The organism is Mucilaginibacter sp. UYP27 (assembly GCF_040547175.1).
Classification (GTDB): Bacteria; Bacteroidota; Bacteroidia; order Sphingobacteriales; family Sphingobacteriaceae; genus Mucilaginibacter.
Window position 1 is genome coordinate 115,344 of the sequence record NZ_JBEPPE010000003.1, and the last position, 55,804, is coordinate 171,147.

At 43.9% G+C, this 55,804-nt stretch carries 64 protein-coding genes and 1 other RNA gene (2 of these 65 only partly in view); 35 read left to right on the forward strand and 30 right to left on the reverse strand.

Translation table 11 applies throughout. The features are described from left to right. Together ABIB39_RS12130 and ABIB39_RS12135 are read left to right on the forward strand one after the other, a co-directional pair. Window positions 1-8, forward strand: partial view of an ABC transporter ATP-binding protein gene (locus ABIB39_RS12130; RefSeq protein ID WP_354430320.1) — the end only. 742 nt of this gene lie to the left of the window's left edge; 8 of the gene's 750 nt are visible here — the last part of the coding sequence; its start codon lies beyond the left edge, outside the window; its stop codon occupies window positions 6-8. 35 nt (window positions 9-43) lie between these two features. Next, window positions 44-292, forward strand: a complete 249-nt coding sequence (locus ABIB39_RS12135) for a hypothetical protein (protein WP_354430322.1) — start codon at window positions 44-46, stop codon at window positions 290-292. Between the two features lie 171 nt (window positions 293-463). Here the strand turns inward: ABIB39_RS12135 and ABIB39_RS12140 are convergent, their stop codons facing one another. Then, window positions 464-1,771 carry a PQQ-dependent sugar dehydrogenase gene (locus ABIB39_RS12140; RefSeq protein WP_354430324.1) on the reverse strand — a complete coding sequence of 436 codons (1,308 nt, stop codon included), beginning with the start codon at window positions 1,769-1,771 and terminating at the stop codon, window positions 464-466. 290 nt (window positions 1,772-2,061) lie between these two features. Here ABIB39_RS12140 and ABIB39_RS12145 point away from each other — a divergent pair, with 290 nt between their 5' ends. Then, window positions 2,062-3,081 (forward strand): hypothetical protein, encoded by a 1,020-nt coding sequence (locus ABIB39_RS12145; protein WP_354430326.1) that lies wholly within the window; start codon window positions 2,062-2,064, stop codon window positions 3,079-3,081. Window positions 3,082-3,245: 164 nt separating this feature from the next. Here the strand turns inward: ABIB39_RS12145 and ABIB39_RS12150 are convergent, their stop codons facing one another. Continuing rightward, window positions 3,246-4,109 (reverse strand): aldo/keto reductase, encoded by an 864-nt coding sequence (locus ABIB39_RS12150; protein WP_354430328.1) that lies wholly within the window; start codon window positions 4,107-4,109, stop codon window positions 3,246-3,248. Then, window positions 4,109-4,342 carry a hypothetical protein gene (locus ABIB39_RS12155; protein ID WP_354430330.1) on the reverse strand — a complete coding sequence of 78 codons (234 nt, stop codon included), beginning with the start codon at window positions 4,340-4,342 and terminating at the stop codon, window positions 4,109-4,111. Before ABIB39_RS12155 ends, ABIB39_RS12150 begins: the two co-directional genes overlap by 1 nt. A gap of 174 nt (window positions 4,343-4,516) precedes the next feature. Between ABIB39_RS12155 and ABIB39_RS12160 the strand changes: the two genes are divergently transcribed. The 7 genes from ABIB39_RS12160 (at window position 4,517) to ABIB39_RS12190 (ending at window position 11,134) form a co-directional block, all read left to right on the forward strand. After that, a complete protein-coding gene (locus tag ABIB39_RS12160) occupies window positions 4,517-4,753 on the forward strand; it encodes a helix-turn-helix domain-containing protein (RefSeq protein WP_354430332.1) in 237 nt (78 codons plus the stop codon). A gap of 208 nt (window positions 4,754-4,961) precedes the next feature. Further along, window positions 4,962-5,894: an MBL fold metallo-hydrolase gene (locus tag ABIB39_RS12165; protein WP_354430334.1), complete on the forward strand. Its 933-nt coding sequence runs from the start codon at window positions 4,962-4,964 to the stop codon at window positions 5,892-5,894. A 24-nt stretch (window positions 5,895-5,918) separates the two neighbouring features. Continuing rightward, complete coding sequence (locus ABIB39_RS12170) at window positions 5,919-6,164, forward strand: DUF3820 family protein (protein WP_354430336.1); 246 nt, start codon at window positions 5,919-5,921, stop codon at window positions 6,162-6,164. A 236-nt stretch (window positions 6,165-6,400) separates the two neighbouring features. After that, complete coding sequence (msrA, locus tag ABIB39_RS12175) at window positions 6,401-7,054, forward strand: peptide-methionine (S)-S-oxide reductase MsrA (RefSeq protein WP_354430338.1); 654 nt, start codon at window positions 6,401-6,403, stop codon at window positions 7,052-7,054. A gap of 504 nt (window positions 7,055-7,558) precedes the next feature. Further along, the gene (locus ABIB39_RS12180) at window positions 7,559-8,656 is read left to right on the forward strand and encodes an AAA family ATPase (RefSeq protein ID WP_354430340.1); all 1,098 of its coding nucleotides are present in this window, start codon (window positions 7,559-7,561) and stop codon (window positions 8,654-8,656) included. Between the two features lie 68 nt (window positions 8,657-8,724). Next, window positions 8,725-10,347: a rhomboid family intramembrane serine protease gene (locus tag ABIB39_RS12185; RefSeq protein ID WP_354430342.1), complete on the forward strand. Its 1,623-nt coding sequence runs from the start codon at window positions 8,725-8,727 to the stop codon at window positions 10,345-10,347. A 505-nt stretch (window positions 10,348-10,852) separates the two neighbouring features. Next, window positions 10,853-11,134 carry a helix-turn-helix domain-containing protein gene (locus ABIB39_RS12190; protein WP_354430344.1) on the forward strand — a complete coding sequence of 94 codons (282 nt, stop codon included), beginning with the start codon at window positions 10,853-10,855 and terminating at the stop codon, window positions 11,132-11,134. Here ABIB39_RS12190 and corA read toward each other — a convergent pair. Next, window positions 11,131-12,255, reverse strand: a complete 1,125-nt coding sequence (gene corA / locus ABIB39_RS12195) for a magnesium/cobalt transporter CorA (RefSeq protein WP_354430346.1) — start codon at window positions 12,253-12,255, stop codon at window positions 11,131-11,133. The genes ABIB39_RS12190 and corA overlap by 4 nt on opposite strands. Next, window positions 12,255-12,866, reverse strand: a complete 612-nt coding sequence (locus tag ABIB39_RS12200; protein WP_354430348.1) for a WbqC family protein — start codon at window positions 12,864-12,866, stop codon at window positions 12,255-12,257. The genes corA and ABIB39_RS12200 overlap by 1 nt, the downstream gene beginning before the upstream one ends. A 35-nt stretch (window positions 12,867-12,901) precedes the next feature. Here ABIB39_RS12200 and ABIB39_RS12205 point away from each other — a divergent pair, with 35 nt between their 5' ends. Further along, window positions 12,902-13,786: a lysophospholipid acyltransferase family protein gene (locus tag ABIB39_RS12205; RefSeq protein ID WP_354430350.1), complete on the forward strand. Its 885-nt coding sequence runs from the start codon at window positions 12,902-12,904 to the stop codon at window positions 13,784-13,786. Beyond that, a complete protein-coding gene (locus ABIB39_RS12210; RefSeq protein WP_354430352.1) occupies window positions 13,783-14,841 on the forward strand; it encodes a glycosyltransferase family 2 protein in 1,059 nt (352 codons plus the stop codon). The genes ABIB39_RS12205 and ABIB39_RS12210 overlap by 4 nt, the downstream gene beginning before the upstream one ends. Before the next feature lie 41 nt (window positions 14,842-14,882). On the opposite strand, the gene ABIB39_RS12215 is transcribed toward ABIB39_RS12210, so the two are convergent. Both ABIB39_RS12215 and aroQ read right to left on the reverse strand, forming a co-directional pair. Further along, the gene (locus tag ABIB39_RS12215) at window positions 14,883-17,447 is read right to left on the reverse strand and encodes a mechanosensitive ion channel family protein (protein ID WP_354430354.1); all 2,565 of its coding nucleotides are present in this window, start codon (window positions 17,445-17,447) and stop codon (window positions 14,883-14,885) included. 67 nt (window positions 17,448-17,514) lie between these two features. Further along, window positions 17,515-17,937 carry a type II 3-dehydroquinate dehydratase gene (gene aroQ / locus ABIB39_RS12220; RefSeq protein WP_354430357.1) on the reverse strand — a complete coding sequence of 141 codons (423 nt, stop codon included), beginning with the start codon at window positions 17,935-17,937 and terminating at the stop codon, window positions 17,515-17,517. Window positions 17,938-17,977: 40 nt separating this feature from the next. Between aroQ and xerD the strand changes: the two genes are divergently transcribed. After that, the gene (gene xerD / locus ABIB39_RS12225) at window positions 17,978-18,883 is read left to right on the forward strand and encodes a site-specific tyrosine recombinase XerD (RefSeq protein WP_354430359.1); all 906 of its coding nucleotides are present in this window, start codon (window positions 17,978-17,980) and stop codon (window positions 18,881-18,883) included. A gap of 104 nt (window positions 18,884-18,987) precedes the next feature. Continuing rightward, window positions 18,988-19,392: a hypothetical protein gene (locus tag ABIB39_RS12230; RefSeq protein ID WP_354430361.1), complete on the forward strand. Its 405-nt coding sequence runs from the start codon at window positions 18,988-18,990 to the stop codon at window positions 19,390-19,392. A gap of 9 nt (window positions 19,393-19,401) precedes the next feature. Here ABIB39_RS12230 and prmC read toward each other — a convergent pair whose 3' ends face one another. Then, window positions 19,402-20,274, reverse strand: coding sequence for a peptide chain release factor N(5)-glutamine methyltransferase (gene prmC, locus ABIB39_RS12235; RefSeq protein ID WP_354430363.1), 873 nt, complete (start codon window positions 20,272-20,274; stop codon window positions 19,402-19,404). Window positions 20,275-20,307: 33 nt separating this feature from the next. Between prmC and ribD the strand changes: the two genes are divergently transcribed. The 6 genes from ribD (at window position 20,308) to ABIB39_RS12265 (ending at window position 25,669) form a co-directional block, all read left to right on the forward strand. Continuing rightward, a complete protein-coding gene (ribD, locus tag ABIB39_RS12240) occupies window positions 20,308-21,360 on the forward strand; it encodes a bifunctional diaminohydroxyphosphoribosylaminopyrimidine deaminase/5-amino-6-(5-phosphoribosylamino)uracil reductase RibD (RefSeq protein WP_354430365.1) in 1,053 nt (350 codons plus the stop codon). Between the two features lie 12 nt (window positions 21,361-21,372). After that, the gene (locus ABIB39_RS12245; protein WP_354430367.1) at window positions 21,373-22,236 is read left to right on the forward strand and encodes a DMT family transporter; all 864 of its coding nucleotides are present in this window, start codon (window positions 21,373-21,375) and stop codon (window positions 22,234-22,236) included. A 3-nt stretch (window positions 22,237-22,239) separates the two neighbouring features. Beyond that, window positions 22,240-22,854 (forward strand): IMPACT family protein, encoded by a 615-nt coding sequence (locus ABIB39_RS12250; RefSeq protein WP_354430369.1) that lies wholly within the window; start codon window positions 22,240-22,242, stop codon window positions 22,852-22,854. 73 nt (window positions 22,855-22,927) lie between these two features. Continuing rightward, on the forward strand, window positions 22,928-24,277 hold the full coding sequence (gene mgtE / locus ABIB39_RS12255) for a magnesium transporter (RefSeq protein WP_354430371.1): 1,350 nt from the start codon (window positions 22,928-22,930) through the stop codon (window positions 24,275-24,277). A 28-nt stretch (window positions 24,278-24,305) separates the two neighbouring features. Continuing rightward, window positions 24,306-25,322 (forward strand): biotin synthase BioB, encoded by a 1,017-nt coding sequence (gene bioB, locus ABIB39_RS12260; protein WP_354430373.1) that lies wholly within the window; start codon window positions 24,306-24,308, stop codon window positions 25,320-25,322. A 32-nt stretch (window positions 25,323-25,354) separates the two neighbouring features. Beyond that, window positions 25,355-25,669, forward strand: a complete 315-nt coding sequence (locus ABIB39_RS12265; protein WP_354430375.1) for a ferritin family protein — start codon at window positions 25,355-25,357, stop codon at window positions 25,667-25,669. On the opposite strand, the gene ABIB39_RS12270 is transcribed toward ABIB39_RS12265, so the two are convergent. Further along, on the reverse strand, window positions 25,670-25,948 hold the full coding sequence (locus ABIB39_RS12270; RefSeq protein WP_354430377.1) for a UBP-type zinc finger domain-containing protein: 279 nt from the start codon (window positions 25,946-25,948) through the stop codon (window positions 25,670-25,672). 120 nt (window positions 25,949-26,068) lie between these two features. On the opposite strand from ABIB39_RS12270, the gene ABIB39_RS12275 reads away from it, so the two are divergent. The 3 genes from ABIB39_RS12275 (at window position 26,069) to ABIB39_RS12285 (ending at window position 30,379) form a co-directional block, all read left to right on the forward strand. Further along, a complete protein-coding gene (locus ABIB39_RS12275) occupies window positions 26,069-27,325 on the forward strand; it encodes a putative DNA modification/repair radical SAM protein (protein ID WP_354430379.1) in 1,257 nt (418 codons plus the stop codon). Between the two features lie 2 nt (window positions 27,326-27,327). Further along, complete coding sequence (locus ABIB39_RS12280) at window positions 27,328-28,086, forward strand: TIGR03915 family putative DNA repair protein (RefSeq protein ID WP_354430381.1); 759 nt, start codon at window positions 27,328-27,330, stop codon at window positions 28,084-28,086. Window positions 28,087-29,029: 943 nt separating this feature from the next. Further along, window positions 29,030-30,379: a PhoH family protein gene (locus ABIB39_RS12285; protein WP_354430383.1), complete on the forward strand. Its 1,350-nt coding sequence runs from the start codon at window positions 29,030-29,032 to the stop codon at window positions 30,377-30,379. Window positions 30,380-30,479: 100 nt separating this feature from the next. Here ABIB39_RS12285 and ABIB39_RS12290 read toward each other — a convergent pair whose 3' ends face one another. Further along, complete coding sequence (locus ABIB39_RS12290; RefSeq protein WP_354430385.1) at window positions 30,480-30,803, reverse strand: hypothetical protein; 324 nt, start codon at window positions 30,801-30,803, stop codon at window positions 30,480-30,482. A 4-nt stretch (window positions 30,804-30,807) separates the two neighbouring features. Beyond that, entirely contained in the window at window positions 30,808-30,933 is a 126-nt protein-coding gene (locus tag ABIB39_RS12295; protein ID WP_354430387.1) for a hypothetical protein, read from the reverse strand. Between the two features lie 343 nt (window positions 30,934-31,276). Between ABIB39_RS12295 and ABIB39_RS12300 the strand changes: the two genes are divergently transcribed. Next, a complete protein-coding gene (locus ABIB39_RS12300) occupies window positions 31,277-31,477 on the forward strand; it encodes a hypothetical protein (protein ID WP_354430389.1) in 201 nt (66 codons plus the stop codon). 191 nt (window positions 31,478-31,668) lie between these two features. Here ABIB39_RS12300 and proC read toward each other — a convergent pair whose 3' ends face one another. Further along, window positions 31,669-32,484 (reverse strand): pyrroline-5-carboxylate reductase, encoded by an 816-nt coding sequence (proC, locus tag ABIB39_RS12305; protein WP_354430391.1) that lies wholly within the window; start codon window positions 32,482-32,484, stop codon window positions 31,669-31,671. 1 nt (window position 32,485) lies between these two features. Next, window positions 32,486-33,277, reverse strand: a complete 792-nt coding sequence (gene argB, locus ABIB39_RS12310) for an acetylglutamate kinase (protein ID WP_354430393.1) — start codon at window positions 33,275-33,277, stop codon at window positions 32,486-32,488. Window positions 33,278-33,505: 228 nt separating this feature from the next. On the opposite strand from argB, the gene ABIB39_RS12315 reads away from it, so the two are divergent. The 4 genes from ABIB39_RS12315 to ABIB39_RS12330 all read left to right on the forward strand — a co-directional run bounded on the left by ABIB39_RS12315 (window position 33,506) and on the right by ABIB39_RS12330 (window position 36,914). Next, a complete protein-coding gene (locus ABIB39_RS12315) occupies window positions 33,506-33,874 on the forward strand; it encodes a BlaI/MecI/CopY family transcriptional regulator (RefSeq protein ID WP_354430395.1) in 369 nt (122 codons plus the stop codon). A gap of 138 nt (window positions 33,875-34,012) precedes the next feature. Then, window positions 34,013-34,180, forward strand: coding sequence for a hypothetical protein (locus tag ABIB39_RS12320; protein WP_354430397.1), 168 nt, complete (start codon window positions 34,013-34,015; stop codon window positions 34,178-34,180). Window positions 34,181-34,343: 163 nt separating this feature from the next. Next, window positions 34,344-35,642: an NAD(P)/FAD-dependent oxidoreductase gene (locus tag ABIB39_RS12325; RefSeq protein WP_354430399.1), complete on the forward strand. Its 1,299-nt coding sequence runs from the start codon at window positions 34,344-34,346 to the stop codon at window positions 35,640-35,642. A 27-nt stretch (window positions 35,643-35,669) separates the two neighbouring features. After that, on the forward strand, window positions 35,670-36,914 hold the full coding sequence (locus ABIB39_RS12330) for a cation:proton antiporter (protein WP_354430401.1): 1,245 nt from the start codon (window positions 35,670-35,672) through the stop codon (window positions 36,912-36,914). Here the strand turns inward: ABIB39_RS12330 and ABIB39_RS12335 are convergent. The 8 genes from ABIB39_RS12335 to ABIB39_RS12370 all read right to left on the reverse strand — a co-directional run bounded on the left by ABIB39_RS12335 (window position 36,911) and on the right by ABIB39_RS12370 (window position 43,450). Further along, entirely contained in the window at window positions 36,911-37,528 is a 618-nt protein-coding gene (locus ABIB39_RS12335; protein WP_354430403.1) for an FMN-binding negative transcriptional regulator, read from the reverse strand. The genes ABIB39_RS12330 and ABIB39_RS12335 overlap by 4 nt on opposite strands. Window positions 37,529-37,534: 6 nt before the next feature. Continuing rightward, window positions 37,535-37,912, reverse strand: a complete 378-nt coding sequence (locus ABIB39_RS12340; protein WP_354430405.1) for a hypothetical protein — start codon at window positions 37,910-37,912, stop codon at window positions 37,535-37,537. A 12-nt stretch (window positions 37,913-37,924) separates the two neighbouring features. Next, a complete protein-coding gene (locus tag ABIB39_RS12345; protein ID WP_354430407.1) occupies window positions 37,925-38,875 on the reverse strand; it encodes a Rossmann-fold NAD(P)-binding domain-containing protein in 951 nt (316 codons plus the stop codon). Window positions 38,876-38,951: 76 nt separating this feature from the next. Beyond that, entirely contained in the window at window positions 38,952-40,082 is a 1,131-nt protein-coding gene (locus tag ABIB39_RS12350; RefSeq protein ID WP_354430409.1) for an aspartate aminotransferase family protein, read from the reverse strand. 109 nt (window positions 40,083-40,191) lie between these two features. Continuing rightward, window positions 40,192-41,187, reverse strand: a complete 996-nt coding sequence (gene argC / locus ABIB39_RS12355) for an N-acetyl-gamma-glutamyl-phosphate reductase (protein ID WP_354430411.1) — start codon at window positions 41,185-41,187, stop codon at window positions 40,192-40,194. Next, window positions 41,168-41,518 carry a cupin domain-containing protein gene (locus tag ABIB39_RS12360; RefSeq protein WP_354430413.1) on the reverse strand — a complete coding sequence of 117 codons (351 nt, stop codon included), beginning with the start codon at window positions 41,516-41,518 and terminating at the stop codon, window positions 41,168-41,170. The genes argC and ABIB39_RS12360 overlap by 20 nt, the downstream gene beginning before the upstream one ends. A gap of 1 nt (window position 41,519) precedes the next feature. Continuing rightward, entirely contained in the window at window positions 41,520-42,716 is a 1,197-nt protein-coding gene (argG, locus tag ABIB39_RS12365) for an argininosuccinate synthase (RefSeq protein WP_354430415.1), read from the reverse strand. Between the two features lie 80 nt (window positions 42,717-42,796). Continuing rightward, the gene (locus tag ABIB39_RS12370; RefSeq protein WP_354430417.1) at window positions 42,797-43,450 is read right to left on the reverse strand and encodes a GNAT family N-acetyltransferase; all 654 of its coding nucleotides are present in this window, start codon (window positions 43,448-43,450) and stop codon (window positions 42,797-42,799) included. Between the two features lie 132 nt (window positions 43,451-43,582). On the opposite strand from ABIB39_RS12370, the gene ABIB39_RS12375 reads away from it, so the two are divergent. Beyond that, window positions 43,583-43,825 carry a hypothetical protein gene (locus ABIB39_RS12375; RefSeq protein ID WP_354430419.1) on the forward strand — a complete coding sequence of 81 codons (243 nt, stop codon included), beginning with the start codon at window positions 43,583-43,585 and terminating at the stop codon, window positions 43,823-43,825. Window positions 43,826-43,926: 101 nt separating this feature from the next. Further along, the gene (locus ABIB39_RS12380) at window positions 43,927-45,537 is read left to right on the forward strand and encodes a beta-N-acetylhexosaminidase (protein ID WP_354430421.1); all 1,611 of its coding nucleotides are present in this window, start codon (window positions 43,927-43,929) and stop codon (window positions 45,535-45,537) included. A 1-nt stretch (window position 45,538) separates the two neighbouring features. On the opposite strand, the gene ABIB39_RS12385 is transcribed toward ABIB39_RS12380, so the two are convergent. The 3 genes from ABIB39_RS12385 to ABIB39_RS12395 all read right to left on the reverse strand — a co-directional run bounded on the left by ABIB39_RS12385 (window position 45,539) and on the right by ABIB39_RS12395 (window position 47,500). After that, entirely contained in the window at window positions 45,539-46,492 is a 954-nt protein-coding gene (locus tag ABIB39_RS12385) for a YpdA family putative bacillithiol disulfide reductase (protein ID WP_354430423.1), read from the reverse strand. A 112-nt stretch (window positions 46,493-46,604) separates the two neighbouring features. Further along, window positions 46,605-46,703, reverse strand: an RNA gene (ffs, locus tag ABIB39_RS12390) — signal recognition particle sRNA small type. A 194-nt stretch (window positions 46,704-46,897) separates the two neighbouring features. After that, complete coding sequence (locus tag ABIB39_RS12395) at window positions 46,898-47,500, reverse strand: 2'-5' RNA ligase family protein (RefSeq protein ID WP_354430425.1); 603 nt, start codon at window positions 47,498-47,500, stop codon at window positions 46,898-46,900. A gap of 71 nt (window positions 47,501-47,571) precedes the next feature. Between ABIB39_RS12395 and dinB the strand changes: the two genes are divergently transcribed. Continuing rightward, complete coding sequence (dinB, locus tag ABIB39_RS12400; RefSeq protein WP_354430427.1) at window positions 47,572-48,756, forward strand: DNA polymerase IV; 1,185 nt, start codon at window positions 47,572-47,574, stop codon at window positions 48,754-48,756. 61 nt (window positions 48,757-48,817) lie between these two features. Here the strand turns inward: dinB and ABIB39_RS12405 are convergent, their stop codons facing one another. Genes ABIB39_RS12405 through ABIB39_RS12420 form a run of 4 tightly spaced genes read right to left on the reverse strand, consistent with a single transcriptional unit; the run spans window position 48,818 to window position 50,991 of the window. After that, entirely contained in the window at window positions 48,818-49,339 is a 522-nt protein-coding gene (locus ABIB39_RS12405) for a GNAT family N-acetyltransferase (protein WP_354430429.1), read from the reverse strand. Window positions 49,340-49,343: 4 nt separating this feature from the next. Then, on the reverse strand, window positions 49,344-49,934 hold the full coding sequence (locus ABIB39_RS12410) for a hypothetical protein (RefSeq protein ID WP_354430431.1): 591 nt from the start codon (window positions 49,932-49,934) through the stop codon (window positions 49,344-49,346). After that, on the reverse strand, window positions 49,921-50,418 hold the full coding sequence (locus ABIB39_RS12415; protein WP_134336942.1) for an RNA polymerase sigma factor: 498 nt from the start codon (window positions 50,416-50,418) through the stop codon (window positions 49,921-49,923). The genes ABIB39_RS12410 and ABIB39_RS12415 overlap by 14 nt, the downstream gene beginning before the upstream one ends. Window positions 50,419-50,463: 45 nt before the next feature. Next, window positions 50,464-50,991 (reverse strand): hypothetical protein, encoded by a 528-nt coding sequence (locus ABIB39_RS12420; RefSeq protein WP_354430434.1) that lies wholly within the window; start codon window positions 50,989-50,991, stop codon window positions 50,464-50,466. A 48-nt stretch (window positions 50,992-51,039) separates the two neighbouring features. On the opposite strand from ABIB39_RS12420, the gene ABIB39_RS12425 reads away from it, so the two are divergent. From ABIB39_RS12425 to rpmA, 4 genes are all read left to right on the forward strand, one after another. Further along, on the forward strand, window positions 51,040-52,437 hold the full coding sequence (locus ABIB39_RS12425; RefSeq protein WP_354430436.1) for a dicarboxylate/amino acid:cation symporter: 1,398 nt from the start codon (window positions 51,040-51,042) through the stop codon (window positions 52,435-52,437). Window positions 52,438-52,582: 145 nt separating this feature from the next. Beyond that, a complete protein-coding gene (locus tag ABIB39_RS12430; protein ID WP_354430438.1) occupies window positions 52,583-53,005 on the forward strand; it encodes a hypothetical protein in 423 nt (140 codons plus the stop codon). Between the two features lie 68 nt (window positions 53,006-53,073). Next, on the forward strand, window positions 53,074-53,382 hold the full coding sequence (gene rplU, locus ABIB39_RS12435) for a 50S ribosomal protein L21 (protein WP_252757007.1): 309 nt from the start codon (window positions 53,074-53,076) through the stop codon (window positions 53,380-53,382). 47 nt (window positions 53,383-53,429) lie between these two features. Continuing rightward, on the forward strand, window positions 53,430-53,870 hold the full coding sequence (gene rpmA, locus ABIB39_RS12440) for a 50S ribosomal protein L27 (protein ID WP_354430441.1): 441 nt from the start codon (window positions 53,430-53,432) through the stop codon (window positions 53,868-53,870). 146 nt (window positions 53,871-54,016) lie between these two features. Here the strand turns inward: rpmA and ABIB39_RS12445 are convergent, their stop codons facing one another. Together ABIB39_RS12445 and ABIB39_RS12450 are read right to left on the reverse strand one after the other, a co-directional pair. Further along, window positions 54,017-55,609, reverse strand: coding sequence for a M1 family metallopeptidase (locus ABIB39_RS12445; RefSeq protein WP_354430443.1), 1,593 nt, complete (start codon window positions 55,607-55,609; stop codon window positions 54,017-54,019). Next, window positions 55,606-55,804, reverse strand: partial view of an energy transducer TonB gene (locus ABIB39_RS12450; protein ID WP_354430445.1) — the 3' portion only. The gene runs 221 nt beyond the window's last position; the window shows 199 of its 420 coding nt (coding positions 222-420); its start codon lies beyond the right edge, outside the window — the gene reads right to left on this strand; it ends in the stop codon at window positions 55,606-55,608. Before ABIB39_RS12450 ends, ABIB39_RS12445 begins: the two co-directional genes overlap by 4 nt.

The window sequence follows — 55,804 nt, forward strand, 5'->3', positions numbered from 1 at the left end:
TTGGATAAATAAATGGCAAAGAAATTGCATTGCTCTTTGCACCATGAAGAACACAACATTTGAAACCATATTCGACGCTTACCAGCTGGTGAGCGGAGCAAAAATAAAAGCCAAAAATCAAGACGAAGTTTACGAACTGGGCCAATACGATGGCACCAAACGCGGCTACGTGCTATACGCATTTGAAGATGGCGTACGTTTTGAAGACTTCAGCGTTATCATATCCGAGAACGAATTGATGAACAATTACCAGATAGAAAAAGGCGGGGCGAGTCAGGATATTGCGGCGTAACCAGAATAATAAAAAAAGCACCATTGCAAGATCAAGATACGAAGCAATCTCCACATAGGCAGGCACGCCCTGTATAGCAAAGAGATTGCTTCGTACCTCTCAATGACGCGCGGAGATAGAGTAACAAAAAAGGCCTCAACTTTGGAGGCCTTTTTACTTGTGCAATAATTCTTATTTCTTATAGCTGATCTTGTAGATAGTCCCTTTAGAGTCATCGGTTACGTAAAGCGAACCATCGGGCCCCTGGGCTAAGCCACATGGGCGGCGTACCGCACTACCTTTAGCAGTGTTCGCTGCCGAACCCGAAAATCCGTCGGCAAATACCTCCCATTTCCCATCAGCTTTACCATTTTTAAAAGGTTGGAAAACCACAAAGTAACCCGCCTGTGGCTCTGGGGCGCGGTTCCATGACCCGTGGAAGGCTATGAAAGCACCATTTTTGTATTTTTCAGGAAACTGGTCGCCGGTATAAAAAAGTAAACCATCCGGTGCAAGGTGGGCAGGGTAAGCTGCCGCAGGGCTGATGTATTTATTGGTTGGGTCGCCATCTTTTTTGCCATCGCCACCATACTCAGGTGCCATTATCTTTTTGCTTAATTCCTGATTATAGTAGATATATGGCCAACCCGCGTTGTCGCCTTTTTTGATGGCATACATACATTCGGCAGGCAAATTAGCAGATTCTTTAGTAGTAAACATATCCGGAAAAATGTCGTGCAGTGCATCGCGGCCATGCTGCATCACAAATAGCTGATTGTTTTGTTTATTCCAGTCCAAGCCAACAACATTACGCAAGCCGGTTGCATAACGCAGACCATCTTTGTAGGTCTGGTTCAACTTATCAGCCTTAAATTGCCAGATCCCACCTGCCGAATCAAGGATAGGGCAGCCTGGCTGGCCCATTGAACCTTTTTCGCGGTCTTTAACCTGGCAGGAGTTCGAGTATGCACCGATATTTACGTATAGGTTACCTGCATCATCTAATACAATCGCTTTAGCTTCGTGCTCGTTACGGCTTATCAAACCTTTAACGATCATTTCCGGCTTGCTGCCGTCAACTACTTCGTTTTTATCGTTTAATTTATAACGGTAAACGTTTTCGTCCGATGAGGCATACAAGTAACCATTTTTTAGGTAGATGCCCGTCCCGCCAAAATCACCAAAGCTGGTTTTAACATCGGCTTTGCCATTATTTTCGTGCAAAACCACAATGCCCTTACCATCTTTGGTTTTACCAAGCTTCACAAAAATATCACCCTGTGGCGATACCGCAATGTGTCGTGTACCTCCAAGGTTTTCGGCGAGTACGTTAGCGGTGAAACCTTCGGGAAGTGTTAATGCGGCGGACTTAGCTGATGTATCAACGATCGCTGTGGCGCTATCGGCATTGCTTTTTTTTCCATTGCTATTACACGCAGCAAATAATACCGAACCGGCCAGCGCGGTAACGGCTAAAACATAGTTGAATTTATTTTTCATTTTTTTGTGGATGTTTTAACGTTGATGAATGGCAGGGGCAAGCCATAAATATTGGTTAGCGAATTTAACTTAATATACAGCAAATAGCCAAATCTGTTTGGAGAAAATGTACATTCTGGTATCTACAGCATTTGTAAATACAATCACAAGTCTTTGCAACAATACTAAATTTCGTTTCAATTAAACAGTTCAATATATAATTCCGCTTTGTAATGAATGCTAAATATTATCGATAGATGGGTTAAACTTTTGTTAATCGGCGTGGTCATAGATGTATAAAATTTAAGGATATGAAAAAGTCAGTTATACTATCAGCAATATTATTCGGGGGCCTGGTTTATAATAGTGCACAAGCACAAATTTCTGTTCACATCGGGTTTAATGTTCCGGCCCGAAGGGTGTATGTACCGGCCCCGCAACCACAGCCGGTAATGGTTTATGATAACGATGAGTTTGACGACAGCGACGACTATTATTACCTGCCCGAAGTTGAGGCATATTACAGCATCCCGCGCCATTGCTATTATTACCAGGATGGTGGCCGGTGGATCTCTGCAGCGTACCTGCCCGGCGCATACCGCAACTATGATTGGCGTACTTCTCAACGTTACGAGATAAGAGGCCGCAGGCCGTATATGCACCACGACCAATACCGCAACCAATGGGGTGGCAACTATAACCGTAACGATTGGAATTGGAACCGCCGTGATAATAACTATGCCGGCAGGAACAATAGCAACCGTAACGAGTGGAACCGTGGAAACAACTGGAACAAAGATAACAACCGTAACGACAGGCCGCAAGGTGGCTTTAACCAGCCGGGCCGTGACCGTGGCAACGAGGGTGCATGGGGCCGGCCGCAACAGCCAAACCGTAACGATGATAACCGCGGTGGCGGGCGTAATAACCAAGGCAGTTGGGGACAACAGCCGCAGCAGCCCAACCGTAATGACAGGCCGCAAGGCGGTTTTAACCAACCAAACCGCGACCGTGGAAACTGGGGTGGCAATGGTGGCCAACAACAGCCAAACCGTAACAATGACAACCGTGGTAACTGGGGTGGTGGCCAACAACAACCAAACCGTAACAATGACAACCGTGGTAACTGGGGTGGTGGCCAACAACAACCACAACAGCCAAACCGTAACAATGATAACCGTGGAAATGGCGGGCGTGGTAACGGTGGCAACCAGCCATCGCAACCGAGCAGGAACAACAACGGTGGCAACCGCGGCGGCGATGATCGTACGCAATTAGCACAAAACAGGGGTGGCTTTGGTGGTGGATCTCACCGCCAGGCAAGGTTCTAAAAATTACCTCCTCAACATATGTCAATAACAAAGCCATCCCGGTTATATCGGGATGGCTTTATTGTTTATTTACGATTTCTAATAGTTGCTGGCTGTAGTTAGTAAATCGATAGCGTCGCTGCTTAAGTTTAAGTGTGCGGCTTTGGCAAGGTCGTTAAATTGTTTTACGCTTGTGGCACTGCAATTGGGGCTGTGATACCCGGCCTTGCCATAACCCAAGCTAACGACACCGCGGCAGGGGTAGTGTCATAATCAGCAGCTACTTTATCCAAAGCAGCCAAGATTTTAAAACCGCGGCCATTCATGTATTTTTTTACACCGCCGCCGCGCTGGCTTTTGTTAAGGTCGTCCTCAGATCTGTATTTACCGGTCAGGAAACCACTGGCTAACGAGTAATAGGTTATAACCCCAATGTTACTTTCGCGGCATAGCGATTCGTACTTTGTTTCGTAATCTTCGCGGTCGTATAAGTTATATTCGGGTTGCAGGGTTTCGTAGCGGGCGAAACCGTTTTGTTCGCTTACCTGTAATGCTTCTTTAAGCCTGTCGGCATTGTAGTTTGAGGCACCAATCGCTCTTACCTTTCCTTGTTTTATAAGGTCATTATAAGCTTCGAGTGTTTCAGCTAACGGAGTTTCTTTATCATCGTCGTGGGACTGATACAAATCGATATAGTCGGTGTGTAAACGTTTTAAAGATGCTTCAACCGCTTTGGTGATATAGGCTTTAGATAGGCCTTTTTTATCATCAGCCATTGGCTTGCCTACTTTTGTGGCGAGGATGATGCTATCGCGCTTGCCGCCTTGCTTAAGCCAGTTACCAATAATGGTTTCAGATTCGCCTCCGGGATTACCGGGCACCCATTTGCTGTAAACATCGGCAGTATCAATAAAATCGAAACCTGCATCAACAAAGGCGTCCAACAGCGTAAACGACGTTTTTTGATCTGCCGTCCACCCAAATACATTTCCACCGAAGCAAAACGGAGATACGGAGATGCCCGATTTACCTAATTCCCGTTTTTCCATTATTCTGAATAATTTATTCCCGTTTGAATTTGTTCTGCGAGTTCATCAACCCATCCGGATAAATAGGGCTCAGACCCGCCAACGCGTTCCCAGTTGCCGTCCGCATCTTTTGCAATAGTTAATTGCAGTGTTTCATCAAGCGCTTTAAACTCATAGGTGCCATTATTCTGTGTAACCACACCGTTAACCGGTGTATCTGTTCCGGTAAGTACCGCTTCAAATTGCTGTTCCATAATGTTAGTATTTACATTTTCTAACAAGGGGATGCGCTTTGTGTTTGCTTTGTTTATGTCATAAGCTGGTTAAACCCATTCGTGTATAAATGTTATTCATTTTAATTAACAGAAATCCGTGCATCATATTAATACGTTTGTTGAAGATATAAACCCAGCATAACCCATATCACCATGATACAGATCGGAAAAACGCTTGCACTGGCTATCCGCCAAAAAAGAACGCAAATGCATTACTCGCAAGAGTTTATGGCTTTTAAATTAAAGCAAACCCAAAATGCGTATTGTAAGGTTGAGTTAGGGCAAACGAAAGTTACCCTTATTAAACTGATAGAGATCTGCAATGTGTTCGAGGTAGATATGAACGAATTTTTACGCCCTGTTATAGCGCCACAGTTAAAAGTTGCTTAGCACTAGAGTTATGGATTGAGACGGATACCGGCCTTGAGCGCAAGGCCTGCAGGCGTATGAGTGTAAAGCCCGGCCGCAGGCAACGCCCATGTTAGTTTGCCATTATCAGTTTGCATCTACAACCTTTAGTATTAAATTATCTTTAGCGCCACTAAAACTATTAGCATTAAAGGGCTGTTAACTTTAAAACCAATTAGTTAACAACGTAATGAGTGTAAGATATTTCCAGGTGGCGCAGAATGTTTGGGGGATGCGGCTGTTTTTCGTGAATGTTTATATGATAGCCAACCGCCGCGGTGTTGGCAAGGGTTGGGTGCTGGTTGATACCGGCATTAAAGGCCAGGCAGGTAAGATCATTGCCATGGCCGAATCTATTTTTGGCCCCGGTACCAGGCCGAGTGCCATTGTGCTTACCCATGGCCATGCCGACCATGCCGGTTCGCTCAAAGAACTTTTGAAACATTGGGACGTACCCGTTTATGCCCACAAGCTTGAACTGCCCTATTTAACCGGCAGATCATCCTATCCGCCCGCCGACCCTGAAGTTGGTGGAGGTTTCATGAGCCTGATATCGTGGATGTGGCCAACCGGCCCGATAAATATTACCCGTAACGTGCGCGAAATAGACCTGCACGACGGCATTCCCGAACTGCCCGAATGGAAAGTGATCCACACGCCGGGGCATACTCCGGGCCATATCTCATTATTTTTACCGTTGAATACCACGCTGATAGCGGGCGATGCGTTTACCACAACACCAGCCGAGTCGGCATTTTCGGTATTGACCTATCGCAAGCAGGTGAGCGGCCCGCCAAAGTATATTACTACCGACTGGATAGCCGCTGCAAAATCGGTACGGAAACTGGCTGCTTTGCAACCACGAATAGCGGCAACGGGGCATGGTGCGGTAATGCGGGGGCGCGAACTGTCTACGGCGCTAAACTTTTTGGCAAACCGTTTCGAGAGCGTCGCGATACCCAAAACAGGGAGGTATGTTGGTCACGGGGCAATATCCGACGAGAATGGCGTACGATACATCCCGCCATACAAAGGCACCATGAAGAGAACTGCTGCAATTGCCATAGCAGCATCCGTAGTGAGTTTTTTATTGGTCAGGAAGGCCGGCCAAGTGTGGGGCTAAGCAATATTATTCTACATTTACACCGTGGAAAATATTGTACCCGACCCGCAGGTTTTAATTGATTGTGTAAACACCCGTATGCCTTTCGGCAAGTATAAAGACACGCTTATTTGCGATATGCCCATAAGCTACCTGGAATGGATGCACAACAAAGGCGGTTTCCCCGCCGGTAAATTGGGCATGCTGCTGAGCACCGTATTTGAGATAAAAAGCAACGGGGTGGACCAGTTGCTGAGGCAGATAAAGTTTAAGTACGGAAGAGGGCGATAGTTCATAGTTGACAGAGCCACCGGGCTAATTACTCACCCGGTCTTTGCTACGCTCGACCACCCTCTCTTCGCTGTGCGTAAAGAGGGGCTTTTACTCCCTCTACTTCGGAGAGGGTTGGGGAGAGGGTTCCTAAACCAATATCAGAAGTGGCTGTATAAACTTACCCGCCTGTGACTAACTGCCTAATCCGCTATTACTTTATTTGCGTAAATTATACCACATATAAAATTATAATTATGAAGATCCTGATAACATATTTGGCGGCCTTGTTAATATTTACAGGTTGCGCCAACGGGCAAACCGGCAGCCGCAATGCTATGGCGCCGATACCAAAACCTGCAGCAGGCGAGGCCATCGCTACTTTTGGCGGTGGTTGTTTCTGGAGCATGAGCGAGGCCATGAGCGAATTGAAAGGCGTAAGCAAGGTGGTATCCGGCTACGCCGGTGGCAAAACAAAGAACCCAACTTACGAGGATGTGAGCAGCCGTACCACCAACCATGCAGAGGTTACCCAAATTTACTACAACCCAAAAGTGATAAGCTTTGCTACGTTGGCCGAGGCGTTCTTTTTCGCCCACGACCCAACCACACTTAACCGCCAGGGCCCGGATGTAGGTACCGATTACCGCTCGATAGCTTTTTACCGTACCGACGATGAGAAGAAGGCCTTGGTAAGCGTGATCAAAAAAGTGAATGAAACCAGGCATTACACCAACCCGATAGTTACACAGGTAGTACCGTTCAGCGCGTTTTATGCTGCCGAGAATTACCACCAGGGCTATTACCGCACCAATGGCGATAACCCATACATCAGCAGCGTATCCGAACCCAAGGTAATGAAGTTCCGCAAAGCGATGAAAGCGGAATTAAAGCCGGAGTTTTTGAAATAAGGGGCCTCTCCCCAGCCCTCTCCGAAGGAGAGGGAGCTAATGCCTTTAACCCCTTGTTGGGAATCAAACAATTGCTTTTTTAGCCCTCTCCGAGGGAGAGGGAGCTAATGCCTTTAACCCATTGTTGGGAATATCAAACAATTGCTTTTTTAAGCCCTCTCCTTCGGAGAGGGTTTGGGTGAGGCTGACTTACTGTCCCACTTTTAATTGCATAACGCGGTACAAAAATGTAACATGCTGTAAATTAATTGTTTACAAAATCGTAATATTCGGGTTAAGTTAAAGTAATACTTGTCGATTTTTATGGTAAATAACTATCATATAATCACTTAAAAAATTTTATTACCCTGTCTCATTCATAAAAAAATGGTACACCGTGGTACACCCTGAGACACCTTCATTTTTCTCCCCAAATTCGCCTTTTTAAGCTATAAAGTCACAATCTATTTATAATTTCTTTGTTCAGTAAAGATTATTCTTTATATTTACAGAAATTATAATTTCATGGACGAACCAGATTATTACCAGATCTCGCCGACCCGGCGCTTATACAGGCCGGCGGTGATTGAGGCCATTCGTACAAAAGCATACGAGAGCAAGAAGCGTTTAAAAAAACACGGCCTCGACGCAACTGTTTACCTCGACCCGCAGAAAACCGAGTTGTTATTTGTAAAAACTGCCGGCGAGTGGATGAAGCAGGAGTATGGCAAACCTATGCCGCGCATGCTGCTGGGCGACCTTTGGCTGGAGGGCGAAATGTGCATCCTGTTTGCCGATACCAACCTGGGCAAATCTATCCTTGCCGTACAAATTGGCAATAACCTTGCGCAGGGCGGCTGCACCCTCAACTTCAACAACAGCCTCGAGCTGCAAACCCGGGTGCTGTATGTAGATTTTGAGATGGGCAGCAAGCAATTCGAGAGCCGCTATTTCGACAGCCAGTGGGGGAGTTTCCCGTTCGGGAATACGTTTTTCCGGGCCGAGTTTAACCCCGAGGCCGAGAACCCCGCCCTGTACGCTAATTACGAAACCTACCTGGAATCGGCCCTTGAAAGCGCCATCAACAAAACAAAGGCGCAGGTGCTCATCATCGATAACCTTACCTACATGGCCACCGGCACCGAGCGCGCCCGCGACGCCCTGCCATTAATGAAAAAGCTGAAAGCCCTAAAGGCGAAGCATAAACTGAGCATGCTGGTGCTGGCCCACACCCCAAAGCGCAACCAAAGCAACCCCATTACCGTGAACGACCTGCAAGGCAGCAAAATGATCATCAACTTTTGCGACAGCGCCTTTGCCATTGGTAAAAGCCACACCGAACCCGGCAAGCTATACCTGAAACAGGTAAAACAACGCAGCCGCAAAACCGTACACGACGAACATAACGTGTGCCTTTGCCACATAGAGAAGGACATGACCGACCTGCATTTCGTATTTGATGGCCACGCCAAAGAACGCGACCACCTGCAAAGCGCCGACTCCCGCGCCCGCGAACTAAACCAGCAACAAGCCCGCGACCTGCACCAAACCGGCAAAAGCTACCGCCAAATAAGCGCGCAACTCAACATTCCGGTAAGTACTTTGGCAAGGTGGTTAGGTTAGGTTGCCACAAGCGGGGACGCTTGCGGGAGCGGTAAAAATTATTTATTTTTATTGCTATTCCTTATCAAATGAACCGCCATATACTAAAAATTCGACTTGTTTTTATCCCATATTTAATTCTTGGTTTTTGCATTATTGCCGGTTATACATTTTTAAACTGGCTGATTATCATTCAGTTTAAGCTACTTACACTTCCAGACGAAGTTGTGGAGTTATGGACGCCTATAGCAATTGTTGGTTTATTGGTATTGATCTTTTTATATCCGCGCATTAAATTACTTAGCCTTAAAACGTCGCGAGATAATCTTCCTTTTTTTTATGGTTTTATTGCGGTTGTTGCACTAACAATCCCTACTTTAATTTCCCAAAAATATATAGCTACCGCGGTTGGTAAGCTTACGCCATTAACCAACATCGATTCTATAGACCAAAAACCGGCAACCAAATATTATACTTTAAAAAAAGTATTTGTCTCTAAAAAGAATGCAAAATTCCATGTTCGTTTTGAAACAACAGGTAAAAACAACGAGTATTTAGACTTTTACATAGATGCAGTTTGTCCTATATTTTCTGCCGAAAAATTAGAAACGGTGAGTAATAGTACAAATTTATCCTTTGCTATCGATACTTTGCACCCTAAAGCGTGGTTAGGTATTGAGTATAATAAAAGCGTTAGCAACCGTTTAAGCGAACAAGAAAAGCAGTCATTATATAAAGAATTTGCAACTGAAATAGATACAAAATTTGCTACGGATAATTTAGATGATTTCGTTTATCTGGAAAGAGCAGGAAATAATAAAAAACGGGGCAGTTTTATCAAAGCAATCGGCTATAATACTACTACAATAATTTTGGAAGCGAAATTCGAACCCTTTGAATCAAGGACGGGAGAAAAACTATTTTGGATCTTCGGGTCGTTCGGCATTGGCGCTGCCGCCATGTTTATCATGATCATAATACCAAAGCTTGATCAAAAAAACGTTGCGAATTATCAGGCCCCGGATAAGAAATCTCGAATTTCCTATATTGATTTCATTAAAAAAAGTTTATCCCTTACAAATCCCGGCCTTATAACCATGCTCATTATTGGCCTAAATATAGCTGTGTTTATAGCTATGGTACTCGCAGGTTTTGGAGTCGTTTCGTTCGATAGCGAGGATCTGTTACGATGGGGGGCAAACTATGGCCCCGCGGTCGAAAATGGTGAATGGTGGCGAGTAGTTACCTGTACATTTTTGCACGGCGGGTTAATGCATTTGTTAGGCAACATTTATGGGCTTTTCTTGGTGTCGCTGATTTTAGAATCTATATTTAATAAATTTCAATTCATATCCATTTACCTTATTTGTGGAATAGGCGGTAGTTTGGCCAGTTTATTATGGCACCCAAACTCTGTTGGTGTTGGCGCCTCCGGGGCGATATTTGGCCTTTACGGCGTCTACTTTATCTTATACATACTTAATAAATCAGAGATTAGGGCATCAAAAGCAATATTGATTGGAAGTTTGATTTTTATAGGACTAAACTTACTTATTGGGCTTACCGGCAACATTGATAATGCGGCGCATGTGGGTGGTTTGATCACAGGTATAATTGCCGGTTTCGCATTTTCTTTTTTTATACCTACAAAAAAAGCAAAGCGAAAATACGCACGAAAAAAGAAGGTTCTGACAGAAGAACCTCCCGCTTAAAATCATCCCGTTTGTGGTTAAATCATAGCCTTACAACGCAACCCAACTACACCCGATTGGCGGGTAAACTTAGCATGTGCAGCGGCCGCAAAAGTTGCACGGAAGAAGCCGCTGCAACCGAATAAGCACCAACGTTAATTTACAAAAAATCTTTGCGGTCCTTTACACTCCTTCCCCACGAAGCCATCCGCGGCTATAAGCGAATCGCGGCGTTGATCACAGCCCTACACCGCACCCAACGAATAACTGATAGCCGACGTTTCTATCCGAAATTGTAAAGAAGACGCCCGCGATTACATGGTGGAGATGAATGGTTAGTTACTTAGCATTTAGTATGCCGAAATAAATTAAGCATCACGGATTTTGAATAGAAAGACAGCCACTTAATTACCTTATGCTTAATCATTCAATTTAATTAACATTAATTTAATTAGAAAGATAATTTATAAATCCAAGTGGGTTGTTTTACCGTATCTGTTAGTATACCAAACACATACTGAGATCCATGAAAAGCGAATTCCAAAAAAAGGTCGATCAGATAGTAAACAACATCAGGATCATACGCGAGCGTAAAAACTACAGTCAGGATTATATTGCCATGAAGATGAATTCCTCACAAAATTCTTATTCAAAACTGGAGTTGGGTTACTCGAAGTTAACGATGACAAAATTGTTAGAGATCTGCCAGATCCTGGATGTTAGCGTGGTAGATATCATGCACCCGCGCAAGCCAAAAGCACCTTACCTGCTGGTACATAACCCCGCCCTAAGGTTAAGCCAGGCTTAAAGCTTATTGAACCACCCCTTGCGCCAAAATATAAACACCTGGAAGGCGCCTATCAAAAACATTCCTATTATCGCGTAAACATACCCGTGCTGCACATACAGTTCGGGCATGTTGTCATGTATAATGTGCCCGTGGGTGTCCTCGCGGCTAAAGTTCATACCGTAGATACCGGCTATAAAGGTTAGCGGGATAAATATCACCGATATTATGGTAAGCACCTTCATGATCTCGTTCATGCGGTTACTTACCATGCTCAGGTACAGGTCAATAATACTGCTGGTTACCTCTTTATAACTTTCCACCATATCCATTGCCTGGATGCAATGGTCGTAGGCGTCGCGTAAAAACAGTTTCGTTTCTTTGGTTATCTCGGGGCTTTCGCTACGGATCATGTCATTGATCTTATCGCGCTCCGGCCAGCACGATCGGCGGATGATGATGAGCGTACGTTTCAATTGCTGCGCATCAAACATGATGCTTTTATCGGGGCTTTTGTACAATTTATCCTCGGTTTCATCAATCATGTCGCCAAGTTTAGACAGCAGCACAAAGTAATTATCAAGGATGGTATCGGTAAGGGCATAAAATATATAACCCGGCCCCGCAGTACGGATCACACCTTTTCCGGCCTTTAACCGGGTGGTAACTACCTCAAAGTAATCCACATGGCTTTCCTCAAAGCTGATGATGATATTATCTTTTACGATGCCGCTAAACTGGCAGTTCACCAGTTCATTCTCTTTGTTAAAATAAATAATACGGCTGGTACCAAAAACGTAACCTTCATACTCATCAAACTTAGGCCGCTGATGGGTGTTCACCACATCCTCTAACACCAGTTGGTTAATGCCCAAAAACGTGCCGATGTCTTCAATCAACTTGGCATCGCCAATACCGTTTATCTTTATCCAGTGCGTATGGTCTTTACACTTGGCAATCTGCTTGGTAATGGTTTCCATATCCTTGCCCTTGCTGGTTTGCAGGTCATCCTGTGTAAAGGAGTATATGGTGATTTTAGGGGGCAGGGCATCATCGGGAATTATGATACTACCGGGGCGCGCGCCTACATTAAGTTGTCGTTTTTTGCCTTTATAGTGTACGCGCTTGGTATAAGTTGCCATTACAAATAGTTTAGGGCTTGCGGGCCCTGGTTAAACAACAGGTCTACGATGCTTAAATTTTGCAAAAAGCCCTGCCGCTCTTCAAAAACCTGAAAGTAAGGCTTTTGTTGTGCATGGTCTGCATTTTTACCGTTTAAGGTGGTACGCAGGTCGGCAAGGTTAGGGTAGGTGGCCTCGTAGGTATCGGTAACCTGTATCTCCATCTTTATTTTAAGCAGGCGCAGCAATAAGGCCATCAGTTCGCTGTTATAATCAAACAGAAAAGTGGTTTGCTTTTCATAGAAGGGCGCGAAATCGTCCTCGTAATATTCAAAATATGCCGAGCTGCGGTAGCAGGTTTGCAGGCCCATCCAATGCGCGCGCTGCCACCTAAAATCGTAGCTGATCTTTACGTCCTTAGTTACCGTATGATTTTTGGAACCTTTAATAACCGGCACGGTAAGCACCTGCCTGCCATCGGGCGAGTAGATGTTGGCGCGGTTGCGGTAGGTTTGTTTCGGGAAATGTTCTTCGCGCTCAAACACAACGTCCGGCGTAAATGCCACAAGGTTTGTAAAATAATCTATCGGGGGCAGGTAAAACATAGGCAAAACAGCACCGTTCTCAATCATATATATTTTTTATGTTTGTGGCAAAATTGGTAAAAATGTTAAGAAAAGCGGCTTTAAATACGGGTATATTTTTTTTATACCTGGTATCGTTGCTGCCTTTTTGGTTTTTATACGGCGTAGCCGATGTTATCTTCCTCATTTTATACTACGTTATCCGCTACCGGCGTGATGTGGTGAAGACAAACCTTGCCAATTCCTTCCCCGAACGCAGCGAGGCCGAGCGCAACAAAATTGAGCGCCGGTACTACCGCTACATGGCCGACCTGATGGTGGAAACTATTAAGATGATCAGTGTTACCGAAAAATCATTGCGCAAGCGGATGAAGCCCACCAACCCCGAACTTGTTCAACATTATTTTAGCCAGGGGCGAAGCATCATAGCCGCCGCCGGGCATTACTGTAACTGGGAAATGGCCGCGCTGGCCTTTGGTCTGCTTACAAAAGAAAAACGCATCATCGTTTACAAGCCACTCTCTAACGAGGTTTTCGACGGGCTGTTCAATAAAGTAAGGGCACGTTTCGGCGCCATACTGGTTGCCATGAAGCAAACCCTGCGCACCATGGTTTCCTTTAAAAACGACCTGACTTTCAGCGTGCTGGTAAGCGACCAAACGCCAGTAAAGCACGAGATAAATTATTTCACCACTTTTTTAAACCAGCCAACCGCGGTTTTTTTGGGGATAGAGAAGCTCTCTAAAATGATAAACGCTGTGGTGTTATTTTACCGCATAGACCGTGTTAGCCGTGGTTATTATACCTACACATTGGTGCCCCTGATTGAGCACCCTAAAGAAACAACGGGCCACGAAATTACCGAAGCGCACGTACAATACCTTGAAAAACTGATCCGCGAAACCCCCCAATATTGGCTTTGGAGCCACCGCAGGTGGAAATATAAGCCGGAGGATATGAATACATGATAGATACACCAAAAGTTGCCGTAGTAATATTAAACTGGAACGGCATCAAATACCTCCGCGATTTTCTGCCGTTCGTACTGGCTTCTACCTGGCCCAATTTGGATATTGTGGTGGGCGATAACGGCTCGTCGGATGAGTCGCTGGAGTTTTTGCGGAGTACTTACCCATCTATCCGGATCGTCGAAAATAAAGAGAACTATGGTTTTACCGGTGGATACAACCGCGTGCTTGCAAAGGTAGAAGCAGATTACTACATCCTGCTCAATTCCGACGTGGAGGTACAACCCGGCTGGATAGAACCTGTTATTGCTTTGATGCAGACCGACGAGAAGATCGCAGCGGCTGCACCCAAAATCATGTCGTACGCGCAGAAAGACCATTTTGAGCATGCAGGGGCTGCAGGTGGCTTTATAGATAAGTTTGGCTATCCTTTTTGCCGCGGGCGGATCTTTTACGAGATAGAGGTGGATAAGGGCCAATACGATGATGCAGGAGAGATCTTTTGGGCATCGGGCGCGGCCATGTTCATCAAAAAGAAAAACTGGGACGAAGCAGGTGGTTTCGAAGAAAGCTTTTTTGCCCACATGGAAGAGATAGATCTTTGCTGGCGTTTAAAAAACATGGGTTACAAAGTGATGTATTGCCCGCAGTCTGTTATTTACCACGTTGGCGGTGGCACCCTTAATGCCGAAAATCCTTTTAAAACATACCTTAACTTCCGCAATAATTTATTGTTGCTGAAGAACAATCTACCATTCTGGCGGGCATTCTGGACCATCAGCCTCCGCTTCTGGATGGACCTGCTGGCACTTGTACGCTTCCTGATGGAGGGAAAACGCAAAGACGCCTGGGCGATAAGCCGCGCCCATCAAAACTTTGTAAGGCGCTTGTTCCAATCAAAGGTTAAGAGTGATGTGATCAAAAGATACCACAAACAGATCTCGAACGAAAAATATCACCATGTAACCGGCGTTTACTCACGCAGCCTGGTGTGGGATTTCTTTGTGAATAAGAAAACAAAGTTCACAGAATTAGAGAAGAAGGATCTGGCGTAAGTCACATCTAATGTCAACGACACGGTTCATCTGACTTCGTCTTACTGATCCGGTGCTATTGGCCCGGTGCCTGCATCCGGCAGATCAGTATCGTTAGTATCTGTAAGTGGTTCGGCTGGCTCATTGGCAACCGCTTTTTTCTTTTTCTTTTTAAATAGCTCTTCCTGGTCGCTGGTGAGCCTTAAGTGGAGGTCGCGTTGCGGGTATGGGATCTCGATGCCTTCTTTATCAAATGTGGCGTATATATCCGTTAGCACGGCACTTTTAAGGGATAACCAGGTACCAATATCAGCCGCCCAAAACAAAAGCCTAAAATCGACCGAGTTCTCGTTCAGGTTATGTACAAATATCAACGGGGCCGGGTTGTCCATGATCTCTTCACGGTTGCAGAGCAGATCGGTCAGCATCTTTTTCACCCTCTCAATATCAGAACCGTAAGCTACGCCGATAATGAGCTCTATTCGGCGATTGTTATTGCTCAGCGTCCAGTTAATCACATGGTGAGATATCAGGTCGCCATTGGGGATAATTACCTCGGCACCATCGCTGGTAGCAATTTTACTGGAACGGATGCCAATTTCCATGATGGTACCGCTCCGGCTGTCCACCTCAATAATGTCGCCTATCTGGATCGGTTTCTCAAAGGCCAGTATCAAACCCGATACCAGGTTGTTTACGATGTTCTGCAAGCCGAAACCGATACCTATACCAAACGCACTGATGATGATGGTGATCTTATCCAGCGGGAAACCCGAAGCGGTTACCGCCAGTAAAAACCCTACTGCAAATACACCCAGCTTAATTAGTAAGGTAGATGTGCGGTTTTTCTTTTTAGCTACATCAATATCGTTGGCATGCTTGCCGGCAACCTCGTATAGGTAGCTGATGATGCGCGCCGCTACAGACGACAGCCAAATCACCGCAATAAAGATGATGATACTTTGGAAAGTAAAGCTGGTGTTGGTACCGCCTATGCTACGGCTGGTAGTCAGGAATTTACTTAACCAGTCAAACACCGCGTCCTCAACGCTTAGGTTTTGGGTAAGCATTATAAGCCAAAGCACGCTTGCCATAATGGTTAAAATACTCCTGAATTTATTTTGAAGCATCTTAAAATCGATAAACGAGCTTAAGCCGTTGCTGTTTTTATTAGCCTCTAACTGCAGGAAAAGGCTTTGCATAATTATCTGCACCAGGTAGTACATCCCCAAAGCCAGCCACAGGTTATAAATGCTGGTTACCCCAACAATTTTTGCTAATGTAACACGGCCAAACACATTGAATAAGAACGCGATAACCTGTAAGCCAATAAATACTTTGAGTATTGTTTTGGCATGTGGCAGGTAATCTTCGGGCGCTTTTTGCACCTTTTGTAAAAAGTAATAACTCACCACCGCGGTAATAGCCGATAGTATCAGCACAATCACCCTATCGGTGTTTGATACCTCAACAAACAGGTTGCTAAAGCTGTAAACAATAACCAAGCAATACATTATCCGCAGGTATTTAAATAGCTCCTGCGGGCATGTTTTTTTTACGATGTATAAGATGGCTGTAATAAGCACCACAAAAAATAGTTCCAGCACCACCACCGGCGGATGGTCGTAAAAATTAGGCACTATGGCAAATGCCATAATTAACGACGACGCGATAGGATAAAGCGATACATATTTAGCGTGACTAAACACACTCGCAGGCGACTCCTTGATCAGTAAAACTTTGCGACGGTTGTTATAGATCCACACAAAAAATAAGATCAGTATCAGGAAACCGGCAAAGTGTATCAGCGGGTCGCGGATAACAAAAAATCCAAGCAGCTTGGTATTCATGCTCCAGGTTTTGGAAAGCGCTGTTTTAAAAGTGCTTTGGGTGTTGCGGTCCATCTCCCAAATGCTATTATTTTCGTCGCTAAGCGCCTGAATGCTAAACTCGCGGATCTTGATGTCTATCTGGTCTTTAAGATCGAGCAGGGAAATGTAAACCGATGACACCCTGTTTTGTAGTAAACCAACTTTAAGCAATAGCTTTTTATTGGTGGTATCCAACCGTTTATACTTGCTTTCCATCGCTATCTTCTGGATCAGGAAGGTGGTAAGCAGGCTGCTATCGGCAGGCACAATTTTCATGGCCGAATCTTTATCCATCGAGGCAAGCTCATTTTGGTTTTGCACCAGTTTTGTATTGATGTCGGCCAGTTTATCCTGCCACAGGTCGAGCTGATCATCGCTACGGGTAAGGATATCGCGGATGGCATACAGGTAACGCAGGGTGCTGGATTGGTCGTCATCTATCAGGCTTTTTATAAGGCCGATGCGTTTCTCGAATGAAGGCAGTTTTTGGCTTACATCAACCGTATCTATGTTGCGCGACAGGCTGGTTTTTATGGAGTTGAATGACGCGGTATAGTACTCAACCTTTTGCAGCAGGTTATTGATGGAGGTATCGGACTTTTTGAACGTCCGCATCATTGAATCGCGGCGCAGGATGGCCCGGCGGAGCGAATCGCGGACGGTTTGCGGTTTGCGCTTGCTTTGCGCCGAAACATCCGCCACAAATAAAGTAAACAGGAGAAATAGAACGGAACTTATTTTGAATACTTTATTCATCGGGGGTATTACAGATGTTGTATTATTTAGTTTAAACTTAACCTCTTTTAGAATTATGAGCCAAAGCTTAATATTCCAACAACAGGCTTTCTATTGCCAACCTGTACGAGTGCATGCCAAAACCGGCTATGACGCCTTTACAGCTTGCAGCCAGCATAGAGTGGTGCCTAAATTCTTCGCGTTTATATACGTTAGAAATGTGTACTTCGATAGTTGGCGATTTAATAGCCGCTATCGCATCGGCAATGGCTACTGAAGTATGGGTGTAAGCGCCCGCGTTAAGCACAATACCATCGTAGGTAAAGCCTACTTCGTGCAGTTTATTTATAATTTCGCCCTCAACATTACTTTGGTAATAATTAATGGTGATGTTTGTAAAATGGTTTTGCAATTCGGCAAGGTAGCTTTCAAAATCGCTGCTGCCGTATATAGATTTTTCGCGTACGCCAAGCAGGTTTAAATTTGGCCCGTTAATAATTTGTATATTCATTTGTTCAAACTTAGGTATAAAACATTAAAACTAAAATCGATTGGACTGGCCACGGGCAATTAAAGGGTTTAAAACCTATCTGAAACTGGAACGCTCGCTCGCGGCCAACTCTATCGAGGCCTACACCCGCGACCTGGAGAAGCTATACCAATACGCCGATAGCCTGCCGGCCAAGCCATCGCCAATCAAATTCACCCTTACCGATCTTCGTAATTTCATCAACTGGGTGAACGAACTGGGGATGATCCCTTCCACACAGTCGCGCATCCTATCGGGCATTAAAGCGTTTTATAAATACCTGCTGATGGAAGACTTTATAGTAAGCGACCCATCCGAGTTATTGGAAACACCAAAGATCCAGCGGAAGCTGCCCGATACACTCAGCATCCACGAGATCAACCAGATGATAGCAGCCATTGACCTGTCTAAACCCGAAGGCGGCCGTAATAAAGCAATGCTGGAGGTTTTATACGGATGCGGCCTGCGTGTATCAGAACTTACGGAACTGCGCCTCTCTAACCTTTACCTGGACCCAACGGTAGAATTTATAAAAGTGACCGGCAAAGGCAGCAAGGAACGTTTAGTACCCATTGGCGGCGAAGCCATTAAAGCTCTTAACATTTGGGTAAAACAGATCCGTGTGCATACGCCTATCCAAAAAGGAGAGGAGGACCTGGTATTTTTAAACCGACGCGGCAAGCGTTTAAGCCGCGTTTATGTTTTCCTGCTGATTAAGCAATTGGCAGAATTAACGGGGATAAAGAAAAGCATCAGCCCGCATACGTTTCGCCATTCCTTTGCAACCCACTTGGTAGAAGGCGGCGCCGACCTGCGTGCCGTACAAGAAATGCTGGGCCATGAAAGCATTACCACAACCGAGATTTACACACATTTGGACAGGGAGTATCTCAAGAGTACGATTATTGAATTCCACCCGAGGAATTGACATGTTAAAAATTAATAGCCATAAGTTTTAAGTTATCTAAAGATTTATCTCTTTTTAAGAAACAATAACCATGTTATTGCATTATAACTCGTATAAACTCAAATATGAAAAATTTAAAAGGGCTGGCAATTATAGTTTGTTCGATATTATTTGTTGCGAACACCGGTTGCAAAAAACTTGACGAAGGCCCGGCGCCTGATTATGATGTTGTTAATAAGATCTTCAGGGTGCATACAACAACAGCTGCAGGTACACCGTTTAATGTTACAATCACCCAAAAAAGCACTAGCAATTCCAATAACGTTATAGATGTTACACAAGAAAATGGCGGTGATTTTAATTATGGTTTTACCCCTGAAGCAGGAAGCACAGTAACCGTTAAAGTACAGGCTAACAAGGCAATTAATTGCTATGTATTTTATAACGGTAAAAACTTTGGTGTTGTAAACATGACTGCTACATCCGGCGGAAAATTTGAAGGTGAAATGAGTCAGCTGATAAGCAATTAAATTCGAATATTACATAGTTTTTACTGCCCTCACCATCCTGTCCCTGCCGCTCATATCTTTACGTAACTTAATAGCAATAAACCCTTTATCGCTCAATAGCTCCACAGTTTCTTTGCCAAAATTTTCGTTGATCTCAAAAAAGAGTAACCCATTATCAGAGAGGCGTTGTAAAGCAAAATCGGCAATGGTTTTGTAGAAAATCAGTGGGTCATGTTCGGGTACAAAAAGGGCGCCGTGGGGCTCAAACCCGGTTACATTTTGGTGCATCTGCAATTTATCCTCAAGCGTAACATAAGGCGGGTTCGAAATGATGATGTCGAATTTCGAATCTTCAATATCTAATTTTGTATTTAAAATATCGTCCAAAACAAATTTCACTTCCACTTCATTTATTACAGCGTTTTGCTTGGCCGTGTGCAAAGCATCCGCAGAAATATCTATCGCCATGACCAAGGCTTTGGGTAGGTTCTTTTTAATGCTAATTGCGATACAACCACTGCCGGTACCTATATCTAAGACCGAAACCGGCTTTTGACTATTAACTTCCAATTTTTGACTTTCCAAAACCCATTCCACCAATTCCTCCGTTTCCGGCCTTGGGATCAGCGTGGCGGGGTTCACTAAAAAGTTTAACCCGTAAAACTCTGTGCTTCCTAAAATATACTGTACGGGTTTACCTGTTTTAAGTTCATCAAGGATGCTTTGGATCTTATCAGCAGCTTCGCCTGCTATCTCATCATCGGGGAAAGCTTTGATCTTAGCGCGGGATATACCGGTAATTTCTTCCAGCACCAATAGCGCAACGGACGCTGTTTCACGGCTGTCATACACTTCATTTAAACCTTGCTGAAAGGAAAGGAATACATCCTTAATAGTTTTCATGCAACAAAGTAACATAAAACCTACTTTTGCACAATGGCATTACATGATATTTATATGCAGCGCTGCCTTGAACTGGCCGCTTTGGGCGCAGGTTCGGTTAGTCCGAACCCCATGGTTGGTGCTGTGATAGTATGGAATGGCAATATAATAGGCGAGGGTTACCATCAAAAATATGGCGAAGCCCATGCCGAGGTAAACGCCGTTAAAATGGTGACAGACAAATATGATAACCATGCCGACCTGTTACAGCAAAGCACCATATACGTATCGTTAGAACCTTGCGCGCATTACGGTAAAACGCCGCCCTGTGCCGATCTTATCGTAAAACACCGCATCCCCAAAGTAGTAGTAGGCTGCCGCGACCCATTTGCACAGGTGGATGGTAAAGGCATCGAAAAACTACAGGCGGCAGGGGTAGAAGTTTCAGTCGGCGTGTTAGAGCAAGAATGCCAATGGCTAAACCGCCGCTTTTTCACCAAAGTGCAAAAGCAACGGCCATACATTATCCTGAAATGGGCGCAAACTGCCGATGGCTTTTTTGCCCCGGCAGATGGCAGCCAGCATTGGATTACCGGCCCCGAAAGCCGTAAGCTTGTACATCAATGGCGCGCCCTGGAAGATGCCATACTGGTTGGCAAGAACACTGTACTGGCCGATAACCCGCAATTGAATGTGCGTTACGCGGAAGGCCGCTCGCCTAAACGGGTGGTGATAGACCGAAAGCTGGAGCTAAGTAAAACTTTGAACGTATTTGACCAATCGGTTGAAACATTGATATTTAACGAGGTTAAGTTTGATGTGGACGGCAAGAATAAATATATAGCCCTTGAAGATTTTGACCGCTTTGTACCGCAATATATTTTGTTCCAATTATACCTGCAGGATATCCAGTCGGTAATAATTGAGGGTGGGGCGCATACATTAAACTCGTTCATTGATGCCGGTTTATGGGATGAAGCACGTATTTTTACCGGCGCATCTGTATTGCAGAACGGTATTACAGCGCCTACAGTAACCGGGACAGTAATTTCGGAACAAATGGTTTGGGCCGATAACTTACAGATCATTACAAATACACCTACCTAATCTGTAAAAAACATGCTATACGTTTTTTTAAGTATTTGCTGCAGCGTAATTGTTTCCATCATGCTGAAACTGGCTAAACGTTACCAAATAGACGTATTCCAGGCCATTACGTGGAATTACAGCATGGCCATATTGCTTACCTGGTTATTTTTCAGGCCAAGTGTGCCCAGCCTGCAAAATGCTCCGATTAGCATTTACGTGGCGGTAGGCTTTTTGCTGCCGGTAATTTTTATGATGATGGCTGTCTCGGTTAGGGTGGCCGGGATCGTGCGTACAGATGTAGCGCAACGCTTGTCGCTGTTTATCCCGCTGCTTGCCTCGTTCCTGCTGTTTGGCGATAAACTGAACACGTTAAAAGTTGTGGGCCTTGTAATAGGTTTTGCTGCCATACTTTGCAGCATTCCATGGCAAAAGAAAACAGCTAACCGCAAGGTAATATCAAACGCGTGGATCTATTTGCTTATCGTGTTCTTCGGGATAGGGATCATCGATACCCTGTTTAAACAGGTAGCGGCGTTTAATGCTGTGCCATATACCACTTCGCTTTTTGTGATCTACATTTTGTCGTTTGTGATAGCACTTCTCATCCTGGGCATCAGAATTTTCACCAAAAAAACTAAATTCTCGTGGCCGCATATTGGCTTTGGGTGGATATTGGGTGTGGCTAATTTCGGTAATATTTTATTTTACTTAAAAGCGCATAAAGAATTATCGGGCACACCATCAACCGTATTTTCTGCTATGAACATCGGCGTTATTGCTTTAGGTACTTTGGTGGGCCTTGTGGTGTTTAACGAACGTCTAAGCGTGCTTAACAAAATAGGGGTTGCGCTGGCAATTGTTGCTATTATCGTGATTACCATTTCAAATAAATAACGCGTGCTGTTCGACGATACCTACAAAACCATTATCGCACCCACCGAAAATATCTTCCGCGACCGCGGGAGCAAGTTCCTGGCGTATGCCTACCCGGTAACATCAGATAATGATATTAAACCCATCATAGCTAAATTAAAGGCCGAACACCCAAAAGCAAATCACCACTGCTGGGCGATAAGGTTAGGGATAGACCGTTCGGTGTTCCGTGTAAATGACGACGGCGAGCCATCGGGCACCGCGGGCAGGCCTATTTTAAATACCCTGTTATCACGCAATATCACCAATATGTTGGTGGTGGTAGTCCGCTATTTTGGCGGTACGTTATTGGGCGTTCCCGGCCTCATCAACGCTTATAAAACCGCAACAGAAATGGCGCTGGATGTATCAGAAGTTATCGAAAAAACCGTGAACGACATCTACACCATAACTTTCGATTACGTGCAGATGAATGACGTAATGCGCATTATAAAAGAGGAACAATTACAAATATTGGAGCAGGTTTCAGAATTGAATTGCCTGATAAAATTATCTATCCGTAAAACACAGGTAGAACAGGCGATAAGTAAGCTGAATAAAGTAAACGGGGCAAAGGCGATTTATATTTATAGTGGGTAGCTGAAATCAAAAACCAAATAATCGCATAAATCCCGGTTCGCCTTTTCAGTAAAATTGCTTATTTTGCCTGCATATGCAATCTTTTGAAATAGATAAAACCGACCTACTCCGCATTAAAACCGCCCTCGAAGGCGATGATGCTGAATTACAGTCGGTTCTGAAAGAGTACCACTCTTCGGAGATTGCCATTTTATTCGAAAGGCTGCCGCAGGAAGCAAAGGAACGCATCATTAATCTTCTTTCTACTGAGATTGCCACCGAGGTTATTTCTGAGATGGACGAGGAGGCCCACCCCGAAGAGCTTTTGATAGGCCTGCACCCCGAAAAGCGTACCGAGATTGTTGAAGAGATGGATTATGACGTTGCGACGGATATTATCTCTCAACTTGACGAGGAAGACCAGCAGGAAATTCTTGACGATATTGACCACGAAGATGCAACCAGCATCCGCGCGTTGTTAAACTACGACGAGGACACCGCCGGTGGTTTGATGAACTCGGACGTGATCTGCGTGAACATCAACCTGGATAAGAAAGAAGCGCTCGACGAGATCATCCGTCAATCTGAAGAGATGGAGGAATTTTATACCATTTACGTGGTTAACGACGCTAAGATCTTACAGGGAATTGTCTCTATTAAAGATATTATAAAAGCACGCAGCGAAGCCAAAGTGCGCGATCTGGTACAAACCGACTACGTTTATGTTAAAGCCGAGCTTGACCAGGAAGAGGTAGCCAAACTGATCTCGCAATACAACTTGACTACCATCCCTGTAGTTAACGACGATATGAAGCTATTGGGCCGCATTACAGTGGATGATATCATCGACGTTATGGAGGCCGAGAACACCGAGGATATTTTAAAGATCTCCGGAGTATCTGAAGATGAAGAGTTGAGCGGTAACTGGCAGGACGCTGTAAAAAGCCGTTTGCCGTGGTTGATCGTTAATCTTGGAACCGCATTTTTGGCGGCATCCGTCATCAGGCATTTTAGTGATGTGGAAGAACGCCTGCCTATTATTGTGGCCTACATGAGCATTATAAGCGGAATGGGCGGTAACGCGGCAACACAGGCACTTGCGGTAACCGTTAGGCGTATCTCGTTAAGCGACCTTACAGACAGGCAAACCTACACAACCGTTGTAAAAGAGGTATCCGTTGGGATGATAAACGGCGGCGCAAATGGTTTGATAGTGTTGATGTTTGCGATATTTTACGATAAAAACCCTATGCTTGGGCTGGTGTTGTTCCTGGCCATGACGGGTAACTTATTGATAGCCGGATTAACAGGAGCAGGTATCCCGCTGATACTAAAAAGGGTAGGGATAGACCCTGCAGTGGCGTCATCTATCATCATCACTACATTTACAGACTGTATTGGATTTTTGCTGCCTTTGTGGCTTGCAAGCCAACTTTTATTATAATTTTGACCCTTTCAAAACGCATACTATTATGACTGAAGTTAGATACGACTGGACACAGGAAGAAATTTCAAAAATATATCACTCACCACTACTTGACCTCATCTTTCGCGCGGGTACCATTCACCGCGAGAACAAAGATTACGCAGAGGTGCAAATAAGCTCGCTTATCTCTATAAAAACAGGCGGCTGCCCGGAGGATTGCGCTTATTGCCCGCAGGCGGCGCGTTACAATACCGGCGTTGATGTGCACGCTATTATGCCGAAAGAAGAAGTTATTGCGGTAGCACAAAAAGCAAAGAATGGTGGTGCTTCAAGGCTTTGTATGGGTGCTGCATGGCGCGAAGTACGCGATAACCGCGACTTCGACAAGGTGATTGAAATGGTGAAAGCCGTGAACGAGCTGGATATGGAAGTTTGCTGTACATTGGGCATGCTTACGGAAAGCCAGGCACAGCGTTTAGCCGATGCAGGCCTGTATGCTTACAATCACAACTTAGATACCTCTGAAGATGATTACAAACGTATCATCACTACCCGTACATATGACGACCGTTTACAAACTTTAGACCACGTGCGCAAAGCAAAGATCTCTGTCTGCAGCGGCGGTATTATCGGCCTGGGCGAAACCGCACAGGACCGGATCTCGATGCTGAAGACCTTATCAAACATGCCAAAGCACCCCGAGTCTGTACCTATTAACGCATTGGTACCCGTACAGGGCACGCCACTGGCCGATCAGCCACGCGTATCTGTTTGGGATATGGTGAGGATGATAGCAACCACGCGTATCATCATGCCTAAAACCGTTGTAAGACTATCTGCAGGCCGTACCGAAATGAGTACGGTTGAGCAAGCTATGTGTTTTATGGCAGGCGCCAACTCTATCTTTGCCGGCGAAAAATTATTGACTACACCAAACCCATCATTTGATGAAGATATGGCGATGTTCCAGTTGTTGGGCTTAACCCCGCGTAAGGCATTCAAAAATGGCCGTCCCAATGTGTCTAAAGAAATAAGGGAAATGAGCATCAACGAGGTGATATAATAGAATCATTTTATCCTGTAAAACAAAACGCTATGGCATTTGATCAATACCACGAACCGGCAAATGAATTGTCGGACGAGACCCGCACCTTTGCCCGTATGATAGTTTCCCTTGGCGAAGAGGCTGAGGCCATCAACTGGTACGAACAACGCATCTCGGTAGAGAAAGACCCGCAGGCAAAAGCAATTATGCAGAACGCCCAACACGAAGAATTTAAACACTTTGGTATGGACCTGGAATTTCTTTTGCGCAAGAAACCCGTATGGCGCAAAACCCTGCAAGCCATTTTATTTAAAGAAGGCGATATAGTTGAACTTGGTGAAAAAGGCGAAGAAGCTTCCGAATAATTAATACTCCGCAAATTGCTCATCAGGATAACACCAAAGCCAGCGTTCGCCGGGCTGGGCCGATGCTATTACGGGGTGGTGTTCGGCATTATAATGCTTAGTCATGTGCTGTTCATCGCTTTGGTCGCAGCATAGCGTTACGCCACAGGTTTGGCAGGTACGCAGATGGAACCATTCGGTGCCTTGTTTTACGCACTCTTCGCATACCTGGTCGTCGCTTAGTTTAACTCCTTTTATGGCCTGCAGGTGCTGACAAAAGCTTGGATCTAAATCTGGCATAGGTGATGTCATTTATAAGCTAAGATAGTAAAGCGAATTTAATTTTTACTCCTAAAACAACTGAAATATATTTTATATCATCATATAAATTGCTAATTATATTAGTATTTTTGAAATGATATGAATGTAGATAGGATAACGGAGAAGTTGAACATATTGGCCGATGCGGCAAAATACGATGTATCATGCTCCAGCAGTGGCAGTAAACGTAAAAACGAGAACAAGGGCCTTGGTAATGCCAGTAATGGAATTTGCCATTCTTATACAGAAGATGGGCGATGTGTGTCGCTGCTAAAGATCCTGCTAACTAACCATTGCATTTTCGATTGTGCATATTGTGTTTCCCGTAAAAGTAATGATATCCAACGCGCGGCCTTTACCGTGCAGGAGGTTGTAGACCTTACCATTAACTTTTACCGCCGTAATTATATTGAAGGTTTGTTTCTGAGTTCAGGCATTTTTAAAGATGCCGATTATACGATGGAGCGCCTTGTCCGTATTGCCAAAAAACTCCGTACTGAAGAAAATTTCAACGGCTACATCCACCTTAAATCTATTCCAGGTGCCAGCGATGAACTGACGAACGAAGCCGGCCTATACGCCGACCGCCTGAGTGTTAACCTGGAGATGCCTACTGAAGCAGGTTTAAAATTGTTAGCGCCCGATAAAAATCAGGCCGACATGATAAAACCGATGGGCTTTCTAAAAAATGCCATCATTCAACGTAAGGAAGAGAAGAAGCTTTTTAAAAAAGCGCCGATATTTGCACCGGCCGGGCAAAGCACACAAGTTATTATTGGCGCCACGCCAGAGAATGATAGCCAGGTACTGCAATCGGCCAACTACTTTTACAAAAACTTTAATTTAAAACGGGTTTATTATTCGGGGTATGTGCCTGTATTGGCAGATAGCCGTTTGCCTGCCTTAAATACCAGCGTGCCCATGGTGCGCGAGAACCGCCTTTATCAAGCCGATTGGCTGATGCGTTTCTACGGTTTTAAAGTGAACGAGATAGTAAATGACAACCAGCCACATCTCGATCTTGATATCGACCCTAAGCTAAGTTGGGCCATCCGCAATATGCAGTCGTTCCCGGTTAATATTAACAAGGCCGATCTGCAAATGATCTTACGCGTGCCCGGTATCGGCTTGTTATCGGCACAAAAAATTGTTAAGGCACGCATGTTCGGCAAACTTAACTGGGATCAGCTTAAAAAAATGGGAGTGGCCCTAAACCGCGCCAAATACTTCATCACTTGTAATAGCCCCCAATTTGAAAATCGAGACCTAACCGGCAGCAACATCAAGCAATTTATATTGGCAACATCGCAAAGCAAATTTTTGAAGAACACGCAGGTGCAGCTAAACCTATTTTAAATATGACAACCCTAACCTACGATGGCACATTTGAGGGTTTACTTACCGCCGTGTTTGAGGTATATGACCGCAAACTGGACGAGGTAAACCTGCAGAAAAACGGCACGGATACCAGTGCTATGTTTGAAAATAAGCTGCAGGTGATAACCGATGAGGCGCGCGCTAACCGGGTGTTGAAAGGGTTAAGCCGAAAGATCTCGGCAATGGGGGTACAACGCCTGTATGCCGCCCACCTTGCCGAAATGGATGGCGAGGATAATAATTTGATGGGTTATTTGCGCTATGCATTTGATGCCAAACAAAATATCGAGGAAGATTACGGCAATAAGTATGTAATGCGTGTTTCAGAAATGGTGCGCATGGTACGGCGCGAAAAGCATAGGATGGAGGCCTTTGTCCGGTTTCAAAAATTAAAGGATGATACTTTTTATGCCGGGGTAGAGCCCGACTTTAATGTGTTGCCATTGTTGATCCGCCATTTTAAAAGCCGCTATGCCGATCAAAAATGGATCATCTATGATATCAGGCGCAAATACGGCATCTATTATAGCCTGCATAATTGCGAGTTTATATCGCTTGACTTTGCCAACGATAGTAAACCAAGCGACGTAATGGCCGCTTTTACCGAAGATGAAAGCATCTACCAGCATCTATGGAAGAATTATTTTACCAGTGTGAACATCCCGTCGCGCAAAAACACGAAACTGCATGTGCGCCACATCCCTAAAAGATATTGGAAGCATTTAACAGAGAAAATCTGATATTGTCTATTTTACGCTTTTTTAATTTATTGAGATACGTGCATTAAAGTAAATGCTGTGGATAAAGGGCAATGTTTATAAACCTGCTTCAGGCGGCATAAAGTCTTATCTGTTAATATCAAACCCATGTGGATAAACCTTAAATTTTTGTTAATAACGTGTTAAAAAGAAAACCAAAATAAATTTGCAAAAAGGGCCTGCATGTCCCTATATTGTAATCATCAAGAACGACGTACTTTGACAGCCTTACAGGAATACAGAAACTTAATCGGGTGAACCTCAGGGGGAACTAAAGATAAGGGAAGTGCCTGAGTCATTTGAAGGGAATAGGATACGAAAGTAATTTATCCCGGAAATGGTTAACGAGGTATTATGGGTTTTGCGAGAGTCTACGGAAAGTAGCAAACAAAATAATGACCTTGAAGGAATCGGAGTTAGCGTAACAAAGAGACATCGGCATTCATAAAGAATAAAGAGGTATCAGCGTTGCACGGATAACGAAGGAGTCGACTTCCCCTCGGGAGAAGTGACAAGATCAGTATTCGTATACGAGATGACCCATCTGCACTCGCAAGAGGAACGAAGGACACATACGGAACGGATCTGAAAGAGTTGCCATCCGCAAGGAGACAGACAAGATCAGCATCAGTGTTAACATTTGAGACATCGGCATTTGCAGGGATAAAGAGACATCAGCGTTCGCAATAACAAAGAGGGGAGCAGGTCGGTTAATTTTACACAAAACTTGATGCTTCATGACGGGCTATGGTCATTCATGAGGGCAGGAAAAACGGGAGTCATTTCGCAAGAAGAGGCTTCCGTTTTCCTATTTTAAGGGGATTTCGATTGCGGTGAATTTTTGGCGGCTGTTCAGCTTTCCCAACAATCGGCACATTTTCAACAACTGCCGCAAGTCCCCAATCAAAATGCCTATTTTGCATTGATGAAGGAATCTACAGGAAAAACCAACGGAAAGAAAAAAATATTTGTGCTGGATACCTCGGTCATACTTTATGACCATAATGCCTTTGAGAACTTCCAGGAACATGACGTAGCCATACCTATACAGGTATTAGAAGAGCTGGACAATATGAAGAGCGGCAACGATACCCGCAATTTTGAGGCCCGCAGCTTTATCAGGCTGATGGACGATATGTCGAAAAGCCGCCTGATAAACCAGTGGATCCCGCTAAACGTTAAAAGCAAAGGCTGTTTCAAAGTGATCATGGATGCCAAAAACAGCAGTGCCGATGCCGAAGTTGTTTTTGGATCTGATAAGATTGACCACCGCATACTGAACGCCGCCCTGGGTGTGCAGTTTGAGAACCCGGATAAGAAGGTGATATTGGTATCGAAAGATATCTGCCTTAGGCTGAAAGCAAAATCCCTTAACCTTTACGCAGAAGACTACGAAACCGGCAAGGTGAAAAACCTGGAAGAATTATACAGCGGAAAAACCACGCTGAATAGGGTTACAGAAAAACTTTTAGCCAAACTGAATAAGAACGATAGCCTTTCTATAGACGAGCTGGACGTCGACCCGAAAGCCGGCAACCAATTTTATATCTTAAACAGCAAAAATGGCTCGGCAACTGGTTTTTACAATTCGCAAAGCGGTTTGTTGGAAAAAGTGACAGAGCAACCGGTATTAAATATATACCCGCGTAACGCCGAACAGGCGTACGCCATCCACGCCCTGTTGCACCCGGATATTAAGCTTGTAACCATACAGGGTAACGCCGGTACAGGTAAAACCCTGCTGGCTTTAGCCAGTGCGCTGGAGCAGCGCAAGCATTACCGCCAGATCTTTGTAACACGCCCAATAGTGCCGCTAAGCAACAAGGATATTGGTTTTTTGCCCGGCGACGTAAAATCAAAAATAGACCCATACATGGCCCCAATTTGGGATAACCTAAAATTTATTAAGGATCAGTTTGCCGAGGACGAGAAGATGCAGGCCAAACTGGATGAGTTGGTGGCAAATGATAAGATCTCTATCACACCGCTGGCATTTATCCGCGGGCGTACGCTAAGCAAGATCTTCTTTATTGTAGATGAGGCGCAGAACTTAACCCCGCACGAGGTAAAAACCATTATATCCCGCGCAGGCGAAAACAGCAAGTTTGTGTTTACAGGCGATATTTACCAGATAGATACCCCTTATCTGGATGCGGAAAGTAACGGCTTATCGTATCTTATAGATAAGGCAAAAGGCCATCCGCTTTATGCCCACATTACCCTGCAAAAAGGCGAGAGGAGCGAGCTTGCTAATTTAGCTACGGAGAGATTATAAAATACAATTGTCATCCTGAGTGGCAGCGAAAATCTAATCTACATACAGTAGGCGATTAGATGCTTCACATACGTTCAGCATGACAAATTTATTAAAGAACTTAAGTCCTTGGCCTTTTTGGGTTAAACGCCACCAGATAATCAAGCTCATCTGCAATGATGGTACGTTTATCAACCTGGCTGTCGTCATTTGTGTAAGCTTGCTTAAGCCCGGCCTTAACAAGGTTTAAAACCTGTAACAATACCTCTGGCCCCATTTTGGTGGCATTGGTAGGGAAGTAATTACGCTGCAACTTTACCTTATCGGCAGTTGATGCCATGCTAAATTCCCAATTATCGTCGGCCTTAAAGCCGTGCTCTTTGGCAAGGTTATTTAACTCGTACAGGTACATTTTTGTTTGTAGCTCGATGCTTTGTTCGTTCATTTAATTATTTTTTGCTTGATGGATCGGAAGAAGCCGAACTTTTACCCGATTGATATGACGATTGTTTTTTGTTTACGTTTACGGTAGGCTGTTTTTTAACTTCCTTTACCGTTTTTCTGTCTTTACTCATGGCGTTAATATTTGATGTTTAAAAGAATCCCACAATTGAACGCAGCTATTCAATTTTAAGTACGGCAGTGCCATTAAAATGATTGCGCGGAGGGAGGAATTTCTTAAAGCTAATATTTATTTTTTGTAAATGTGCAAGTTTTACTTTTTTAATAAAACAGAGTGTAAACAGGCCAGAAAGCTTAAAAGATTATTATCTGATTTACAGCACGCTACCCATTTACATACTGTTTAAAAGATTTTATTTATAGGTAAATCCAATTAAAATACGTACATTGTGACAAAACAGGGCATTTGCTGACACAGGCAGGTGCTTTTTTTGTTCATTTAACCCCGATAAAACTATGGCTAAATCCCAGGCAACATTCATGAAGAAACAGCTCGAAAAAAACAGGGCAAAAAAGAAAGAAGATAAAGCACAACGTAAACAAGAGCGCCAGGAAAGCTCGACCGGTGGCGACTTAGACGGTATGATGGCTTATGTCAATGAATTTGGCGAGATAGTATCAACCCCACCAGAGAAGAAAACAAACGAACCGGATTAGTCCCGTTACGATCCTTTAGATGGCCTTGCCCCAATATTCTCCTAAAAGGGCAGCGCCTTTCTGTTAAACACAGTAATTATCTGCCATCACTTTGTATGCTTTCAGCATCTAATCAATCGGCTTCCACAAATCAAGAACTTTGCGTATAACATTGGTAGGTTTTGAGTGCTTTAAAATAAGCGTTTAAAAAATCACTCACTTTTATAAAGGGCACCGGCTTTCTCGGCAGATGTTTTGATACCTTTTATCATAGCCGAGCTAAAGCCATTATGTTCCATCTCGTTAAGGCCGGCAATGGTACAGCCCTTTGGCGATGTTACCTTGTCAATTTCCTGCTCGGGGTGCGATGCCAGTTGCAATAGGAGGTCGGCGGCACCTTTCGCAGTTTGTGCGGCCATTTTAAGGGCGTCATGCGCATGGAAACCAATTTCGGTACCACCTTGTGATGCAGCGCGGATAGCACGCAGGAAGAAAGCGATACCACAGGCACAAAGCGCCGTGGCCGATGTCATCAGTTCCTCGTTTATCTGGATGCTTACCCCAACGGTATCAAACAATGATAGCACCAAACTCGTATTTTCCGCCGATGCGTTATCGGTAGCAATGCAAGTCATGCTTTGCCCTATGGCGATAGCGGTATTAGGCATCGCGCGGATCACCTGCACATCCAACCCCAACTGTGTACGGATGTCCTGGCAACTAACACCCGATACCACAGAGATAAGCAGGTGTTTGGTTTGATTAGCAGCCGGTTTTATCTCGTCTAACAACTTATTCAATTGCTGCGGTAATATCGCTAATACCACAATATCAGCTTTTGTAACTGCTTCGGCATTGTTGGGAGTTACGTTATAGCCTTCATCTGCCAGGTTGCTTAACGCGGCTACATTACGGCGGGTTAGGGTAATTTGCTGGGGGGTAAAGATCCCAGCTTTTACCAGCCCTTTGGCTAACGCGAGCCCTATGTTACCGCTGCCTAATATGGCTATATGTTGTTGTGTTTCCATTTTATTTGCTTAAACGCGTACCAAAACTTTCTTTTTTCTCTAATTGCCCAAGGTTATCTGAGTGACCTATGATTACTGCCTTAACCCCACAGGCAATAGCAGTAAAGGCATTATCCAATTTAGGGATCATCCCGCTGTGGATGATCTGCTGCTGCTTCAATTCCTCGTACCGTTCGGGATTTATAGCCCTTATCAACGAATCCTCATCATTAATATCCTGCAAAACACCCTTTTTCTCGAAGCAGTAGATGAGCGTTGTTTCATATAATTTAGACAGGGCCACCGCCAGTGCCGATGCAATAGTATCGGCATTTGTGTTTAACAGCTGCCCCTCGCCATCGTGCGTTAGTGCACAAAAAACAGGGGTAAAGCCGCCATCTAATAACTTAGCAATGTTTTGGGGATTGATAGACCCCTCGAAAAGGTCGCCTGCGAAACCGTAGTCGATAGTTTTAACGGGGCGTTTTTTAGCGCGTATAAAATCACCGTCGGCACCGGTAAGGCCAATGGCATTATTACCATAGCGTTGTAACTGGGCTACCATGTTCTTATTGATTAACCCGCCGTAAACCATGGTGACGATACGCAGGGTATCTATATCGGTTATCCTGCGGCCCTCGATCAGCTTGGCCTCGACACCCATACTTTCCGAGATCTGGGTGGCAACCTTGCCGCCGCCGTGCACCAGGATCTTGACCCCATCCAGCGCGGTAAAATCTTTCAGGAAACGGTGCAGGTTTTCTGAGTTATCTATTACGTTACCGCCAATTTTGATGATGTGCAGGGCTTGCATACAGTATTATATATAAGTTCGATGGCAATTATAGTTATTTTTTGGGGATGGTGTAGGTTTTTTAACCACAAAGGCAATAGCGTTTTTCACAGAGGGCACAAAGTTATACATGGAAACCATTTCAATCTTTATAACTTATACTACAGCGTTCTCCTTGGTTAAAAATTAAAACACTTATAATCAACGATATATAATTTATAACTGAAATCTAAGTTATAAGTTTGATTTATGGAAGAGTTAACAAAAACAGAAGAGCGGGTAATGCAGGTACTTTGGAACCTGAAGAAGGCTTTTGTGAAGGACATCATTGAAGCTATGCCCGATGAGCCAAAGCCGCCGTATAACACTATATCGTCTGTAGTTAGACTGTTGGAAAAGAAGGGCTATGTAGATTACAAAGCCTACGGCAAAACCTACGAATACTTCCCTGCCATTAGCAAAGCCGACTACCGCAAGGCATCCTTCAAAAAAATGTTTACGGGATATTTTGATAACTCGGTAGACAGCCTTTTATCCTTTATGGTTAAAGAACAAAAACTGGGTGAGGACGATATCAAAAAAATTCAGGAAATGATAGATAAAAATTTAACACCATGAAAGCCATAATTTATCTGCTACAGGTGTCGGCATTTACCGGTATCTTTTATACTTTTTATTTTTTGCTGCTGCGCAGAAGTGCAGTTGTGGAGTCGAACGGTTATAAAATAAAATTCAACATAAAACCGTCTGCTCCCTTTGAACAAATTAGAATGGGGCGACCATGTTACCTTCCGTTTTGTGCACGAAGTTAAAACAGGCACCAAAGAATACACCGTTAATGATTGGGTAGCTATAAGCAATGACATTAAAGACTACGGCATCAAAAACCCGGACTATCTTTATAAGTTCTACGAGAAGATATAACCCGATGGTCATTAGATTTTCATAAAAGCACGAAGCTAAAACCTTCGTGCTTTTTACGTTTTAACTAAAAAAACTTCCATGTTAAAACACATATCCGCTTTATCCTGTTAGATGATAAACGAGCGGTTGTTTATTCGTTAATTTGCAGCCGGTTATATAACATATGGATAAAAAAAATAGCGCTTTGCCCCGCATTATTATTATTGGCGGCGGCTTTGGCGGCGTACAACTGGCTAAAAAATTAAAGGATGCACCGGTAGAGGTCCTTCTGCTGGATAAACATAATTACCACACTTTTCAGCCGCTGCTTTATCAGGTAGCTACGGGGGCTATCGAGGGCGATTCCATCGGTTTCCCTATCAGGCGTATCTTTAATAAGCAAAAGAATTTTACATTTCACCTGGCCGAAGTGCAAAGCATTGACACGGAGAAACAAATAGTTACCGCCAACATTGGCAATCTTAAATACGATTACCTGGTGATAGCCACCGGTGCCAACACTAATTACTTTGGCAATAAGGAACTGGAACGCAACACCATGCCCATGAAAAACGTGGCAGAGGCATTGAACATCCGTAGCCTGATCCTCCAAAACCTGGAGAAAGCACTGGTAACAGCCGATAAAGCAGAACGCGATGCCTTGCTTACCTTTGTAATAGTAGGGGGCGGACCAACAGGCGTGGAGCTTGCCGGAGCTATCTCAGAACTGCGCGAATTTATTTTATGTAAGGATTATCCCGGCCTTTGCAATGCCGATATGAAGGTATTTTTGGTCGAAGGCAAGGCCGAATTGTTAGCCGCCATGTCGCCGCAGGCATCCATCAAAGCCAAAAAGTTTTTGACGGATATGGATATCACCATCTACAATAGCGTGCACGTCGAGAGCTACAATGGAAGTCTGTTGAAAATTGACGACGGTACAACTATCAACACCCGCAATGTGTTTTGGGCGGCAGGTGTTAGGGGTGAAGTGCCAACCGGCATGCCCGAAGAAAGTGTGATGAAGGGCGGCCGCTTAGTTACCGACGAGATAAACCGTGTTAAAGGTTTCAGCAATGTATTTGCCATTGGCGATGTATCTGCCGTGGTTACCGAACAACATCCAATGGGTTTCCCGGGTGTGGCGCAGGTTGCCCTACAGCAGGGTAAGCATCTTGCTAAGAACATCACTAACCTCATCAACGGTGAGCCAACTACCGCATTTACTTATACCGATCTTGGTACTATGGCCACCATTGGCCGTAACAAAGCCGTTGCCGACCTGCATAAACTGCGTTTCCAAGGCTTTTTTGCATGGTTGTTGTGGATGTTCGTTCACTTAATGTCGCTTGCAGGGTTTAGCAACAAGGCCATTGTGTTTTTTAACTGGGCTGTTAACTACCTTACCCGCAACAGTGATAACAGGCTCATTATTCATTATTTTAAAACAGATACCATGACGATGGACCCGGTAGCGCGGTAAATTAGATAAGGAAATTACCGGATGAATATGTTCCTGATTATAGCGCTGCTCATCATCGTTAGCGCCGTGTACTCCTACATCAATGCGAGGTTCCTGAAACTACCGGGGACTATAGGGATAGTTACGCTCGCAATTTTAGGTTCCATTTTGACAATTATTATAGAAAGCCTTAACCCCGCTATAGCCAAACACCTTACTGTTTTAGCCAAGCATATTAATTTTTCTACCACGGTATTGAATATTATGTTGGGATTTTTATTGTTTGCCACGGCGTTTAATTTGGATACCCATAAGCTAAAACGGGAAATGCGACCTGTATTGATCTTAAGCACTTTAGGTGTAATTATCTCAACAGCAGCATTTGGTGGGTTATTTTATTGGATAACGGGGCTGATAGGTATTAAAGTGCCGTTTATTTATTGCCTGCTTTTTGGTGCGCTGGTATCACCAACTGACCCGGTTGCCGTAGCAGCGGTTATCAAAGGCTCCAAACTGCCTTCAAACCTCGAAACTATAATTTCCGGCGAATCGTTATTCAACGATGGTGTGGGTTTAGTATTATTCCTGTTGATATTAGAGGTAACACAATCCGGGGTAGACAACCTGGATGTTGGTAAAGCAATTTTACTTTTTACGCAGGAAGTTTTTGGAGGAATATTATTTGGGGCCATCACCGGGTGGCTGGCTTTTAAGTTGATGAAATCTGTAAATGATTTCCAGACCATAGTGTTGGTATCTTTGGCACTGGTTATGTTCGATTCTGTAATTGCATCCTACCTGCACTTATCAATACCATTAGCGGTAGTAACCGCGGGTTTATTTGTAGGTGGCCGTTCCATCAATGTTGATAATAAAGACCGTTCGCACCAGGCGTTAGAGAAATTTTGGTCGCTGATAGATGAGATCCTGAACGCTGTGCTTTTTGTGATGATTGGCCTGCAAATGGTGAATGTACCCTTCATAAGCAATTACTGGATAACCGGCGGCATAGCCATCGTGATTATACTGGGGGCAAGATGGATAAGTATTATGTTGCCGCTAACCTTTCTGCGGCGGTCATTAAACGTTAATTACAGCAGTATTAATATCCTTACCTGGGCAGGACTAAGAGGTGGGATCTCTATAGCGCTTGCATTGGCTTTACCGGCATCGCCATACCGGCATTTGATCCTGTCGGGAAGTTATTTTATCGTGATATTTTCTATTGTAGTGCAGGGATTATCGCTCAACAGGCTCATCAACGCTTCTTATAAAACAGAAACCAAAGATTAGGAATCTTTCTTCATAGCCGACATATACGCGGCAATTTCCTGATCATTTTTATCCAGTGAATCGCTTAAGGATGTGATGATGCTTTCGCGCTCGGTTGCTGTTCTGTTTTGGCTCAGTTTGCTTTTGCCTTGCAAGTCATCAACTAAAATCTCAAAGGCTATAATACCATCCATCATTTTAAGTTTATAATCATCCGGCAAGTTATCCCACTGCTCGCGATATCCTGCTTCATAAACGCCGATCATTTTCTCTAACAATTGGGCAACCTGGTCTTTGTCATCGATTATCGTTGCCGTGCCGTACGCGTGGATGGCGATATAATTCCAGGTAGGTACGTTGAGTTCTTTTTCGTAATTGGCAGGGGAGATGTAGGCATGCGGCTCTGTAAATATCACCAGGCTTGTTTCATTGAAAGCTGTTGCAGCTTGCGGGTTTGCTTTGGCAAAGTGAGAAATAAGAAGTAGCTGTTCGCCACGCTGTTCAACCAAAAAGGGCAGGTGAGTGGCCTCGGGTACACCGTTCAACATGGTAACTATCGTAGCGAAGCTATACTTCTGCATAAAGTTTATAGCTTCCTGATGGTCGGTTAGTTGAAAATGTTTAGGTGTATACATCAGCGACTAAAACCTTTGTTTATATTCTTTTACATGGTCTGGAAACTCATTTTCGTATAATGGATAAGCAATACCATCGATATAAATTTCAAACCCATCAGAATCCATACCAGAAATATAACATGGGGCACCCATGATATCGTTATTTTCGGTATCCAATATCCGTAAATTTGGTATGTTAAAAGTAGAGATCATTCTATCTTCAGGATAATCTGTAGTAGTGATGTTATTATTACGGGCATAATTTCTAAAGAAATTGTATCCTGATTTGATAGTCAAAAAATAAATTTTACCAAATACACAACCCATAGGAGCATCTGCTTTCTCAAAATAAGTATGGCCAATTTTTATATTGTCGAGGAAGATATTGTACATCTTATTCATAACTAAAGCATTTTACAACGCTTCTAACATTTGTTTTAGCACAGCTTGCGCAGCCCAAATACGGTTGCCGGCTTCGTGGATCACTATGGATCTTGGCCCGTCCAGTATCTCTGAAGATAGCTCCAGGTCGCGACGAACTGGCAGGCAGTGCATTACTTTGGCATTCGGCGCTACAGCATCCAATTTAGCATTGGTAAGCATCCAATTTTCGTTGCCAGCGGTTACCGCACCATAAGGCTCATAAGCCGACCAGTTTTTTACGTAGATAAAATCCGCGTCCTTTAGTGCTTCATCCTGGTTATAGGTGATGGTTGCGCCTTTTGTAAAATCGGCATTAAGCCCGTATCCTGCCGGGTGGGTAATGGTAAAATCCACATCAGCCTGGCACATCCATTCGGCAAAAGAATTTGGCACAGCCTGCGGCAGGGCCTTAATATGCGGCGCCCACGTTAATACCACCTTAGGGCGGGCTTTGGTTTTTAATTCTTCGATGGTAACCAGGTCGGCAAGGCTTTGCAATGGGTGGCGCGTAGCTGATTCTAAACTAACCACGGGCACTTTGCAAAACTCAACGAATTTGTTAAAAATGGTTTCGCTGTAATCTTCTTCCCGATCTTTTAACCCGGGGAAAGAACGCACGCCAATAATGTCAGAATATTCGCCCATAACACCTGCGGCTTCGCGGATATGCTCCACAGTAGTACCGTTCATGATCACGTTATCGCGCAGCTCAAGTGCCCAACCTTCTTTATCTATGTTCAGCACAATTACGTTCATGCCTAAATTTGCACCGGCCTTTTGGGTGCTCATGCGGGTACGCAGGCTGGGGTTAAGAAAAACAAGACTTAACGTTTTATTTTTACCTAAATGCTGGTGCGCGTATGGGTTTTGTTTCATTTGCAATGCTTCGGCAACCAGCGCCCTTACATCTTTAACATCGTTTACCGAAGAGAATAGTTTCATGAGAACCTGTTTAACCGCACCTTAAATCCCGTTCCGGGAAGTGGGACTTTGATGATTTTGTTGTAAATATATCTAATTACGAGTTATTTAAAGTTGTATCAAATGCTTCCAGGAACCTGTCGGCAAAAGCTTTGGTAAGGTTTAATGCCGGGAGTAGCCTAACCACGTTTGGTTTAGCTTCGCCGGTGAAGATCCTGTGTTTAAACAACAGGTCTTTTTTAACGTTGCTCAATTCTTCCGGCAGGTCGATGCCAATCATCAGGCCGCGGCCACGCACTTCTTTTACCTTGTCAAATTTCTTTAGCTCTTCAATCAGGTAGCCACCAACCTCTGCCGCGTTTTGCATTAGGTTATCGCGTTCAATAACTTCAAGTACGGCTAAACCTGCGGCGCAAGCCAGGTGGTTGCCACCAAAGGTAGTACCCAGCATACCATAAGAAGGGGCGATTTTTGGTGAGATAATGATCCCGCCAACAGGGAAGCCATTACCCATACCCTTAGCCATAGAATATATATCGGCATTGATGCCGGCAAAATCATGGGAGAAGAATTTACCTGTACGGCCATAACCGCACTGTATCGAATCGGCTATAAAAACAGCGTTATGGGTATCGCAAAGTGACCTTATCTTTTGCAGGAAACGCACAGGCGCAACCTGTATGCCGCCAACACCCTGTATGCCTTCGATGATAACGGATGATACCTCGTTATTTTTGAACGCTTCTTCCAACGCCGCTTCATCATTCCACGGCAGGAATATTACATTGTCGGTCTCATTTATTGGCGCCACGATCTTTGGGTTGTCCGTAACGGCAACCGCCAATGATGTACGACCATGGAAGGCTTTCCTAAACGCGATTACCTTCTTTTTACCGTTATAAAAAGAAGCCAGTTTTAAGGCGTTCTCGTTAGCTTCTGCACCAGAATTACAAAGGAATAGTTGATAGTCTTCTTTACCGGAAACATGACCGAGTTTTTCTGCAAGTTGCGTTTGCAACGGGATCTCGATAGAGTTGGAGTAAAAACCTATCTGGTGTAGTTGGTCTTCCAATCGCTTTACGTAATGCGGGTTGGTATGGCCGATAGAAATTACCGCGTGCCCACCGTAAAGGTCAAGGTACTCAATGCCCTTATCGTCATAAACAAGGCTGCCCATGCCACGGGTAATATTTATATTATTTATAGGATAAACGTCGAATAATTTCATTTGTGTTAAGCTTGAGGCTGAAAGCTAAAAGACCAAAGCTTTTGTTTCAGCACATTATAAGAACAATTAAAGCTTTTCGCTTTAGACCTTCTACTTTGGGGCTTTCGGCTTAAAAGCCGGTCGCCTTAAGTCGTAATCCTGCGCGTTCATCCAGGCCAAACATGATGTTCATGTTTTGAACCGCCTGGCCACTCGCGCCTTTAAGTAAGTTATCCATTATGCTGATAATAAAGATCTTATTATCGTGTTTTTTAACCTGTATAAAGCATTTGTTGGTATTCACAATTTGTTTAAGGTCGATATCTTTATTGGTTACATGCGTAAACGGATGGCTTGCATAATAATCCTTATAAAGGTTTAAAACATCCGCTTCGCTTAGGTCGCTTTCGGTATAAATGGAAGCGATGATTCCACGTGTAAAGCCACCCCGGTATGGCACAAAGTTAAGTTCTTTATCAAAACCAGCTTGTAATTGTCTTAACGACTGGCTTATTTCACCCAAATGCTGGTGATTAAATACTTTGTAGACAGACAGGTTATCGTTCCTCCAGGTAAAGTGCGAAGTAGGCGAAAGGCTTTGCCCTGCACCTGTAGATCCCGTGGTTGCGGTAATATGCACTTCGTTATCCAGCAAACCTTTGCTTGCAAGCGGTAACAAACCTAATTGTAAACAGGTTGCAAAACAACCCGGGTTGGCAATGTTATCTGCAGATCTAATTTCTTCCCTGTTTAGCTCCGGAAGACCGTACGTAAAGTTTTTACTTTTGAATTTTGAATTTTGATTTAAACGGAAATCCTGGCTCAGGTCAATTATTTTGATATGCTCCGGGATCGCGTTTGCCTCTAAAAACTTTTTAGCATCGCCATGGCCGACACATAAGAATAGCACATCGATATTGTAAGCTAACTGATCGGTAAATTGCAAAGTAGTATCGCCAAACAGATCAGTATGTACATCGTAAACGTGGTTGCCCGCGTTACTGTTGCTATGCACAAATACGATTTCCACATCGGGGTGGTTAATCAGGATCCGCAGCATTTCGCCGCCGGTATAACCCGCGCTGCCAACAATGCCTGCCTTTATTTTAGAGGTTGATTCTGTCATTTTTTGTAGATGGTGATGAGTACAAGATAAATTCGAGGTCGCTGCTTTCTTTATTGCTTACAAAGTGGTGCTGCCCCGGTTTAATTTCTATGCCCTGCTCGGGTTTTAAAACGCTTATAATTCCATCAATGGAAAAGGTTGCCCTGCCTTTAAGGATAAAGAAAAACTGCGAAGCTTTTTCGTGATAATGCTTTTTCTCGGCGGTATCCGGCGGCATCAATTCCTGTTTTATCGATAATGCATCGGTATCAACATAATTCCAGCCGTAGCAATCGTCGCCCCATTTATAGGTGCTTAAACATTCGCTTCTAGAAAAGATGGGGTTCTCCATATTATTGTTCCTGTCCGTTTACTTTATGGTAGATCATTACCTGGTTACCAAATATCTTGCTGAAGCCTTTTACATCTTCGCCGCTCCATGAATTATTCATCTCTCCGTAGCTGCCAAATTTATTGCTCATCAGGTCATGGTCCGACTCGATACCGATCACCTGGAAACGGTACGGGTGTAACTCGACAAACACCTTACCACTCACATTCTTTTGCGTGTCGGTAAGGAAAGCCTCCATGTTACGCATAATAGGATCGTGGAACTGCCCTTCGTGCAGCCAGTTGCCATAGAAAGCAGATAATTGATCTTTCCATGACAACTGCCATTTGGTAAGCACATGTTTCTCTAAAGTATGATGCGCTTTTATAATTACCATTGGCGCGGCAGCTTCAAAACCTACACGTCCCTTTATACCGATTATCGTATCACCTACGTGGATATCGCGGCCAATCCCGTAAGGTTGTGCGATAGCTTGTAATGCCTGTATGGCTTTGGTTGGATGGTCATATTTTTCATTATCGATGCCAACCAATTCGCCTTGCTCAAATACAAGCTCTAAAGTTTTGGGCTCTGATGCGGTAACCTGTGTAGGCCACGCATCTTCGGGTAGGCCTAAGTTGGAGGTTAAAGTTTCTTTACCACCTACCGATGTGCCCCAGATACCTTTGTTGATGGAGTACTTCGCTTTCTCGAAGTTCATTTCAACGCCGTGTTTCTTCAGGTATTCTATCTCGGCTTCGCGGCTTAGTTTAAGGTCGCGGATAGGGGTAATGATCTTAACCTCGGGCACCAATATGTTAAAGATCATATCGAAACGCACCTGGTCGTTACCAGCGCCTGTGCTGCCATGGGCAACAAATTCGGCACCAATTTCTTTGGCGTAATTGGCAATTGCAGTTGCCTGGCTAACCCGTTCGGCACTTACCGAAAGAGGATAGGTGTTATTTTTTAATACGTTACCGTATATCAAAAAGCGTACGCAAGTGTTATAGAAATTTTCGGTCTCGTTTACCACGTGGTGAGAGGTTACGCCCATTTGGTAGGCACGTTCTTCAACGCCCTTAAGCTCTTCATCACTAAAACCACCTGTGTTTACAAGTACCGAGTGAACTTCGTAACCCAGATCGCGTGTTAAATAAATACAGCAAAATGAGGTATCTAATCCGCCGCTGTATGCCAGTACTACTTTCTTTTTCATGTTTTTATATTCTTAAAACCGCGATACTTCGCGTCTTCTATTAGTATTCTTCGGAGGCGCGGAGTATGCGTCTTTACAATTTAACTTAAAGAGACTATTTTCTCCAAGCGCTTCTTAAATGCCGCCTCAATCCGTTCAAGCAACGTGGCCTTGTGCGTTATCTTTTGCATTTTTTCTTCATATTGTTTCTGAACAACTTCCGGGTCAAATAGCATGGCTGTGCACATGCAGTTCTTACGGTCTTTACTCATCAAAATATCATAATTAACGCAGCTGCGGCAGCCTTTCCAAAAATCCTCTTCCTGGGTAAGTTCAGAATAGGTAACAGGTTCGTAACCTATCTCCGAGTTTATTTTCATCACAGCCAAACCCGTGGTCAATCCAAAAAGCTTAGCCTCGGGGTATTTTTTGCGCGATAGTTCAAATATTTTATGCTTAATGGCTTTAGCTAAACCTGCTTTACGATAAATAGGGTTCACGATCAAACCCGAGTTGGCAACAAAGTCGCCGTGGCTCCAGGTCTCGATATAGCAGAAGCCAGCCCATGTGCCATCCTTGTGCAAAGCAATTACCGCTTTGCCTTCCAGCATTTTATTGGCAACATACTCGGGCGAACGCTGGGCTATACCCGTACCACGCGCCTTGGCCGATTCTGCCATTTCATCACATATCATAGGCGCAAAATCTGCATGTTGTGCAGTGGCTACGGTTATGTCAAAATCTTGTATGGTCATTATTGTAGTAAAAATTACCGGTAAATTATTGGCTGTAAGCCATAATAATTAAAGGGACATTGTTTAAAGAAGTTTAAAAGCCTTCTTTATCGCAGGGAAGGGGTAGACTATAGCCTAATTAAAACCCGTGGGATGAACAATCGTCGTCGGGTGGTGGGAGAGAAAAATAAAACAAAAGAAAATAAAGCAGTGGCAACCATAGCAAAAAACGCGTTGGTATCCATCCTGTTTATGTTTTGTTTGATCATTTTATGTAAAGTGTTATACTTTTTAAATTTTGTGCAAATTATTGCATTAAATTTTACTTATGCAAGAAAAAACTGTTATAATTTGCCTGTAGCCACAAAACATTACAATCAGGAAATGTTAATATAACAGATAGACCGTTGGTCTGACAAATGGGGTTAAATCGTTTAAACTCATTTTTAATTTAGTTCAGATCAACTATTACCATAAATATGTACATTAGTTGGCCTATGAAAATGAGATTTCTGATCATCCTTTTTTTGATGCCTGGCTTTTGCATCGCACAATCTATTATACCCCAACCTGTTTACAGTAAAAAAAGCACAAGCGATTTTGATTTGAAAAGTGCAACCCAAATTGGTTATAATGATAAATCTTTAGGCCCGTTAGCAAAATACCTGGAGGGACAAATTTACTTAACATGTAAAGTAAAAATAAAGCGTCCTGCTGGGGTGCATCCAGGTTTGTTTCTCCGTTTAAAAAAGTCGACAGGCCATATCATTAACGGATCTTATAAATTAAGTGTAAATGGGGGCGGAGTTCATATAGAATCTGCCGATAGCGAAGGCATATTTAATGGGATACAATCTTTACTGCAACTGATAAATATCAATACAAAAACCATCTCCGGTATGGAGATAAATGATGCCCCGCGTTATCAATGGCGTGGCTTTATGCTTGACGAATCCCGACATTTTTTTGGGAAGACCAAGGTAAAGCAGCTACTTAACATAATGGCACGCTATAAACTGAACAAGTTTCATTGGCATTTAACGGATAGCCACGGCTGGCGTTTGCAGATCAGGAAATATCCAAAACTTACCACCATTGGCGGTATAGGTAACTTTACCGATAGTACCGCCGCCGCCCAATATTACACACAGGCCGATATCCGCGAGATTGTTGCTTACGCCAAAGTGCGCTTCATAGAGGTAATACCCGAAATTGATATGCCCGGTCATGCAAGCGCTGCCAATAAAGCATATCCGCAATATAGCGGAGGGAGTGTGGCCGGTTACCCCAACTTTACTTTCGATCCATCAAAAGAACAAACGTATAAATACTTATCAACCATTATCAAAGAAACCAATAGCCTTTTCCCTGCTAAGATGATCCACTTAGGCGGCGATGAAGTTTTTCTTGGTATACAGGCGTGGTTAAAAAAGCCAGATATAACGAAAATGATGGCAAAGCATGGCTTTAAAACGCCATCCGAACTTGAGCGTTATTTTTTTAGGCGGATGGGAGATACTGTAATAAAGTTAGGCAGCAAGGTGCTTTGCTGGGATGAAGCTGTTGAAACTGACCTTCCGCACGATAAAACAATAGTATTTTGGTGGCGGCAAAACAAGCCTCAAAGCCTTAAACTGGCGCTGAGTAAAAATTACCAGGTAGTGCTTTGCCCACGCCTGCCCATGTATTTTGATTTTGTGCAGGATAGTACCCATATATCCGGCCGTAAATGGGATAGTACAAAAGTTGTCGGTTATCAGTTACAGGGAAGGTTTAATACCGTACATGATGTTTACAACTTCCCTGATAAATACTTTAACGGCCAAGAACTGAACTCTGAAAATATTATTGGCATACAAGCCAACCTATGGACAGAAACTGTAGGTACTCAAAAAAGATTAGATTATCTGATATTCCCGCGTATAGCGGCGCTGGCAGAAGCTGCATGGAGTACGGCGGCAAATAAAAATGAAGCTAACTTAGATGATAAACTTAAAGCAGAAATAAAATGGTATAAAATGGCAGGGGTTTATTATTATAACCCATTCAATCAGGTAGAACACCCCGAGGTGATTGATTTTGCCCCAAAGAAAGCCATAAAAGATTAAATTACTTAGCCACAATGTCCGCGATGATCATATCCGCGTGGATGCGCGAGTTCTCGATAAACCAAAGGTGCGTATCTAACCCGCCTACAACAACCCCTGCCAGGTACAAGCCGGGTTGATTCGTTTCCATTGTATCGGGATTATAGGTGGGGATGAACTTATCTTCTGTTAGCCGGATGCCGATCTTCTTCAAGAAATCAAAGTTGGGTTTGTAGCCCGTCATGGCCATTACAAAATCGTTGGGGATGGTTACCTTGCCTTCGGGCGTATCAATATCAACCTCGTTTTGGCGCACCTCTGCAAGGCTCGAATTAAAATAGGCTTTGATAGTGCCTTCTTTAATGCGGTTAATAATATCCGGCCTTACCCAATATTTAACCCGGCTACTTACTTCGGCACCGCGGATAATTAAAGTGACCTCAGCGCCTTTACGGTAAGTTTCTAAAGCCACATCTATAGCCGAATTGCTGCTGCCTACCACCACAACTTTTTGCGAAGTGTAGTAATGCGGGTCCTGGTAGTAATGTTTAACCTTTGGCAGATTTTCGCCGGGGATATCCAGGTTTACAGCAATGTCATAAAAGCCTGTGGATAGGATCACCTTTTTAGCCTGATAGGTGTCTTTGCTTGTGGTGACCTCATACCCCCCATTGACCGGGTTAACATTTGTTACTTCCTCAAATAAGTTTAGCGGCAGGTTGTTTGAAAGGGCAACACGGCGGTAATACTCCAATGCATCATTACGGGTGGGCTTATTATGTACGGTTACAAATGGCACACCACCGATCTCCAATTTTTCCGAAGTGGAGAAGAACGTCATGGTAGAAGGGTAGTTGTACAGCGAATTTACCAGGCAGCCTTTCTCGACGATCACAAAACTTAGACCGGCTTTTTGGGCTGCAAGTCCGCATGCTAAACCAATGGGGCCACCGCCTATAATGAGTATATCGAGCATAGGGCGAAGATAGGCAGATTACGGCTAATTAATATCGAATAATGAATGTTGAATGTCAAATTTGAAGGGAACCTTCATTTGCTGAGGAGAGAGCAAAGTATAAAAAACAAAAATGGGATAAGCTACTTTTATCGCGCCGCTCAACTCTTTACCCTTGCTGTGTTCCCACCCTGGGGGAGTTCAAGAGGAGCTGGCCGTAAAAGACTTATCCCGCCGCAAAGATAGAAAAAGGATGCATTTTAGGTTAAGAAATTATTAAAAAATGAAATTTAGCAGTGGAGGGGTTGATAATCAGAGGGGTAAAAATCAAACAACTTGTCATGCTGAACGATAGTGAAGCATCTACTCGCCGATATGCATGTTGTAAATTATATTCTTCGCTATCGTTCAGAATGACCAAAAATCTCAAAACAAATCGATCTGTTTCTGTACATCGCCTTTTACACCTACTTCGTCCAAACCCTTCATACCTCTAAACCCAAAGGTTCTAAAAGAATCCCAGGTAGGCGAGCCGCCGAAGGTTTCGCGCTTAACAATTTTGAGCTCTTTGATCCAGAATGGCTCCACAACCTTTTTATGTTTAAAGTGCGGCCAAAGTGTATTAAAATGCCCCTCGGATATATTCCTGACTACCGTAACATGCGGCACCAAAGTTTTGCGGATGCTCAGGTTTTTTCTGAGCAGGGTAAACCAGGCATCAACAGCCGGGGTAATGCGGATGTGCGCGTAAATGGTGTATTGATTATGCAAATGGGCAAAATATTTAAACCCATCAATATGTAGCAAAACCGGCGGCATAATATTAATGGCCCGTTCAATTTGCGATACGGTATGATCGGCATAATAGGGCTTCTGCCGCTCCATGTGCATTACCGAAATATGCGCGGGCGATGCCATACTTTTAAATTCGCCAATATGCTTTACGGATGCTTTTTTGTACTTGCCAATAAGTATTTTAATGGGTTCGGGTGGCGAAAGGAGAAAAAGATAGTCGGCATAGCTTGTCATATATCGGTGAATTATCGATACAAATTTTACTAAATATTTTAGCAATTCAAATTATATTTTCATATTTGTGAATGGATGCTAAGCGGCATATTGTACATATCGATCTTGATTCGTTCTTCGTATCTGTAGAGCGGAAATTCAACCCATTGCTTATCGGTAAGCCTGTAATTATAGGCGGCTCTGCAGATAGGGGCGTGGTGGCATCTTGCAGTTATGAGGCCCGTAAGTTTGGTGTACACTCTGCTATGCCGACAAGGCAGGCGCTTAAACTGTGCCCGCAAGCTATAGTCATCCATGGCACACATGGGCGGTATTCGGAGGCATCACGAGAGGTTACCCAGATCATCCATGACATGGTGCCGTTATACCAAAAATCATCGGTAGATGAGTTTTATATCGACCTGAGCGGGATGGAGCGTTTCCATGACCCGTTTAAACTCGCCTGCGAATTGCGGCAGAAAGTTATCCGAGATACAGGGCTGCCTATTTCTTTCGGGATGGCATCGGGCAAAACGGTTGCTAAAATGGCAACCAACCAGGCAAAACCTAACGGGCAGCTTTGGATCCAACATGGGCAGGAGAAAGCTTTTTTAGCGCCGCTCAATATCAGTAAAATCCCCGGACTTGGTGAAAGCACCGCGCAAAAGCTTTATCAATATGGTATCGAAAAAATTGGTGACCTGCAGCGGGTAAACCTGAAATTCCTGGAAGCGGTTTTTGGCAAAATGGGATTGTATATTTACAACAAAGCGAATGGGATTGATGATAGCGAGATTATCCCGCATGGCGACCGTAAGTCAATTTCAACAGAAACCACTTTCCACAACGATGTGAACGATAAGCGCACCCTTGAAAATATGTTGGTAAGCATGACGGAAGAATTGGCGGGAAAGCTACGCCGCGAAAACAAGGTATCGTCCTGCCTTGCTATCAAGATCCGTTACGCCAACTTTGAAACGCATACCCAGCAAACCAAAATAGCCCTTACCGCTGCAGAACATATCCTAATCCCCGGCATCAAAAATTTGCTTAACAAAGCATGGAACCAGCATCGGCCCATCCGGCTGATTGGTGTGAAACTAAGCAACCTTTGCCCCGGCAGTTACCAGATAAACCTTTTTGAGGATAACGAAGAACGCATTAAACTTTACCAGGCGATGGATGATATCAATTTCCGATTCGGCGATAAAACCATTTGCCGTGCCGCGGGTATGGAGATAGGAGCACGGACTTTTAACCCGTTTTTGAAGGGATAGAATTAATGTGCAGGTAATTTATACATAATCTGCACATTTGCATATATTCTCATCTGCACATCTACAGAACCTTCTTCATCAAAATATCCGTTTGCTCATCATCACCAAGCATAAATTGGTGGCTGCCAAATTGTTCAAAGCCCTTACTTTTATAGAATTTAATGGCTCGGGTATTGTGTTCCCATACACCAAGCCATACGTATTTGAGGTTCTTTTCAACGGCTGTTTCCATAGCAAACGCTATCAGTTGCTGTCCTATTTGTTTCCCCTGAAATTCATCTAAAACATAGATCCGCTCCACTTCAACAGCTTTGGCGTCTTGCAGTTCTGTTTGGGCACTATTGTAATTTAGTTTGATGTATCCGCCAGGGGCGCCATTCACTAAAGCAAAGTAAAATTGCGAGTCAGGGGTGCTAAGTTCCTTTTCAAATTGGGGCAGGGTAAAAGCTTTTGAAGCGTACGCTTCCATGGCTGCCGGGCTGTTGGTGGGCAAAAAGGCATCAAAGAAGGTTTTACGACTTAGCGCCAATAGTGTAGCAGCATCGGCAAGGCCAACTGCCTTTATCTCTAAAATATGGGGCATATGTTTAATCGAACTGGTCTTGTAAACGAACAAGCCTGTCAATCATAAGGTTTAGCTTTTCTTCCTCATTTTTAAACATCCTTGGTTTTAAATAGAATGTAGTAAACAATAACCATACAATGATTGAACCGTACGTAACACCCTTAAATGTAGCCGAGGCATTCTGCAATACCTCCACAAAGTAAAGAGCAAGGCCGCCGCTTATCAGTAATGTGTAGATATAATAGAACCAGCCTATAACTTTACTGCGATTACGCTGGTACTCTTTTAGGCTATGCAGGTATTCGGTAGGGTTAACGGTAGCGTCGCGCTTACTCAAGATAAGGTAATGCCTTACAATAAGCGCCAAGTACATAAGCATCGTAATTAACACTATCATGATGCCAATAGTGGTAAGCCACGAATTGAACGCGCCAAACAGTGTGATGATAAAAGCAAACGCAATTATCACTATCATGGCCACAATACTCCAATATATACGGTTTGTTAAACCGCGCACGCCGCTTTTAACTTGCTTAAGCACTTCATCTACAGATAAATGCTCCTTTTTTGGCTGCGCTTGCCAAACCGTCATTAAATGATCAAAGTCTTTCATGCTGATTGTATAACTCTGTCAATTTTTGTTTAATGCGATAGATCTTCACCCTCAAATTCCCTTCTGATATACCCGAAACATCCGCTATTTCGGGGTACGGCACTTCATCAAGCACCAATGTTATAATAATTCTTTCCGACTCCTCCAATTTGGAGATACATTTATACAACAAAGCAACCTGCTCGTTCTTTTCCGAAAAAACCTCTGGCTTATTTTCGGCAATAGCGGGGGTCAGCTCGTCTTTTGCTTGTCGTTTTTCTGATCGTAGGTAGGTTAGGCACGTATTTACCGCTATGCGATAGATCCAGGTAGAAATAAGTGCCTGGTTACGAAATTTGTGCAGGTTTTGCCAAACTTTTAAAAAGGTTTCCTGCAGCAGGTCGTTCGCAGCATCGTCATCGCCGGTATAACCATAGCACAAATGGTAAATTTTCTTCGAATTGGCTTCGTATATTTTCCGGAAAGCGTCTTCTCTGTCTGCCACCTGGTTCAGTTAGTTTTTTAGTTGGACAAAGTAACACCATTAATGTTACAACAGGTAACTTTTTTTATTTAACCAAGGCAACTTTTCACCGGCGTCATCTAAAAATTTGTTATAGTCCTGGCTATAATCAAATTGCAGGTCCTCGTGCAATTTGCTGATGGAGGTTTTCACCTTTTCTATCTGCCTTGTTAATATCAGCCGGATTGGTTTGTATGATGTTTGGCGAACTACATATTGCAGGTAATTCTGACAAAAGTTCAGCAACAGTTCAATCTCCGCAGGCTTAGAGCCTATAAATTTGGTGTACTTGGTAAGCATTTTTAAGATCTTGCGCAGGCCTTTGGCTGTAAAGTAACTTTGGGCAGGCAACTGGCTAAACATAAATCCGGCCTCGGCCTTTATACTCTCTATAAAATCGTGTTCGTTATGGGCGTCGAACAGGAGGTAGGCAAGCAGTTCCTTATTTTCTTTTTTGTAACGTACCAATCGCAGGCATAATTCGGTCAGCTGCTCTTGTGGCAGGTGCTGGATCTCTTTTTTAATTTGCTGCAAGCCATAGGTAGTGATACTCATTGATATTAAAGTTTTAAATTTTGTAGTTTTACGCCACCAAACAAGCACATGCAGAAAAGCAAATTAACCCTGTACATCTTTGTAGCCCTGGTATTAGGCGTAATCGCCGGATACATTTATAATGCTACCGTTATAAACAATATTAATACCAAGATAAGCGCGGCCGAGGTAAATATAAAAACAATAGACGAGCAATTGGTGGCGGCTAAAGATACTACAACTGCCGTTTACAAAAGCTTAAAGGTTGACCGCGCCGCCCAGATAACGCTGCGCAAAGCGGCCGACACCAGCCGCGAAGATAAGCTTGTTGGCTTTACCATACTAAGTGATATTTTCCTTCGCCTGATAAAAATGATCGTGGCGCCGCTGGTGTTTACCACCCTTGTAGTTGGTGTTGCTAAGGTGGGAGATATAAGGGCCGTTGGCCGTATTGGTGGTAAAACGCTGCTATGGTTTTTGAGCGCTACGCTGGTGTCATTGGCTTTGGGAATGTTATTGGTAAACTTTTTTAAACCAGGCCAGGCTATGCATTTGCCTTTACCGGATAGCCATTTAGCTACCGGGATACAAAAAACTGCGCTTTCACTTCGCGATTTTATAGGCCACGTGTTCCCGAAGAGTTTTGTGGAGGCGATGGCTAACAACGAGATCCTGCAGATCGTGATCTTCTCGTTATTTTTTGGTGTCGGTACTGCCGCCATCGGCGAAAAAGGCGAAGTGGTTATTAAAGCGATGGACGCAATTGCGCATGTTATATTAAAAATAACCGGGTACGTAATGCAACTGGCACCTTTAGCAGTATTTGGCGCCATTACCGCTATTATCGCGAAGCAAGGGTTAGGCATTTTATCTACCTACGCAATATTTATAGGCGAGTTTTACTTCTCGCTATTGATACTGTGGCTCGTGATTATCCTTGCAGGGTCTGTAGTATTACAGGGCAGGGCATTTAGCCTGGTAGGCCGCATTAAAGATGCCATGCTTATCGCGTTCAGCACCTCAACAAGTGAGGCGGCCTATCCAAAAGTATTGCTGGAGCTGGAGCGCTTTGGCTGTAACAACAAAATAGTAAGCTTTGTATTACCGTTGGGTTACTCGTTTAACCTGGATGGCTCTATGATGTACATGACCTTCGCGTCGCTATTCCTGGCGCAGTCTTATAATATCCACTTATCCTTTGAGCAGCAATTATCCATGTTGCTTATCCTAATGCTTACCAGTAAAGGTATTGCCGGTGTGCCGCGTGCATCGCTGGTAGTTATTGCCGGTACTATCTCCATGTTTAACATCCCGGAGGCAGGCCTTGCGCTATTAATAGGTATCGACCCGTTGCTTGATATGGGCCGCTCTGCAACCAACGTGTTAGGTAACGCAATGGCGACCGCAGTAGTAAGCAAATGGGAAGGGGAGTTGAGTGGCGGAAATGAAATATCGAAAGTCGAATAAGGAGTCTCGAATAACGAAGTTTTATTAATAATTCTTTAAATCAATAATTCAGTAAATACACCATATGGTAACCCGTTCTAAAAAAATATTCCTTATCGCAAGCATCGTTGTTCCTTTTCTTTTATACTGTTTCTACTATTACGGTATGATGATCAAGAACGCGCCTTATAAATTTTCTGAATTTCAATCGTTACGGTTCGAGTATGGTTATGGGGATACGCTTAACAACACTTATGATTCTAAAACCGGCGAATACCAATTCACAAACAGGCGCGATTCGTTAGTGAAGATCAACCTTAAATTGAGCAAGGACGACCTGTTATACCTGCACCGTAAGGCTGCCGACCTGGGCTTTTGGGATTTCCCGGCAAACGAACTTAACCCAGATGTTAAAGGCCACGTGCCCAGGTTTGTAATGCAGTTTAACTACCAGCGCAAAACAAAAAAGGTAATGTACGATGCCTCTTATAACGGCGATGATAAATTAAAAGATGCCAACGAGAGGCTTATCAAAGAGATTCAAAAGATATTATCTGAAGCAGAAGCACGCCAAAGAAATAGTAAATAGGGCTTTGCATGTTAAAATATTAATCCATATATTTGCACATCAAAATTTAAAACAATAATTAATCAACAATGTACGCAATAGTAAGTATAGCCGGGCAACAGTTTAAAGTTGTGAAAGACCAGCAGATCTTTGTACACCGTTTACAAGGGGATGAAGGCGCTAATATTGAATTTGACAATGTGTTGTTAGCAGAAAACGAAGGTAGCTTCAAATTAGGTTCTGATTTGAAAAGCGCTAAAGTATCAGCTAAGATCGTGTCTCATTTAAAAGGTGATAAAGTAATTATCTTCAAAAAGAAACGCAGAAAAGGTTACCAGAAGAAAAATGGTCACCGTCAGCAATTTACCAAGATCGAGATCACCGGTATAACATTATAATTAAATTTTAACCGACTCGATCACAGGGTCACAAAAGAAATTAAGAAATGGCACACAAAAAAGGGGCCGGTAGTTCAAGAAACGGCCGCGAATCACATAGCAAGCGTTTAGGTATCAAAATTTTCGGTGGTCAGCCAGCAATTGCAGGTAACATCATTGTTCGCCAACGCGGTACCAAACATAACCCGGGCCTTAACGTAGGTATCGGTAAAGACCATACTTTATTTGCATTAATTGCAGGTAACGTAGTATTCAAAAAGAAAGCAGATAACCGTTCATACGTTTCTGTTGTTCCTTTTGAAGTAGCACCAGTTGCAGAAGATGCAGCACCGGCACCAGCCGTTAAAGCTGAACCAAAAGCAACTAAAGAAGCAGCACCTGTGGCAGTGGCAGACGTAGCTGAAGAAGCTCCTAAAGCTAAGAAAGCAGCAGCTCCAAAAGTAAAAAAAGAAGCAGCACCTGATGCTGAAGAAGCATCTGCAGAATAATTTACAGCAGAAAACTCACACAATATAAAAAGCCCTTATCAAAATTGATAAGGGCTTTTTTTGTGGGGTAAACTTTTAACTTCGTCGTTGCGAGCGTATGAATTCCGATATTATAATAGACCACCTGCATGACAAACCTGTTTAACTTATTCTAATATAACCTTCTTCAAATACCAGCCATCGTTATCTATAACCGGGGTGGTTTTGCTTTCAACTGTAATTCCTTTTGGTGTAAGCGTCATGCGCTTGGTGCCTGCATCTGTGGTAACATCAACAGGAAGTTCGGTGCCGATGTTGAGCAGGCTAATTAGGTACTTTTTCCTTGGCCTTGCTTTTACGCTTACCTCGAGCTTGTTGGTAGTGCGCAGGTAAAAATCAAACAGTGGCTTTAGCGATTTGCCATAAGCCGCGCTAAAATACTGCTCGGCATCATCGGTAACATTTTGATGGTCGTAGGTGAACCTTGGGTCGGTTGCAAAACCTTTAAGCGCCGGGAAGAAAAGGCTATCGCCCATTACGTAATGCAGCGTATGCATAAAGTATGCGCCCTTTACATAAATATCATTGCTGTATGCCGATGCTTCGTCAATATCCTTACCTAAAACAATAGGCTGCTTGTTTGCAATGCCAAAAACAGATTGCTTAAAATGGTTTATGTATGCTTGTTTACCTTCCAGGTCAAGATAGGGCAGGGCATCAGCATAGGTATCAATCCCTTCATGGATCCAGTAGTCGGCCCAATCGCGGGCGGTAACTTTGTTACCCCACCATTCATGCCCAAACTCATGAAACATTAGCCAATCGAAATCCTGCCCGCCAACTTTGGTGTACCTGAATTTGTTGCCATAAGCGATCATGCTCTGGTGCTCCATACCCAGATGAGGGGTTTCTACGATGCCCAGTTTTTCTTTAGCCCAGGGGAACTCTCCAAAATACCTTTCTTTTGATTGCGCGGCTTTTATAGCCATATTAACCAATGACTGCCCTTTATCTACATGGTATTTTAACACGTAAAACTCCACAGGCACCGTATTACCCGCAACCGACTTATAACTGCCTTTTACAACGGTATAATCGCCGGCATTAAATACAATACTGTAGTTATTGATGCTGTATTTGGTTTGCCAGTGATAAGTAGCCGTAGTGCCATTCTTACTCACACCTTTTAACAAGCCGGGGCCTGCAACAACCAGATCCTTAGGAATGGTTATCAGCACATCTGCTCCTTCATTTGGTTCGTCGCTGGGATGGTCTTTACAGGGGAAGAAGATCTTGCCGCCGGTACCCTCGGCAGTTACAGCCAGCCATTTGTGGCCGGTAGAATCCTGTGTCCATGTAAAGCCATCGTCCCAGGGTGGGTTTTTGGCGATACGTGGCTGGCCGGCATAAGTTACTTTTATACTGGCTTTCCCGGCAGCTAATTGCTTATTCAGGTTAATGGTGATCAGGTCGGACTGATGTGTAAATGCTTCCGCTTTACCGTTGACGGTGATGGCGCTCACGTGTAAGGCGTCCATCAAGTCTAACAGCAAAACCTTGGTGGGCTGCGCCATGATAACGTCCACAACGGTTGAACCATCAACAGATTTAGTTTCGAAATTGCAGTTAAGCGCGATGGTGTAATGGCGCACATCCATTATAGCTTGCTCGGGTTTAAGCTTGCCGCCAGATGTTTGGGCTTTTACCGAGGATAAACCTACAAGTAAGAGCGATGCGATGAGGTAGATCTTATATTTCATTCATTATCTAATTTAAAAGATATTGGTATTGAATATTGAACTCTTACCGGCCTGCCACCTTGAGAACCTGGCGTCCATTTCGGAGCTTTGGGGTCGGACATTAAGCGGATAGCCTCAGCATCGGTTTCGGGCGACAAACTTCTTTTAACTTTCATATCCGTAAGGCTACCATCGCGCTCAACAATAAAAGCAACT

Coding starts and splice junctions, on each gene's coding strand:
- ABIB39_RS12135 (WP_354430322.1), top strand. CDS start 44: ATGAAGAACACAACATTTGAAACCATATTCGACGCTTACCAGCTGGTG.
- ABIB39_RS12140 (WP_354430324.1), bottom strand. CDS start 1,771: ATGAAAAATAAATTCAACTATGTTTTAGCCGTTACCGCGCTGGCCGGT.
- ABIB39_RS12145 (WP_354430326.1), top strand. CDS start 2,062: ATGAAAAAGTCAGTTATACTATCAGCAATATTATTCGGGGGCCTGGTT.
- ABIB39_RS12150 (WP_354430328.1), bottom strand. CDS start 4,109: ATGGAAAAACGGGAATTAGGTAAATCGGGCATCTCCGTATCTCCGTTT.
- ABIB39_RS12155 (WP_354430330.1), bottom strand. CDS start 4,342: ATGGAACAGCAATTTGAAGCGGTACTTACCGGAACAGATACACCGGTT.
- ABIB39_RS12160 (WP_354430332.1), top strand. CDS start 4,517: ATGATACAGATCGGAAAAACGCTTGCACTGGCTATCCGCCAAAAAAGA.
- ABIB39_RS12165 (WP_354430334.1), top strand. CDS start 4,962: ATGAGTGTAAGATATTTCCAGGTGGCGCAGAATGTTTGGGGGATGCGG.
- msrA (WP_354430338.1), top strand. CDS start 6,401: ATGAAGATCCTGATAACATATTTGGCGGCCTTGTTAATATTTACAGGT.
- ABIB39_RS12180 (WP_354430340.1), top strand. CDS start 7,559: ATGGACGAACCAGATTATTACCAGATCTCGCCGACCCGGCGCTTATAC.
- ABIB39_RS12185 (WP_354430342.1), top strand. CDS start 8,725: ATGAACCGCCATATACTAAAAATTCGACTTGTTTTTATCCCATATTTA.
- ABIB39_RS12190 (WP_354430344.1), top strand. CDS start 10,853: ATGAAAAGCGAATTCCAAAAAAAGGTCGATCAGATAGTAAACAACATC.
- corA (WP_354430346.1), bottom strand. CDS start 12,255: ATGGCAACTTATACCAAGCGCGTACACTATAAAGGCAAAAAACGACAA.
- ABIB39_RS12200 (WP_354430348.1), bottom strand. CDS start 12,866: ATGATTGAGAACGGTGCTGTTTTGCCTATGTTTTACCTGCCCCCGATA.
- ABIB39_RS12205 (WP_354430350.1), top strand. CDS start 12,902: ATGTTAAGAAAAGCGGCTTTAAATACGGGTATATTTTTTTTATACCTG.
- ABIB39_RS12210 (WP_354430352.1), top strand. CDS start 13,783: ATGATAGATACACCAAAAGTTGCCGTAGTAATATTAAACTGGAACGGC.
- ABIB39_RS12215 (WP_354430354.1), bottom strand. CDS start 17,447: ATGAATAAAGTATTCAAAATAAGTTCCGTTCTATTTCTCCTGTTTACT.
- aroQ (WP_354430357.1), bottom strand. CDS start 17,937: ATGAATATACAAATTATTAACGGGCCAAATTTAAACCTGCTTGGCGTA.
- ABIB39_RS12230 (WP_354430361.1), top strand. CDS start 18,988: ATGAAAAATTTAAAAGGGCTGGCAATTATAGTTTGTTCGATATTATTT.
- prmC (WP_354430363.1), bottom strand. CDS start 20,274: ATGAAAACTATTAAGGATGTATTCCTTTCCTTTCAGCAAGGTTTAAAT.
- ribD (WP_354430365.1), top strand. CDS start 20,308: ATGGCATTACATGATATTTATATGCAGCGCTGCCTTGAACTGGCCGCT.
- ABIB39_RS12245 (WP_354430367.1), top strand. CDS start 21,373: ATGCTATACGTTTTTTTAAGTATTTGCTGCAGCGTAATTGTTTCCATC.
- mgtE (WP_354430371.1), top strand. CDS start 22,928: ATGCAATCTTTTGAAATAGATAAAACCGACCTACTCCGCATTAAAACC.
- bioB (WP_354430373.1), top strand. CDS start 24,306: ATGACTGAAGTTAGATACGACTGGACACAGGAAGAAATTTCAAAAATA.
- ABIB39_RS12265 (WP_354430375.1), top strand. CDS start 25,355: ATGGCATTTGATCAATACCACGAACCGGCAAATGAATTGTCGGACGAG.
- ABIB39_RS12270 (WP_354430377.1), bottom strand. CDS start 25,948: ATGCCAGATTTAGATCCAAGCTTTTGTCAGCACCTGCAGGCCATAAAA.
- ABIB39_RS12275 (WP_354430379.1), top strand. CDS start 26,069: ATGAATGTAGATAGGATAACGGAGAAGTTGAACATATTGGCCGATGCG.
- ABIB39_RS12280 (WP_354430381.1), top strand. CDS start 27,328: ATGACAACCCTAACCTACGATGGCACATTTGAGGGTTTACTTACCGCC.
- ABIB39_RS12285 (WP_354430383.1), top strand. CDS start 29,030: ATGAAGGAATCTACAGGAAAAACCAACGGAAAGAAAAAAATATTTGTG.
- ABIB39_RS12290 (WP_354430385.1), bottom strand. CDS start 30,803: ATGAACGAACAAAGCATCGAGCTACAAACAAAAATGTACCTGTACGAG.
- ABIB39_RS12295 (WP_354430387.1), bottom strand. CDS start 30,933: ATGAGTAAAGACAGAAAAACGGTAAAGGAAGTTAAAAAACAGCCTACC.
- ABIB39_RS12300 (WP_354430389.1), top strand. CDS start 31,277: ATGGCTAAATCCCAGGCAACATTCATGAAGAAACAGCTCGAAAAAAAC.
- proC (WP_354430391.1), bottom strand. CDS start 32,484: ATGGAAACACAACAACATATAGCCATATTAGGCAGCGGTAACATAGGG.
- argB (WP_354430393.1), bottom strand. CDS start 33,277: ATGCAAGCCCTGCACATCATCAAAATTGGCGGTAACGTAATAGATAAC.
- ABIB39_RS12315 (WP_354430395.1), top strand. CDS start 33,506: ATGGAAGAGTTAACAAAAACAGAAGAGCGGGTAATGCAGGTACTTTGG.
- ABIB39_RS12325 (WP_354430399.1), top strand. CDS start 34,344: ATGGATAAAAAAAATAGCGCTTTGCCCCGCATTATTATTATTGGCGGC.
- ABIB39_RS12330 (WP_354430401.1), top strand. CDS start 35,670: ATGTTCCTGATTATAGCGCTGCTCATCATCGTTAGCGCCGTGTACTCC.
- ABIB39_RS12335 (WP_354430403.1), bottom strand. CDS start 37,528: ATGTATACACCTAAACATTTTCAACTAACCGACCATCAGGAAGCTATA.
- ABIB39_RS12340 (WP_354430405.1), bottom strand. CDS start 37,912: ATGAATAAGATGTACAATATCTTCCTCGACAATATAAAAATTGGCCAT.
- ABIB39_RS12345 (WP_354430407.1), bottom strand. CDS start 38,875: ATGAAACTATTCTCTTCGGTAAACGATGTTAAAGATGTAAGGGCGCTG.
- ABIB39_RS12350 (WP_354430409.1), bottom strand. CDS start 40,082: ATGAAATTATTCGACGTTTATCCTATAAATAATATAAATATTACCCGT.
- argC (WP_354430411.1), bottom strand. CDS start 41,187: ATGACAGAATCAACCTCTAAAATAAAGGCAGGCATTGTTGGCAGCGCG.
- ABIB39_RS12360 (WP_354430413.1), bottom strand. CDS start 41,518: ATGGAGAACCCCATCTTTTCTAGAAGCGAATGTTTAAGCACCTATAAA.
- argG (WP_354430415.1), bottom strand. CDS start 42,716: ATGAAAAAGAAAGTAGTACTGGCATACAGCGGCGGATTAGATACCTCA.
- ABIB39_RS12370 (WP_354430417.1), bottom strand. CDS start 43,450: ATGACCATACAAGATTTTGACATAACCGTAGCCACTGCACAACATGCA.
- ABIB39_RS12375 (WP_354430419.1), top strand. CDS start 43,583: ATGAACAATCGTCGTCGGGTGGTGGGAGAGAAAAATAAAACAAAAGAA.
- ABIB39_RS12380 (WP_354430421.1), top strand. CDS start 43,927: ATGAAAATGAGATTTCTGATCATCCTTTTTTTGATGCCTGGCTTTTGC.
- ABIB39_RS12385 (WP_354430423.1), bottom strand. CDS start 46,492: ATGCTCGATATACTCATTATAGGCGGTGGCCCCATTGGTTTAGCATGC.
- ABIB39_RS12395 (WP_354430425.1), bottom strand. CDS start 47,500: ATGACAAGCTATGCCGACTATCTTTTTCTCCTTTCGCCACCCGAACCC.
- dinB (WP_354430427.1), top strand. CDS start 47,572: ATGGATGCTAAGCGGCATATTGTACATATCGATCTTGATTCGTTCTTC.
- ABIB39_RS12405 (WP_354430429.1), bottom strand. CDS start 49,339: ATGCCCCATATTTTAGAGATAAAGGCAGTTGGCCTTGCCGATGCTGCT.
- ABIB39_RS12410 (WP_354430431.1), bottom strand. CDS start 49,934: ATGAAAGACTTTGATCATTTAATGACGGTTTGGCAAGCGCAGCCAAAA.
- ABIB39_RS12420 (WP_354430434.1), bottom strand. CDS start 50,991: ATGAGTATCACTACCTATGGCTTGCAGCAAATTAAAAAAGAGATCCAG.
- ABIB39_RS12425 (WP_354430436.1), top strand. CDS start 51,040: ATGCAGAAAAGCAAATTAACCCTGTACATCTTTGTAGCCCTGGTATTA.
- ABIB39_RS12430 (WP_354430438.1), top strand. CDS start 52,583: ATGATGATCAAGAACGCGCCTTATAAATTTTCTGAATTTCAATCGTTA.
- rplU (WP_252757007.1), top strand. CDS start 53,074: ATGTACGCAATAGTAAGTATAGCCGGGCAACAGTTTAAAGTTGTGAAA.
- rpmA (WP_354430441.1), top strand. CDS start 53,430: ATGGCACACAAAAAAGGGGCCGGTAGTTCAAGAAACGGCCGCGAATCA.
- ABIB39_RS12445 (WP_354430443.1), bottom strand. CDS start 55,609: ATGAAATATAAGATCTACCTCATCGCATCGCTCTTACTTGTAGGTTTA.